The organism is Thioalkalivibrio sp. ALD1 (genome assembly GCF_000381245.1).
Classification (GTDB): Bacteria; Pseudomonadota; Gammaproteobacteria; order Ectothiorhodospirales; family Ectothiorhodospiraceae; genus Thioalkalivibrio.
Genome location: NZ_KB906244.1, coordinates 138492 through 196162, shown reverse-complemented (window position 1 = coordinate 196162; position 57671 = coordinate 138492). Strand labels below are relative to the sequence as shown.

At 64.8% G+C, this 57671-nt stretch carries 55 protein-coding genes (2 of these 55 cut by a window edge); 19 read left to right on the top strand and 36 right to left on the bottom strand.

What is annotated here, in order from left to right; genetic code table 11:
• The 5 genes from F623_RS0109670 to F623_RS0109650 all read left to right on the top strand — a co-directional run.
• A protein-coding gene (locus F623_RS0109670; protein WP_018868457.1) for a cation-transporting P-type ATPase crosses the window boundary here: on the top strand, positions 1–1145 show its 3' portion. The gene continues 1564 nt to the left of window position 1, outside the view; 1145 of the gene's 2709 nt are visible here — the last part of the coding sequence; the start codon falls outside the window, past its left edge; it ends in the stop codon at positions 1143–1145.
• Between the two features lie 250 nt (positions 1146–1395).
• Complete coding sequence (locus F623_RS0109665) at positions 1396–3078, top strand: NADH-quinone oxidoreductase subunit L (RefSeq protein WP_018861841.1); 1683 nt, start codon at positions 1396–1398, stop codon at positions 3076–3078.
• Position 3079: 1 nt separating this feature from the next.
• Entirely contained in the window at positions 3080–3832 is a 753-nt protein-coding gene (locus F623_RS0109660; protein ID WP_018861840.1) for a hypothetical protein, read from the top strand.
• Positions 3829–6963 carry a DUF2309 domain-containing protein gene (locus tag F623_RS0109655; protein ID WP_018868458.1) on the top strand — a complete coding sequence of 1045 codons (3135 nt, stop codon included), beginning with the start codon at positions 3829–3831 and terminating at the stop codon, positions 6961–6963. Before F623_RS0109660 ends, F623_RS0109655 begins: the two co-directional genes overlap by 4 nt.
• Positions 6960–7286 carry a P-II family nitrogen regulator gene (locus F623_RS0109650; RefSeq protein ID WP_018868459.1) on the top strand — a complete coding sequence of 109 codons (327 nt, stop codon included), beginning with the start codon at positions 6960–6962 and terminating at the stop codon, positions 7284–7286. The genes F623_RS0109655 and F623_RS0109650 overlap by 4 nt, the downstream gene beginning before the upstream one ends.
• An 83-nt stretch (positions 7287–7369) precedes the next feature.
• Here F623_RS0109650 and F623_RS0109645 read toward each other — a convergent pair whose 3' ends face one another.
• Positions 7370–7939: a cupin domain-containing protein gene (locus F623_RS0109645; protein WP_018868460.1), complete on the bottom strand. Its 570-nt coding sequence runs from the start codon at positions 7937–7939 to the stop codon at positions 7370–7372.
• Positions 7940–8236: 297 nt separating this feature from the next.
• Here F623_RS0109645 and F623_RS0109640 point away from each other — a divergent pair, with 297 nt between their 5' ends.
• Positions 8237–8947 carry a helix-turn-helix domain-containing protein gene (locus tag F623_RS0109640; RefSeq protein WP_018868461.1) on the top strand — a complete coding sequence of 237 codons (711 nt, stop codon included), beginning with the start codon at positions 8237–8239 and terminating at the stop codon, positions 8945–8947.
• 131 nt (positions 8948–9078) lie between these two features.
• A complete protein-coding gene (ettA, locus tag F623_RS0109635) occupies positions 9079–10746 on the top strand; it encodes an energy-dependent translational throttle protein EttA (RefSeq protein ID WP_018861836.1) in 1668 nt (555 codons plus the stop codon).
• An 81-nt stretch (positions 10747–10827) separates the two neighbouring features.
• On the opposite strand, the gene F623_RS0109630 is transcribed toward ettA, so the two are convergent.
• From F623_RS0109630 to F623_RS0109490, 29 genes are all read right to left on the bottom strand, one after another.
• Positions 10828–11874: an HlyD family secretion protein gene (locus F623_RS0109630; RefSeq protein ID WP_018861835.1), complete on the bottom strand. Its 1047-nt coding sequence runs from the start codon at positions 11872–11874 to the stop codon at positions 10828–10830.
• Complete coding sequence (locus F623_RS0109625; RefSeq protein ID WP_018868462.1) at positions 11858–13933, bottom strand: TolC family protein; 2076 nt, start codon at positions 13931–13933, stop codon at positions 11858–11860. The genes F623_RS0109630 and F623_RS0109625 overlap by 17 nt, the downstream gene beginning before the upstream one ends.
• Positions 13933–15273, bottom strand: coding sequence for a glycosyltransferase (locus F623_RS0109620; RefSeq protein ID WP_018868463.1), 1341 nt, complete (start codon positions 15271–15273; stop codon positions 13933–13935). The genes F623_RS0109625 and F623_RS0109620 overlap by 1 nt, the downstream gene beginning before the upstream one ends.
• Positions 15270–16694: a diguanylate cyclase domain-containing protein gene (locus tag F623_RS12895; RefSeq protein WP_231367699.1), complete on the bottom strand. Its 1425-nt coding sequence runs from the start codon at positions 16692–16694 to the stop codon at positions 15270–15272. The genes F623_RS0109620 and F623_RS12895 overlap by 4 nt, the downstream gene beginning before the upstream one ends.
• A gap of 285 nt (positions 16695–16979) precedes the next feature.
• The gene (locus tag F623_RS0109610; protein WP_018868465.1) at positions 16980–17978 is read right to left on the bottom strand and encodes a phosphotransferase; all 999 of its coding nucleotides are present in this window, start codon (positions 17976–17978) and stop codon (positions 16980–16982) included.
• Positions 17971–18453, bottom strand: a complete 483-nt coding sequence (locus tag F623_RS0109605; protein WP_018868466.1) for a hypothetical protein — start codon at positions 18451–18453, stop codon at positions 17971–17973. The genes F623_RS0109610 and F623_RS0109605 overlap by 8 nt, the downstream gene beginning before the upstream one ends.
• Before the next feature lie 92 nt (positions 18454–18545).
• Complete coding sequence (locus F623_RS13245) at positions 18546–19148, bottom strand: hypothetical protein (RefSeq protein WP_018868467.1); 603 nt, start codon at positions 19146–19148, stop codon at positions 18546–18548.
• A 100-nt stretch (positions 19149–19248) separates the two neighbouring features.
• Entirely contained in the window at positions 19249–19815 is a 567-nt protein-coding gene (locus tag F623_RS0109595) for an SgcJ/EcaC family oxidoreductase (protein ID WP_018861828.1), read from the bottom strand.
• Between the two features lie 238 nt (positions 19816–20053).
• Positions 20054–21031: a LysR family transcriptional regulator gene (locus tag F623_RS0109590; RefSeq protein WP_018138841.1), complete on the bottom strand. Its 978-nt coding sequence runs from the start codon at positions 21029–21031 to the stop codon at positions 20054–20056.
• A 59-nt stretch (positions 21032–21090) separates the two neighbouring features.
• The gene (locus F623_RS0109585) at positions 21091–23412 is read right to left on the bottom strand and encodes a nitric oxide reductase activation protein NorD (RefSeq protein WP_018868468.1); all 2322 of its coding nucleotides are present in this window, start codon (positions 23410–23412) and stop codon (positions 21091–21093) included.
• 22 nt (positions 23413–23434) lie between these two features.
• Positions 23435–24238, bottom strand: a complete 804-nt coding sequence (locus F623_RS0109580) for a CbbQ/NirQ/NorQ/GpvN family protein (protein ID WP_018138843.1) — start codon at positions 24236–24238, stop codon at positions 23435–23437.
• 81 nt (positions 24239–24319) lie between these two features.
• Complete coding sequence (locus F623_RS0109575) at positions 24320–24733, bottom strand: hypothetical protein (RefSeq protein WP_018868469.1); 414 nt, start codon at positions 24731–24733, stop codon at positions 24320–24322.
• Positions 24730–25365 carry a ParA family partition ATPase gene (gene parA / locus F623_RS0109570; RefSeq protein ID WP_018861824.1) on the bottom strand — a complete coding sequence of 212 codons (636 nt, stop codon included), beginning with the start codon at positions 25363–25365 and terminating at the stop codon, positions 24730–24732. Before parA ends, F623_RS0109575 begins: the two co-directional genes overlap by 4 nt.
• A gap of 59 nt (positions 25366–25424) precedes the next feature.
• The gene (locus F623_RS0109565; protein WP_018868470.1) at positions 25425–25706 is read right to left on the bottom strand and encodes a 4a-hydroxytetrahydrobiopterin dehydratase; all 282 of its coding nucleotides are present in this window, start codon (positions 25704–25706) and stop codon (positions 25425–25427) included.
• A 32-nt stretch (positions 25707–25738) separates the two neighbouring features.
• Positions 25739–26164: a bacterioferritin gene (locus F623_RS0109560; RefSeq protein ID WP_018868471.1), complete on the bottom strand. Its 426-nt coding sequence runs from the start codon at positions 26162–26164 to the stop codon at positions 25739–25741.
• 10 nt (positions 26165–26174) lie between these two features.
• Positions 26175–26489, bottom strand: coding sequence for a BMC domain-containing protein (locus tag F623_RS0109555; RefSeq protein WP_012982277.1), 315 nt, complete (start codon positions 26487–26489; stop codon positions 26175–26177).
• Positions 26490–26557: 68 nt separating this feature from the next.
• On the bottom strand, positions 26558–26851 hold the full coding sequence (locus F623_RS0109550; protein ID WP_012982276.1) for a BMC domain-containing protein: 294 nt from the start codon (positions 26849–26851) through the stop codon (positions 26558–26560).
• Between the two features lie 31 nt (positions 26852–26882).
• Positions 26883–27182, bottom strand: coding sequence for a BMC domain-containing protein (locus tag F623_RS0109545; RefSeq protein WP_012982275.1), 300 nt, complete (start codon positions 27180–27182; stop codon positions 26883–26885).
• A 44-nt stretch (positions 27183–27226) separates the two neighbouring features.
• Positions 27227–27559: a carboxysome peptide B gene (locus tag F623_RS0109540; RefSeq protein ID WP_018861820.1), complete on the bottom strand. Its 333-nt coding sequence runs from the start codon at positions 27557–27559 to the stop codon at positions 27227–27229.
• Positions 27560–27563: 4 nt separating this feature from the next.
• Positions 27564–27815 (bottom strand): carboxysome peptide A, encoded by a 252-nt coding sequence (locus F623_RS0109535; protein WP_018861819.1) that lies wholly within the window; start codon positions 27813–27815, stop codon positions 27564–27566.
• 16 nt (positions 27816–27831) lie between these two features.
• Positions 27832–29400 (bottom strand): carboxysome shell carbonic anhydrase, encoded by a 1569-nt coding sequence (locus F623_RS0109530; RefSeq protein ID WP_018868472.1) that lies wholly within the window; start codon positions 29398–29400, stop codon positions 27832–27834.
• 29 nt (positions 29401–29429) lie between these two features.
• Positions 29430–32336 carry a CsoS2 family carboxysome shell protein gene (locus F623_RS0109525; RefSeq protein WP_018868473.1) on the bottom strand — a complete coding sequence of 969 codons (2907 nt, stop codon included), beginning with the start codon at positions 32334–32336 and terminating at the stop codon, positions 29430–29432.
• 165 nt (positions 32337–32501) lie between these two features.
• Entirely contained in the window at positions 32502–32834 is a 333-nt protein-coding gene (locus F623_RS0109520; RefSeq protein WP_018861816.1) for a ribulose bisphosphate carboxylase small subunit, read from the bottom strand.
• Between the two features lie 68 nt (positions 32835–32902).
• On the bottom strand, positions 32903–34324 hold the full coding sequence (locus F623_RS0109515; RefSeq protein ID WP_018861815.1) for a form I ribulose bisphosphate carboxylase large subunit: 1422 nt from the start codon (positions 34322–34324) through the stop codon (positions 32903–32905).
• 278 nt (positions 34325–34602) lie between these two features.
• Positions 34603–37710, bottom strand: a complete 3108-nt coding sequence (locus tag F623_RS0109510; RefSeq protein WP_018861814.1) for an efflux RND transporter permease subunit — start codon at positions 37708–37710, stop codon at positions 34603–34605.
• A 14-nt stretch (positions 37711–37724) separates the two neighbouring features.
• Positions 37725–38837, bottom strand: a complete 1113-nt coding sequence (locus F623_RS0109505; protein ID WP_018868474.1) for an efflux RND transporter periplasmic adaptor subunit — start codon at positions 38835–38837, stop codon at positions 37725–37727.
• The gene (locus F623_RS0109500; protein ID WP_018861812.1) at positions 38834–39568 is read right to left on the bottom strand and encodes a TetR/AcrR family transcriptional regulator; all 735 of its coding nucleotides are present in this window, start codon (positions 39566–39568) and stop codon (positions 38834–38836) included. Before F623_RS0109500 ends, F623_RS0109505 begins: the two co-directional genes overlap by 4 nt.
• 104 nt (positions 39569–39672) lie before the next feature.
• On the bottom strand, positions 39673–40347 hold the full coding sequence (locus F623_RS0109495) for a type 1 glutamine amidotransferase domain-containing protein (RefSeq protein WP_018868475.1): 675 nt from the start codon (positions 40345–40347) through the stop codon (positions 39673–39675).
• Positions 40348–40427: 80 nt separating this feature from the next.
• The gene (locus F623_RS0109490) at positions 40428–41084 is read right to left on the bottom strand and encodes a hypothetical protein (RefSeq protein ID WP_018868476.1); all 657 of its coding nucleotides are present in this window, start codon (positions 41082–41084) and stop codon (positions 40428–40430) included.
• A 361-nt stretch (positions 41085–41445) separates the two neighbouring features.
• Here F623_RS0109490 and F623_RS0109485 point away from each other — a divergent pair, with 361 nt between their 5' ends.
• Positions 41446–41655 (top strand): hypothetical protein, encoded by a 210-nt coding sequence (locus F623_RS0109485; RefSeq protein ID WP_231367700.1) that lies wholly within the window; start codon positions 41446–41448, stop codon positions 41653–41655.
• A gap of 29 nt (positions 41656–41684) precedes the next feature.
• Here F623_RS0109485 and F623_RS0109480 read toward each other — a convergent pair whose 3' ends face one another.
• The gene (locus F623_RS0109480; protein ID WP_018861808.1) at positions 41685–42461 is read right to left on the bottom strand and encodes an HAD family hydrolase; all 777 of its coding nucleotides are present in this window, start codon (positions 42459–42461) and stop codon (positions 41685–41687) included.
• A gap of 139 nt (positions 42462–42600) precedes the next feature.
• Here F623_RS0109480 and dksA point away from each other — a divergent pair, with 139 nt between their 5' ends.
• The 6 genes from dksA (at position 42601) to thpR (ending at position 49085) form a co-directional block, all read left to right on the top strand.
• Positions 42601–43053 carry an RNA polymerase-binding protein DksA gene (dksA, locus tag F623_RS0109475; RefSeq protein WP_018868477.1) on the top strand — a complete coding sequence of 151 codons (453 nt, stop codon included), beginning with the start codon at positions 42601–42603 and terminating at the stop codon, positions 43051–43053.
• A gap of 28 nt (positions 43054–43081) precedes the next feature.
• Positions 43082–44023, top strand: coding sequence for a tRNA glutamyl-Q(34) synthetase GluQRS (gene gluQRS / locus F623_RS0109470; RefSeq protein WP_018868478.1), 942 nt, complete (start codon positions 43082–43084; stop codon positions 44021–44023).
• A 92-nt stretch (positions 44024–44115) separates the two neighbouring features.
• Positions 44116–44289: a hypothetical protein gene (locus F623_RS13510; protein WP_018861805.1), complete on the top strand. Its 174-nt coding sequence runs from the start codon at positions 44116–44118 to the stop codon at positions 44287–44289.
• Positions 44279–47224 (top strand): sensor histidine kinase, encoded by a 2946-nt coding sequence (locus F623_RS0109460; RefSeq protein ID WP_018861804.1) that lies wholly within the window; start codon positions 44279–44281, stop codon positions 47222–47224. Before F623_RS13510 ends, F623_RS0109460 begins: the two co-directional genes overlap by 11 nt.
• Positions 47221–48522, top strand: a complete 1302-nt coding sequence (locus tag F623_RS0109455) for a sigma-54 dependent transcriptional regulator (protein ID WP_018861803.1) — start codon at positions 47221–47223, stop codon at positions 48520–48522. Before F623_RS0109460 ends, F623_RS0109455 begins: the two co-directional genes overlap by 4 nt.
• A gap of 41 nt (positions 48523–48563) precedes the next feature.
• Entirely contained in the window at positions 48564–49085 is a 522-nt protein-coding gene (gene thpR / locus F623_RS0109450) for an RNA 2',3'-cyclic phosphodiesterase (protein ID WP_018861802.1), read from the top strand.
• Here thpR and F623_RS0109445 read toward each other — a convergent pair.
• Positions 49075–49365, bottom strand: coding sequence for a hypothetical protein (locus tag F623_RS0109445; protein ID WP_018861801.1), 291 nt, complete (start codon positions 49363–49365; stop codon positions 49075–49077). The two genes, thpR and F623_RS0109445, sit on opposite strands and share 11 nt — an antisense overlap.
• A gap of 4 nt (positions 49366–49369) precedes the next feature.
• A complete protein-coding gene (locus F623_RS0109440; RefSeq protein ID WP_018861800.1) occupies positions 49370–50317 on the bottom strand; it encodes a sodium-dependent bicarbonate transport family permease in 948 nt (315 codons plus the stop codon).
• A 166-nt stretch (positions 50318–50483) separates the two neighbouring features.
• On the opposite strand from F623_RS0109440, the gene F623_RS0109435 reads away from it, so the two are divergent.
• Both F623_RS0109435 and codB read left to right on the top strand, forming a co-directional pair.
• Positions 50484–51062, top strand: a complete 579-nt coding sequence (locus tag F623_RS0109435) for an NAD(P)H-dependent oxidoreductase (RefSeq protein WP_018861799.1) — start codon at positions 50484–50486, stop codon at positions 51060–51062.
• Between the two features lie 46 nt (positions 51063–51108).
• On the top strand, positions 51109–52371 hold the full coding sequence (codB, locus tag F623_RS0109430; protein WP_018861798.1) for a cytosine permease: 1263 nt from the start codon (positions 51109–51111) through the stop codon (positions 52369–52371).
• A 17-nt stretch (positions 52372–52388) separates the two neighbouring features.
• On the opposite strand, the gene F623_RS13240 is transcribed toward codB, so the two are convergent.
• The gene (locus F623_RS13240) at positions 52389–52706 is read right to left on the bottom strand and encodes a hypothetical protein (protein ID WP_155984200.1); all 318 of its coding nucleotides are present in this window, start codon (positions 52704–52706) and stop codon (positions 52389–52391) included.
• A gap of 223 nt (positions 52707–52929) precedes the next feature.
• Here F623_RS13240 and F623_RS0109425 point away from each other — a divergent pair, with 223 nt between their 5' ends.
• Positions 52930–53310: a DUF2237 family protein gene (locus F623_RS0109425; protein WP_026278704.1), complete on the top strand. Its 381-nt coding sequence runs from the start codon at positions 52930–52932 to the stop codon at positions 53308–53310.
• Between the two features lie 54 nt (positions 53311–53364).
• On the opposite strand, the gene F623_RS0109420 is transcribed toward F623_RS0109425, so the two are convergent.
• Together F623_RS0109420 and recQ are read right to left on the bottom strand one after the other, a co-directional pair.
• Entirely contained in the window at positions 53365–54120 is a 756-nt protein-coding gene (locus F623_RS0109420; protein WP_018861796.1) for a DUF3581 family protein, read from the bottom strand.
• 56 nt (positions 54121–54176) lie between these two features.
• Entirely contained in the window at positions 54177–56057 is a 1881-nt protein-coding gene (gene recQ / locus F623_RS0109415; protein WP_018861795.1) for a DNA helicase RecQ, read from the bottom strand.
• Between the two features lie 187 nt (positions 56058–56244).
• Between recQ and F623_RS0109410 the strand changes: the two genes are divergently transcribed.
• Complete coding sequence (locus F623_RS0109410; RefSeq protein WP_018861794.1) at positions 56245–57243, top strand: diguanylate cyclase; 999 nt, start codon at positions 56245–56247, stop codon at positions 57241–57243.
• Positions 57244–57671, top strand: the start of a protein-coding gene (locus tag F623_RS0109405; protein ID WP_018861793.1) for an ABC transporter ATP-binding protein/permease. The gene runs 1390 nt beyond the window's last position; only the first 428 of its 1818 coding nucleotides appear in the window; its start codon is at positions 57244–57246; its stop codon lies off the right edge, out of view.

The window sequence follows — 57671 nt, the reverse complement described above, 5'->3', positions numbered from 1 at the left end:
TCGCCGACATCGAGAACGGAGGGCTCACCCTGGTCGCTGTCTGCGGGATCATCGACCCGCCGCGCGAAGAGGCGATCGAAGCGGTAGCCCACTGTCAGGGGGCCGGGATCCGCGTGAAGATGATCACCGGCGATCACGGCGTCACCGCACGGGCGATCGCCGACGAACTGGGCATCAGCACCGAAGGCGGTGTGGTGGTCGGCCACGAACTGGACGACACCTCGGACGATGACCTCAAGGCGATGGTCCAGCGGGTCGACGTATTTGCCCGCACCACACCGGAGCACAAGCTACGGCTCGTTCGCGCGATTCAGAGCCACGGCGACGTGGTGGCAATGACCGGTGACGGCGTAAACGACACCCCTGCACTCAAACGCGCCGATGTTGGCGTGGCCATGGGGCTGAAGGGCACCGAGGCCGCACGCGAGGCCTCCGCAATGGTGCTGGCCGACGACAACTTCGTCTCCATCGCCAATGCGGTCGAGGAAGGCCGCACGGTCTATGACAACCTGAAAAAGGCGATCATGTTCCTGCTGCCCAGCAACGGGGGACTGGCCTTTACGATCGTCGCTGCCATTTTGCTGGGTCTGACCCTGCCGCTAACCCCGGTGCAGGTCCTGTGGGTCAACATGGTCAGTGCGGTTACCCTCGGACTGGCGCTGGCCTTCGAACCGACCGAGCCGGGCGTGATGCAACGCCCTCCTCGCCCGCCCAATACGCCTATCTTGTCCGGCTTCCTGCTCTGGCGCGTCAGTTTCGTGTCCACCCTGCTGGTCGCCGGCGCCTTTGGCCACTTTCTGTGGCTGGAGCAGCAGGGGGCCGAACACGAGTTCGCCCGTACGGTGGCCATCAACACCCTGGTCATGGGGCAGCTGTTCTTCATGCTTACCAGCCGCTCTCTTCTGGCGCCCGCTCTCAGCCATGCAAGCCTCGTCGCCAGCCGGCCGGCCCTGATCGCAATCGGGATCCTGATCGTACTCCAGAGCCTCTTTACCTATGCCCCGCCACTGCAACTCCTGTTCGGCACCACCGCCATCGGACCGCAAGAGTGGCTGCGCATCCTCGCGTTCGGCCTGATCCTGTTCACTCTGGTCGAGCTCGAAAAAACGGTGCTGCGACGCCGTGGTTTCAACCCCCACCAGTAGACGGCCGCCGGGCTGGCTCCAGGCCTGATCGCGGTGTCCGGCTTGTTCAGCCACCTGACGGTGCGGATGTTCCGGGGCCGCACACGCGTCATCACTGTCAGGCCGCCCGTGACGAAAGCCCAGACTTTGCAATCCGCCTCCTGTTCTACTTCCGAACCCCGTGGGTTTGAGGGCGGCTTTACCCTATTATCCGGGGAGTAGCAGTAAACGCCCCGACGGTCAGTCAACAGCCCCAAGAGTGGTCAAGACGATGATCGAGACGCAGTGGCTGATCCCTCTCCTCCCCTTTCTCTCGGCGTTACTGGTCCAGTTGTCTGGTGCCCGGCTGGGCAAGCGCGTCGCGCAACTGAGTGTCGGCATCAACCTGGTCGTGGTGCTGGTGGCTGCATTCCAGCTGACCGCCTACATCGTCAACGACACAGGGCCCCAATGGGCGGCCCTCGCCGGCGGTTTGGGCAGCCTGCAGATCGACCCGCTGAGCGCGATCATGGCGCTGGTGGTCGCCGGCATCAGTCTGGTGGTCCACATCTACTCGATCCGCTACATGATCGAGGAGCCGGGCTACGCCCGCTTTTTCATGCTGCTGGACCTGATGACCGGCTCGATCCTGCTGATGGTCATGGCCGGCGATCTGATCACCCTGCTGGTGGCCTGGCACCTGATCGGCGTCTTCCTCTATTTCCTGCTGGCGCACAACACCGAACCCGTCAACGCGCAGCGCTACGCGTTCTGGACGTTCATTACCTATCGCCTGGGTGACCTGCCGCTGGTACTGGCCGCGATGGTGCTCTTCCAGGCCTACGGGGCGCTGGACTTCCCCACCCTGTTCGCCCGCATCGAAGCGACGCCGGATGCCCGTACGTTCCTGGACCTGCCGGTCGCCGGAACCGTGGCCTTCCTGGTGGCGCTGGCGGCGTTTGCCAAATCCGCTCAGTTTCCGTTGCACACCTGGCTGCCCTATTCCATGGAGGGACCGACACCGGTTTCGGCATTGATGCACGCGGGTATCGTCAACGCCGGCGGCATCATCATCAATCGCTTCGCGCCGGTATTCGTCCACAGCAGCGAGGTCCTGCATCTGCTGTTCATCGTGGGCCTGTTCACGGCGGTACTCGGTTCGATGCTGATGCTCGCGCAGAACGACATCAAGAAGTCGCTGGGCTATTCCACCGTGGGCCAGATGGGCTTCATGATCATGGAGACCGGTGCGGGTGCGTTCGCGCTGGCGATCTTCCACCTGATTGCCCACGGCCTGTTCAAGGGAACCCTGTTCCTCGGTGCCGGCAAGGTGATCGGCGCCGCGCGCAAACACGACGGCGTGCCCAACGATCCCCTCTACGACTTTCTGGTCGAACGCAAGTCGGCCCCGGCCCGACTGCCGTGGCTGTTGATCGGGGCTGCGATGCTGATCGTGCCGCTGGTGATCCTGGTGCTGGCACACTACTGGGTAGCCCCGGACTTCTTCCAGAAACAGGGCGCGATCGTGCTCCTGTTCTTTGGCTGGATCACGGGCGTCCAGGTGCTGTTCGCCACGCACCGGCTGGATACCGGCAATCCCTTGCGCATGATGGCCCTGATCGTCTTGTCATTCGCGGTGATCGTGGTCGGCTACAGCTTTGTCGGGCACAGCTTCGAGGGCTTCCTGTATCCGGATGCCGAGTTCCGCGAAGCGCTTTATACCGCGGCAGGCATCGACCAAATCACCTTCGGTGTGCTGATCGCGCTGCTGGCGCTGGTCATGGTGGCCGGGTGGATGGGCGCCTATCTGACCCACGTGCGCCGCCAGCGAGTCGACCGCGAACATGGACGAACCTGGCTGACGCTGTACTCGCTGTTCTCCCGCGAGTTCTACGTCGCCGAGCTCTACACTCGCATGACAGTCTCGCTGCTGGCGCTGTCCCGGCGCCTGAATCTCTGGCTGAGGTGGGGTTGAGATGTCCGCTCTGCTGATCCTCGTCGCGGCATTCTTCCTGCCACTGTTCCCGATGAGCCTGGCGTTCAATGCGCTGGCTGCGCGCATCACCAACACCTACGTGCAGGTGGCGCTTTTCGTGGCCTGGCCGCAGATCGGCGTGGCACTGATCCTGTGGGGTGATATCGCACCATTCGCTGGAGTGCTTGTCGTCTGGGCGACCCTGAGTGCGATCCTGTACGCCTTTCGCCTGTTGACCATCCGCGACGTCGGGCGCTGGGCGGCCTTGCTGGCCAGCTCCACCTGGCCCCTGGTGTGGCTGTTCGCCTTGCAGCTGCCGGCTGAAACGGACGTGATCGGCTTCGCCCTCGCGATGACAGCCGCCCCGTTGCTGATGCTCCTGGTACGCGATGCGCTTGTTCGACGGCTGGAGACCGCCTATACCGGACTGCATGGCGGACTGGCGCGGGATCTCCCCCGCCTGTCGGGCATGATCGTGGTAGCCACGCTCTGCGCAATGGCCCTGCCACTGTTCCCCGGCTTCTTCGCTCTGCTGACGCTGCTGGGTGGTGCCACGCCCGGGGCTGCCCTCGGGGTCCTGCTGACCTGGTTGCTGTGGAGCTGGGCAGGGGCGCGGCTGCTGCAAGGAACAGTGTTCGGGCCGCGCAGTGGCGCCATCGCCGAGGACCTGCCGGCCACATCGGTATGGGCCTTCGCCGGACTGGTGGCATTGCTGGTGGTATCCGGACTGCTGTGGACTGGAGGTGTCCCGTGAAGCTGACCCTCGGACGCAAGCTCAAGATCCGCTCGATGGTGCACATGGCGGCCGAGCCGATTGCCAACTTCTGGCCCATGCGCACCTTCATCCATCACAACCCGCTTCACGGGCTGGAGGACCTGCCGTTCCCGGACGCGATCCGGCGCGGTGAAGAGCTGTTTCACGGGCGGGGATTCCTGCCCCGAGCCGACTACCAGCGATTGTTCCGCGAGGGCCGCGTGGACCGCGACACCCTCGAGGCGCGCGTCGATGCCGCTCTTGAGAGCCACCCGGCCCTTAGGGCGATTGGCGGGCTCGACCTGCTCTGCACGCTGCTGACCGAATGCCATGATCCGGTGATCACGCCGCGCACGCTCGCCGATGCCGACGACGTGGCGGCCGCCCTGAACGGTCGCGAACACACACCCTCTGCGACGGATACCGGGATACTCGCCAAACGGCTGCACGCAGCGTTTCCGGCTATGCGGCCGCTCTACGAGGCGCTCGATTCGCTGTTCGGCACACGTGTCGGGCCCACGCTGGACGAACAACTGATCAGGATCTGCCTGGACTACTTCGACGAAGGTCAGTCGGCATGGCAGATGCCCGGCCGCGAACAAGGCCTGTTCGCCGCGTGGAAGACCGTCGTCCATCACCATCCGCGCCTGTTCCTGCGCGGCCAGCACACTCACAAAATCCTGGCGGAGTGTGACAGTCCCGAGGCGATCATCGCCCATGTCCTGGACGCGATCGGGATCCCCGAAGAGGCCTGGCCCGATCTGATCGTTCACGAACTGACTCGCCTGCACGGCTGGGCCGGCTTCATCCGCTGGCGCTCGACGGCAAGCCACTATCACTGGGCACGCGAACATCCGGCCGACCTGATTGATTTCCTGGCCATCCGCCTGGTGCTCGCGCTGTCGCTGATCCGCGAACATGGCCGTCGGCACAAGTTGCCCGGTGACCGCAAGGCGCTCGAGGCCTTCCTGACCGAGCGGCCCGGCGAGGCCTACCTGCGCCACGAACTGTTCACCGGAGCCGTACTGCCGACTCAGGCCGAGCTTGTCGAAGACGCCATCGCGCGTGGCAGGCCGGCCGAGATCGCCCGGCAGCTGGAGCATTACCTGCCGGCCAAACGCCGCGCGGAAAGCCGCGACCAGGCCCGCGCGCTTCACGCCCTGGCGTCGCTCGCCGGGAATCCCTCGCTGTTTGACGGGCTCGAGCGCGGACAGCTTCACGCCGTGCTGGAACAGCTTGGCGAGTTCGAGCGGCACGAGGGTATGGTCTGGCTGGAGGCCATGGAGGCGACCTACCGCCGCAGCGTTCTGTCCGGCCTGAGACTCGAACCGCCCGCGCCGCGCGAAAAACGCCCGTTCGCGCAGTTGCTGTTCTGCATCGACGTGCGTTCCGAACGTGTCCGGCGTCAACTCGAGACCATCGGCGACTACCAGACCTACGGCATTGCCGGCTTCTTCGGGGTACCGGTGAGCTTCATCGCGCTCGGCAAGGGCAGCGAGGATCACCTCTGCCCGGTCGTGGTCACACCGAAAAACCTCGTGCTGGAGGTGACCACGGGCGCCGAGCAACTGGACCTGGACCTGTACTCCTCGGCGGAATACCTGCTGCACGACCTGAAGCACTCCGTGCTGTCGCCGTATTTCACCGTCGAGGCCATTGGTCTGCTGTTCGGATTCGACATGATTGGCAAGACCGTCGCACCGGCGGCCTACCACCGATGGCGTGACAAGATCGAGTCGGACCAGCCCTCGACTCGTCTGATGGTCGACAAGCTTACCCGTGAACAGGCGGATTCGGTGGTTCGCGCCCAGCAGCGGGTCATCATCGTTCAGGCGATTCACCAGCAGTTCGACATCGAACGCGAAGCGATCACCGACTCCATGATCCGCGAGTTGCGCGAGACGGCAATGGGAAACAGCAGCGGACCGACCGTCTTCGCCCGCGAATTCGGCCTGAGCGAGAGTGCCGAGTGGGATTTCATCAAGACCTTGCGGAGCGACTATCGGATCAACCGTTCCTATGCCCATATGCAGCTCGAGCGACTGGGACGAATCGGCTTTTCCCTCGAAGAGCAGGCCTACTTTGTCGCCCAGGCGCTGCGCTCCATCGGCCTGACCGAACAGTTCTCGCGTTTCATCATCCTCACGGGGCACGGCAGCCAGTCGGACAACAACCCCTACGAATCGGCGCTGGACTGCGGTGCCTGCGGCGGCAGCCACGGTATCGTCAGCGCGCGAGTACTCGCACACATGGGCAACAAGCCCGAGGTTCGCCGGCGACTGCGGATCCAGGGCATCGACATCCCCGATGACGCCTGGTTTCTGCCCGCCATGCACAACACCACATCCGACGAGATCCGGCTGCATGATCTCGACCTGCTGCCGGCCAGCCACCTGGTCTATCTCGAGCGCTTGCGCAACGGCCTGCGCGCCGCCACGCGCCGAACGGCACGCGAGCGGCTGCAGACCCTGGAACCGGATCTCGAGGACGCCCCCGATACCATAACGGCCGCTCGGCGGGCACGACGCAACACGGTCGACTGGGCCCAGGTCCGCCCCGAATGGGGCCTGGCACGCAATGCGGGCTTCATCATCGGCCGGCGACACCTGACCGCGGCGAGCGACCTGCAGGGACGCACGTTCCTGCATTCCTACGACTATCGCGTCGACCCCAAAGGCCGACTCCTGGAAAGCATTCTCACCGGCCCGCTGATCGTCGCCCAGTGGATCAACATGGAGCACTATTTCTCGGCGGTCGACAACGAACGCTACGGTTCAGGCAGCAAGGCCTACCATAACGTCGCCTGTCGCGTCGGGGTGATGACCGGCAACCTCTCGGACCTGCGCACCGGCCTGCCCGCCCAGACCGTACTCTACGACGGGCTGCCCTACCACGACCCGATCCGGCTGCTGGCCCTGATCGAGGCCCCACTCGCGCATGCGCGCCGGGCCATTGAAAACGTGCCCAAGGTCCGGAGCCTGATTGCGAATGGCTGGGTATTGTGCGTCATCCTCGACCCGGAAACCGACCGACTGTACCGATTCGTCGACGGCGACTGGCGCGAGGAACCCCCACTCGACACCACACAAGATGCGATCGATCGACCTGCTCTGGAGGAAAACCGCGCATGAACGACCTGAACCTCAAACCACTGAAGAAGATCGAGATCATTCTCGAAGGCGAACACCAGGCCTTCGCCACCGATCTGCTGGATCGGGCGGGCGTCAAGGGCTACACCATCATTGGCAATCTCTCCGGCAAGGGCAGCCAGGGCTTCCACTCGGGGCACCTGATGTTCAACGAGGACGAGGTCCTGATCATGATCATCGCGGCGATCCCCGAAGAACTGGTCGAGCCGATCCTCGAAGGGTTCACGCCCTTCTTCAACCAGCACAGTGGTGTTGTCTTCATCTCCGACATCCAGGTCAGCCGTCTGGTGAAATTCAAGGGGTGAAACCGAGCGCCGTGCCTTATGCACACGGCTCCACGACCACCACGGCCGCCCCGTCACGGCCGTGGTGGCCGAACATCACCTCCTCAATGCCCCTGGAGCCGGCTTTCATCCGTGCGCTCAATGCCGCACTTCTCGTCCAGTGCGGAGTTGTCGTCCGCGTCGACGGGCATCGTCAGCGGACCTTCTTCCGGGACCCCAAGGAGCGTGGCAATCACCACCGTGGGCTCATCCCGGCTGGGGTTGTAGGCCGTGTGCACACTGTTCCCGGGATCGACCAGGGCCATGCCGGGTTCAAGCTCGCGCCTTACACAGTCCTCCGCGAACATGAATACGAATTCACCTTCCGTGACCATGATGAGTACCGTCCCCGGATGGGTATGCCAGGGAAACACGGCACCCGGCTGGATGGTGAACTCGAATACGCTGACATTCGATGCGTCTTCAATGTCGAAGGTCTTCCTGGGCAAACCGTCGAGCTCCTGCGTGATCTGCATCGAGACTTCTCCGCTAAAGGCGTGACGTTCGGTCAACGGCTTGGCCGTGATCGGAGCGGGGTCCGCGTGTGCCAGTGGCATGGCCAGGAGCACCAGCAGCGTGAACGCCGCGCAGGATATGGCGCCTCTGCTCCTGGCAAGGAATCCGGGATTGTTCATGACATTCTCCTTTGAGTTTGTTTGGGGCGAGCACTCCCCGACAGCAGCATCCTCGGCGCCGTATATCGCGCACACACTCCGTGCGGCTTGATGTGGAAGGGCTCGACTGGCGATCGATTCGCATGTGAGTGTCTTCGTCGGTTCCCCTTGGTTTGGGCTGCGATGGGTTACGGCAAGACAAGGCACGCCGTGAGATCAGCATTGCGAAGGGGAGACCCGCCCCGCTAGTTCAGAAAATGAACCGGAAAACACCCGTTGGCGGAGCCATAATCGGGAAAATGGCTGCGGAGAAGCGCCATGACCGACCGAACGGGATACAGTCAGTTCTGCCCTGTGGCAAAGGCGGCGGAGATCCTGACAACACGCTGGACCCCCCTGATTCTGCGTGAGCTGATCAGCGGGTCCTCGGGTTTCAACGAGATCCATCGCGGCGTGCCGCTGATGTCGCGTGCACTGCTGGCCCGCCGTCTGCGGGACCTGATTGCCAACGGCGTCGTAGTCCGAGAACGTACGGACTATCGTCTGACGGAGGCCGGCGAGGCCCTGGGCCCTGTGATCATCTCGATGGGCCTGTGGGGGCGGCGCTGGGTGGAAAGCGCTGCCGACGGCCCGGACTGGGACGCGGGCGTTCTCATGTGGGACATGCGCCGGCGCATCGATACCGCGGTCCTTCCCCCTGGGCGAACCGTCGTCCAGTTCGACTACAGCGACGCACCGCCCGAACTTCGACGCTGGTGGCTAGTCATCGAAGACGATGATGTCGACCTCTGCCAGTCCGACCCCGGATTCGAGGTCGACCTGTACATCGCCACTACCGTGCGGGTGATGGGCCCGGTATGGATTGGCCAGCAACCCCTCGCGCCTGCCATCGAACGCAGGGATATCCGGTTGCTCGGCCGACTGGAGCTGGAACGCAGCATCGGGCGCTGGATGAAGCTGTCAGTCATTGCCGAACAGGCGGCAAGGTCGCCCCCCACAAAGGCATCCTCTGGCACAGCCACCGGCTGAAACGCCGACCATCGCCCAGGTCGAACGCGGTCCTCATGCGCTTCCCGTCGGCTGGGATGGTAAAGTGCGGGCCCAGCGCGGGTCGTCAGTGGCCTGCCCATCATTCAAACCGCATTGGTCGCAGGAGCATCATGGCGCAGTACATCTTCACGATGAACGGCGTGGGCAAGATCGTCCCGCCGAAGAAGTACATCCTAAAGGACATCAACCTGAACTTCTTCCCGGGCGCCAAGATCGGCGTGCTGGGCTACAACGGTGCGGGGAAATCCACCCTGCTGCGCATCATGGCCGGCGTGGACACCGAGATCGTCGGCGAGGCGCGGCCGCAGCCGGGCATCAATATCGGCTACCTGCCACAGGAGCCCCAGCTCGACGAGAGCAAGGACGTGCGCGGCAATGTCGAGGAGGCCGTGGCCCCGATCAAGGAGGCGCTGGCCGAGCTGGATCAGGTGTATGCCGCCTATGCCGAGGCCGATGCCGACTTCGATGCCCTGGCCGCCAAGCAAGGCGAGCTGGAGGCGAAGATCGAGGCGGCCGATGGGCACAACCTCGAGCGCAAGCTGGAGGTCGCCGCGGACGCCCTGCGCCTGCCGCCGTGGGATGCGGACGTGAAGACCCTGTCCGGGGGTGAACGCCGCCGTGTGGCGCTGTGCCGCCTGTTGCTATCCAGCCCCGACATGCTGATCCTCGACGAGCCGACCAACCACCTGGACGCCGAGTCCGTGGCCTGGCTGGAGCGCTTCCTGCAGGAGTTCCAGGGCACCGTGGTCGCGGTCACCCATGACCGTTACTTCCTCGACAACGTGGCCGGCTGGATCCTCGAGCTGGACCGCGGCCAGGGCATCCCGTTCCAAGGCAACTACTCGCAGTGGCTGGAACAGAAGGAAAAGCGCCTGAAGCAGGAAGAAAAGGCCGAGGCCGCCCGCGTGAAAGCGATGGAATCCGAGCTCGAGTGGGTGCGCTCCAACCCGAAGGGCCGCGGCGCCAAGAGCAAGGCGCGCCTGAAACGCTTCGAGGAAATCGCCTCCAGCGACTACCAGAAGCGCTCCGAAACCAAGGAGATCTACATCCCGCCGGGCCCGCGCCTGGGCGACAAGGTGCTGGAGGTGGAGAACCTGTCCAAGCACTTTGGCGACCGCGTGCTCTACCAGGGCCTGTCGTTCTCCGTGCCGCGCGGTGCACTGATCGGTGTGATCGGCCCGAACGGCGTCGGCAAGACCACCCTGTTCCGCATGATCGCCGGGCAGGACCAACCGGACGACGGCGCGATCGAGCTGGGCGAGACCGTGCAGCTGGCCTACGTGGACCAGAGCCGCGACGCGCTGCAGGACGAGAAGACCGTCTGGGAGGAGATCTCCAACGGACAGGACATCATCCAGGTCGGAAACTTTCAGATGCCCTCACGCGCCTATGTCGGCCGCTTCAACTTCAAGGGCACCGATCAGCAGAAACGCATGAAGGAGCTGTCCGGGGGGGAACGCAACCGCGTGCACCTGGCCAAGCTGCTGCAGAGCGGCGGCAACTTCCTGCTGCTCGACGAACCGACCAACGATCTGGACGTGGAGACCCTGCGCGCGCTGGAAGAGGCCCTGCTGGACTTCCCCGGCTCCGCGATCGTGATCTCGCATGACCGCTGGTTCCTCGACCGCATCGCCACCCACATCCTCGCGTTCGAGGAGGATGGCAACGTGGTGTTCTTCGACGGCAACTACCAGGAATACGAGGAGGACCGCCGCAAGCGCCTGGGCGCCGAGGCCGACCAGCCCCACCGGGTGAAGTACAAGCGCCTCGCCTCCTGATCGGGATCAAGTCGCGGCTCGGGCGCAGGGACTGGCCGGACGACGGCCAGGGAAAGGGAAGCGCTGATTATTCAGCGCTTTCTAGAATTTCACACGCAGCGGCAGGCGGTCCACTCGCCAGATCTCCGGCAAGTCCGTGGCCGGCTCGACGATCACCGGAACCGTGCTGTCGGCGCTGCCGAGACCGGTACGCAAGGCAGCCGGCAATCGGTCGGCAGCCCCGACGGTTGCGGTCACCGTGGCTTTCTGGCGCTCTCCGTCCGGCAGGATCAGCGTGACCTCTCGCCCACGTTCGATCCGGCGCTCCAGGTGGCGGGGCTCGACATAGGCCACTACGCGCAGACGCGTCCCGCTGTAACGCAACAGTGGCGTGCCCATCGCGACGAACTGGCCAGGCTCTGCCAGCAGTTCCGTCACCACCCCGTCCAGATCAGCCTTCTTGACCAGTTGACGACGCTCCTGACGAACCTCCGCCTGATCGCTCAACAAGTCGTCATGACGCAGCTGCAGGCTTTCGGGCCACGATTCCACCGCGTCTCCCCGCGGCACACGTGCAAGATCGCCCTCAAGCTCGGCGATACGTTCCTCGACCCGGGCCCGCTCCGTGCGCACCGGCAACACCTCTCCCCGGTTGGCGGAGCCGCGTTCGAACAACGCCTCCAGGCGCTGCTCCTGCGCGCGAAATTCGCTCAGGCTGTCGCGCAGCAGTTCGATACGGCGTTCGAGGTCCGATTGCTGTTCCTGACCGGTCCGCTCCGCTCGCGTGCGCAGGCGCTCCAGGTCATCCTCGATCTGGCGCTCGCGGCGTTCCAGCTCCGGGCTGTGCTGGCGTACCACTTCATCGCCCTGTGCTATACGGTCCCAGGGCTCCACTTCAATGGACTCGACAAACCCGGGCACCTGCGCCAGGAGCTGATGCTGCGGGTACCAGACCAGCGCCGGCACTTCGGTCGACAGGGCGTCGTCCACGAGCGTGTACAGGAAGTACAGCACAGGACTGGCAACCAACAGCAGGATCAGGTACCAGCGCAAACGGAATGCGACACGGCGAGCCGACCCGTAGCGCACTTTGAGTCCGCTGTCCTGATTCGCCTGCCTGCGGCTGCTGGAATCAAAGCGTATCTTCATCGGCCCACATGTCCTTCAGATCGGAATAGCTCTGGATGGCCACCGGCAGGCGCGGCTCATCGAGGACGTCCATGGCGGCACGAAGGTCCCGGGTCATCGGCTCCCAGCCATGATGGAACCAGCTGTTTCTGGCCGGCAGGGCCGATTCAACACTCTGGGCCAGCGTAATCGTCACTGCGGAGTCCCGATCCAGCACCGGCTCGAGTCGTTGCGTAATACCGTCGATTTGCGTGACGTACGTCATCAACGCCACCTCGTCCACGCCCATTTCCTCGAATTCGCAGACAAGACAGCGATCCGGTTGCCCGAAGTCGCGCGGATGTGCGCTGAGCCCAACGGGCCACGGGGTGATCTCCGCGACCGCCTCCACTGTCTCCAGCCAGTAATCGAGCAGACGTTCTCGACCATAAGCCTCGGTGTCGAGCTGATCGATCTCGATGTCCAGATGCAGGTCGGCAAACCCGATCCGCTCGAGTTTGCGGATGATGTCGAGCAAATCCTGTCGCGTTTTGGGGAAAACCCAGGTCGGTTCACCGAGCAGCAGGCCCACCTCGACATCCCGGTCACGCGCCCGGCCCATCAGGGCCTCGAGGGCATCGGGACGTTCCGCGTAACGCGCAATCTGGTCCGCGTCGAGAGAAAGCCACACATGGTCCACCCCGGCCCGATCCAGTATCGGCCAGAAGTCGGGGTCGCTTCCCTGAATGACCGGCTCGCTGTCCCACAGGTAGATCCGCACGGGCCCCGGCAGCATCGACTCGCGCACCAAACCTTCCTCCAGTACACCCCTTGCGTCCTTCATCCGGCTGACCGGCTGCGGACGATCGCTGGCCAGCCGGTCGCAACCGATCTGGGCGCGCCACACGCCCAGCGCCGCGTCCAGCCAGCCGTGAGCCGCCCGATAAAAGGCCTCACGCGCGGACAGGACCTCGTCCCATGAACCTGCGGTGCCGCTTTGCGCGCGTTCCTGCACGACCTTAAGGGCCTGCGCCGCGTTCTCCATATCGCGCCCGCTCGCGTCGAGGCGCCGCTTGTGGATGCCCAGACGCTCCCGTGCCAGTTCGCGACGCTGGGCAACCGCATCGGTGGCCGCTGCCCGCTCGTAGCGCAGTTGGCTCTGCTCTGCCCGGACCTCCCTTCGAAGGGCATTTTCGCCCCTGAGCGCGCGCAGCGGGACCGCGACGGACCATACGATTTCCAGCCCGCTGCCCAGACGACTGACATCATCCTCGTAGGTCGAGTTGTAGCGCAGCTGCACATCCGATTGCAGGGCATGGAAGCGTGTCAGGGATTCACGCTTCTCCGCCGCCCGCAATTCCTCTTCCAGTGCCAGCACCTCGGGCGCGGCCTCGAAGTCGGGCGCCGGGCAGGAGGCCCTGCTCGGGTCGAACCATGCCGGGGTCGCGTCCAGGCGCACCGTCCGGCCCAGCAGGGCCTCCAGCTCGACACGGGCCTCGCGTTCCTCCATCGCTGCCTCGTCCGCATCAAGGCGCGCACCGTCCAGCATGCGTTTCAAAGCGGCGACTTCGTCCTCGCGCATCAAGCGCTCGTCACGACGTTCACCCAGGGCCCGATCCAGCTCCGGGGCAACCGCCAGCATCGACTGGCTCAGACGCTGTTGCTGTCGCGCATGCCATACCTGTGCATAGGCTTCCGCGATATCGCGACGAAGGGACTGCAGCGCTTCTTCGTAGCGGTACCAGGCGGCACCGGCCTCGCCCTGTGCCTGCCATTGTGCTCGACGCTGCTGTTCGTCCGTTCCCAGAAGAGGACGGCGTACGCCGATCGACCCGCTCCCGCCCCGATAGCGCCGATTGATGCCCTCCACGACGGGTTCACGGTAGGTACCCGCCCCGACGTTCCCGAACAGTTCCCAGCCACCTTCCTGATGCCGGCGCTCACGCAGCGCCTCGGCCCGCTCGAACGCCGCCTGGTCCGCCAGGAGCGAAGGCGCCTGCTCCGCAGCATCCAGCAACTGCGGGAGGCTGTCCGCGGCGGCTGCCACCGGCAGCAGCCCCGCCAGCAACAGGCCCCGAATTGCCGAGCTTCGGATCACCATCAACGCTTGCTCTTCCGCAGCACCCACCACGGGGCCATTGACGATTCCTGGTTCGAGTGGCGCCACCATTCGTTGACGATGGCCACCAGTGACCAGACCCGGACCGCCAGTGCATAGAAGGGAAATACCGGAATCAACCACGCCAGCCGCAGATCCGTGATGCGGCGCTCCGAGATGAACACGAGGGCGGTGATGTACAGCAACGCGGTCAATACGGCGTAAAGGCCCATGATCACAACGAACGCGGCTGCCACTACACTCGGCTCCGCGACCACGACCAGCCATAGCGTATACAGCACGATCAGGATCGGCATCACCATCTGGAACAGCATCCCGAACCATATGCCAATGATCAGATTCCACCAGCCCATCTGGCGGGGCGAGAACGCATGACGATGCTTGCGCACGTACATGTAGAACAAATCACCGTCCCAGCGTAGACGTTGCTTCAGCAACCCCCCAACCGTGCCCGGGACATCGGTGTGCCCGATCGCGCGCGGCTCGAAGGGAATGTAGAACCCCGGGTGACGGCCAAAATACTGCTTCAGGCGCAGTGTCAGGTCGAGGTCTTCGGCCGAGCCCGTGGTCCAGCCCCCGATCTGGCGCACCATCTCGGTGCGAAAAACCCCGAACGCCCCCGAGATATTATTGATACTGCGAAACTCGCCCAGGCCCACCTTTGCCAGGTGAATGGTGATCATGTACTCCAGCGCCTGAAACCGTGTCAGCATGTTTTGCCGCCAGTTGCGCACGCGCAAGGACCCCGCCATCGCGATCACGTTGGGATCGCGAAAGTGCCCAGCCGCCTGCTGGGCCATCGTGTTGTCGAAGGATGTGTCGGCGTCCACCGCCATCACAATCTCTCCACGGGCCAGGTTCAGTCCGGCATTCAGCGACGAGACCCGACCACCCCGTGGCACCTTGGGCACAATGACCAACCGGCGGCTCGCATACTCATCGACATGAGCCTCCATGGCACGCAACGCCTGCAGGGTTTCACGATTCTGGTCGGCCCCGTCCACCACGGCGATGATTTCGATCTGTCCCGGGTAGACCTGCTCCAGCAGCGAGCGAACGGTTCCCTGGACCGAATACCCCTCGGCATAGCAGGTCACGATGCAGGTAATGCGCGGTGTATACGGATACCAGGTCGGCACGGCATAAATCTGGCGCGTGTAATGGCGCAGCACCCCAAGCCAGATCAGCACATTCAGCGGCAGCTCCAGAAACAGCACGAACGGGATGAACATGTAGGCGAGAACCAGCGCGTCCGAATCCGCGAACAGCCCGGTCAATGCGGCAACCACATGGGCCAGGAAATCGAGCACCGCGTCGGTCATTGCGAACGCGACACCAGGCGAGCCATCACGGCTGCCGCGTCTTCGGCTTCGGCCATTCCCATGGAGGACTCGTGGTAAACACTGCCAAGGCGCTTTATGCCCGCCTCGCTCACGATGTCCTCCAGCAACTCCGACAGCCGCCCCGCCAGCACATCCACGCCACTCGCGGTGGTCTGTGGGAGAAACAGCCAGATCCGATCTTCGCCCGTGCGCGTCATCAGGTCCGTGGAACGCACCAGTGCCTTGGTTCGCTCGGCAAATGAATCCACCAGGGCCACGCCACGCCCGTATCCCAGCGCATCAATCACCTTGGGCATTCCGCCCATGTGCAGCAGGATCAGCCCGAACCGTATCTCTCCGTGGCGGCGCCGAAGTTTCAGGGACCAGTCGAGAATGTATTCGAAATGCTCGGGGTTGACGTAGTTGATCTCGTCGAAGGCGCCGTACAGATCCCCCAGTTCTCCGGTACGCGCCAACAACCGACCCGCCTCGGACAAGCGATAGCGGTAAACGCTCAGCGGCTCGAGATCGTCAGGATCGTGTGCCTGACCGCAGCCCAGACATCGCGCCCGGACACGGCCTTCCATGAACATGTGCTGGCAGCTTCCACAAACGTGGTTCTCCAGCGGTCGATCATAGTCCTCGCCAATGTGGCGCAGCACCGCCGTGCAGTTGGGACAGCGCAGCATGCCGCCATCCTGAAACACGCGCTGGGGACCCACATGCCCACAGGAAAAGCAGTGCAGCCCCGGCTCCGTGCGGATATCCAGCGAATCACACTCCGGACACACATCCACAAAGCTCAGGTGCCCCTGTCTGCAGCCCGGGCAAAGACGCACGCGATCCAGCAGTTCCAGCCCTTCCACCAGGCGCCGCTGGCGCAGGCCACGCAGCCAGAATTCCGGGGTGTCTTCTTCGATCAGCGCCTCCAGCAACGGGTAGCGATACAGCTGCTGGGCGCGCCAGTCCCGCACCGGCACGAGATAAAGCCCCGGGTGACTCCACAGGAGCGCCAGCAGTATTTCGTCCTGGCTGCGCGGTGTACGCCCCCCGTTGACCGCCTCGAGCCGGCCCGCGCAGTCGCCAATACGCTCACGGGGATTGTCAACGGAACTGAACGCACCGTCGGACAGCGCCCGCGCTTCCGCATCTGCCTCCCCATGCAGCCAGACAAGGCGCATCCGGGTGTCATCGCGCTGTCGCAGGGTTCGGGTGATCGCTGCAGCGTCGTTCAATGAATCGGCGTCGACTACAAACGCCGTCACCGGACCCCATTCGCCCCGGGAGGCGTCATACTCCTCCAGACCGGGAAACGCCGTAGCTGCCAGATCGACTGCGAGTTGTTCGGCCAACTCTGCCTGCCGAGTGAACACCACCAAGTGTGGAGAAACACTCCCGTGTTGTTCGGACGTATCGGTCATGCGGGCTGCCAAGCTGCCGTGAGTACAAGGTCGAAGGCTCAGCCACTCACCGGAGTCGCCCCCTCCTGGTCGAAGCGCCGTCACGATGGTTTGCGGCCCAGATACGTGACAACGGTCTCATAATGCTCGAAGACGCGCTCGGACGCATGTGCCATCCTGCCAAGTCCCTCCTGCGCCACTCACCCACGCTGCCCGCAACGACCACCCGACTAGCCAGTGGGCGCGCGGCCTGCAAATGGAAACCGCCCACACGTTTCCCGTCTCCGGCCCCGGACGGCAGCCCCATCAGAGCCAATCGAGGACCCTGCGCGTCTGGTGCTCGGCGTAGCCATTGCGTTTCCAGTGGTCCGGACTCCAGCCGGCCAGAAAACGCTGGAAATCCGCCTGGGCCAGCGGAAACAGTTCGCGCCATTCATCCTCCAGTGCGTCCAGTTCCACACCCGCTCCGTGCGTGGTGACAACCTCCGAGCGCAGCGCTGTGAAATACCGTTCCAGCAGGTCCTTCTCGAAGCGCTCCTGATCGGCCTCGCCCAGACAGCTGCCGATGAAATACGCAACGTCCTTCATCCCGCAGCCACCCCCGACATACTGGAAATCCACGGCGGCCACCCGATCGCCACTCTCGCTGAAACAGAAGTTCGCGACCTTGGCATCGCCATGCACCAGCGTCTGAAAGCGCGCCGCATTGAGTCGCTGATCGAGCTTCGGGGCCGCGTCACGCAGTCGGGGATCGGCGATGGCCGCCCACTCGTCCGGGCGCGTCGCGAGGTGCCAGTAGGTACCCGTAGTCCAGAGCCCAGAGGGTCTGGCACCCAGAAAAGTCGCGTGAAAGGCCGCGAGCCATGCAAGGCAGACCCCGGCCTGTTCCAGCGACAGGTGATGGTGGCGAAGCGGAAAACCGGCGGCGTCCAGGTCCTCCAGCACAATCAGGTGGGAATCGCCCAGATCCTGCGTGAGGTGGCATTGCGGCACGCGACAGGCGTCCCTGCAGCGCCTCGCCCAGTCACGGTACCAGTGCATCTCGACCTGATAGGAGTGCCGCTTGCGCTCGTGTCCCCGCGCGCCCGACCACCCTCTCGGGTGGCGGCGATCGTCCGGGAACACGATGTGCTTCGCGATAACGGTGGGGACGGACGCCCCTTCGAGGCTATAGCGGACGATCTCGCCGTAGCCACTCCAGAGGGTCTGGACGTGCTCGATGGGGATCGCTCGGCGCGCGCCCGTGGCCGCGCATACGGCGGTGGCTATCGCCGCCTGCGATTCGTTGCGGCCGGGTTCAGGCACCCGGGTCGTTGCAGGTCGCGGTCAGGCGGCCCTCGACCGGATCTCGCGTCATGCCGGTATCGGAAAAGAGCCCCTCGGCGACCAGCTCCGCGCCGTCGATCCGGATCAGCGGTTCGGAGGGAGCATCGGCGGCGGAGAACCACTGATCCCCGGAACGGCTACGGTTGGCCTCCAGCACCTCGCCTTCCGGGGACATCACGTCCCCGACCTGAACGCTGACCGTATGCATCAACATGTTGCTGACCTCATTGCGCGAGACAAACACGCGTATCGGGCCATCATCGGTCTCGGCATCGCCAACGAGTGTTTGCAGGTCGCCTTCGTCGGCCTCGCCGGAGAAGTCACAGATCTGAACATCCAGGGTGTAGGTTTCGCCGTCCAGTTCCAGTTCGGCGCTGTTGGAGGCCTGCGCGCTGCCGGCGCCGGCCAGCACCACGCCGGCGGCGGCCAGGGCCACGAGTGAGCGCTTGGACATTCCCTTTCTCCCGATGGTGGCGAACGCCCAGTATCGCGGCTCGTCCCACGAGGGACAAACGCTCGTCATTACTGAACGGCGCAAACGGCCCCTCAGTCACCCCCCAGGCTGACGGACAGGAAGACCCCAACCACACCCGGTATATCCCAGCCGGAGGTACGCAAGGGAGGAATGGCGAAGCCCGTGAAGCCGACGCCGCGATAATCCACCGTGAGCGCGGGCATCGCCAGGGGTGTCCACTGGGTCTCACGCGACCATGCATTCACCCGCGCGGTATTGCCTTCGAGATGCACGTCCTCGGCACGCCAGGTCGTCTGTCGGTAATGGGCACCCACGACCCCGTCCAGGCGAACCCGGAGGTCATCTCGCTGATAGGTCCCAACAGTGTAGGTGATACCGGCGACCGGTCCGCGATAGGCAAACGAATCACGCATCATTCCCCCCGCAACGCCCCAGCGCGAATCATTCGGTCGATAAATCGCGATCAGCGCATCGTGGCGCTCGTTCCAGCCGCAACGCCCGGCAGGACAGCCCCCTGTACCGTTCACCCAGCGAGAAGTGCCCACAGGCAGTCCCTGCACGGCCGGTTCCGAGCCCCTCTCGTGCGCGGTCCAGCCACCCAGCAGGAATTGCCACTCCGCCGCCAACGCGGCGCCCGGCATCACGAGAACGGCCGCAACCAAGGCCGCAGCCATAAGCCGCCTTGTCATCGGCAACCGGGGACGCGAATCAGCGTGAAAGCGGCCCTTAGAGCCTGCCGTTGCCCCCCCCTGTGCAGCATCGGGATCTGCCGGCTTACGCGGTGGGCATCATCGAAGAGTGGTGATGCACGATCTTCCACTCCCCATCGCGGTTCTCGTATACAAAGGTATAGCGCGCAGGAACTTCCTGCGTCTCGTTGCCGTCGGTCACGCGGAAGGTATAGGTGCCGGCGTCGGTCAGCTTGTTGCACCCGAGCTTCACATTGCGCGTATTGATGGTGCCGAAGGGCTTCTTCTCGAGGAAATGTTCGAAGTAGTCCTGGATCTCGGCGTGGTTGGTACGCGGGACGTTGGACACGGTCGGAAGCAGCACCGCGTCATCGGCGTAGAGCTCCGTCACGCGACGGGCATCGCCCGTCTGCAGGGCGTCGTTCCAGGCGTCGAACAGTTCCTCGGCCAGACGGCGCGTGGCGGGTGCGCAGACCACACAGCTCTCATTCGGCGGGGTATCGATCGCGGCGGCGAGCATGTCGCTGCCCGTCCCGGTCACCGGGTGATGCTGGTCGCGGTGCGAGGCGCTCAGGCTCAGGCGCGAACGCGGCGCCTCGTCGGCATTGATGAACTGGGTGCCGCTGATACGCGGACGGGTCACGGTGCTCACTGCGTGTTCTCCCACTCGGGCCGCTGACGGCCGGGTAAAGCGTGAATTTTAAAGAAAGCGCTGAATAAAGCCATCCTGGCTTTCTCAGCGCACGCGGCGCTGCAAACGCGGTCTGCAGCTTGCTTCGGAATCAACCGCCTACGGTGGTCGATTCCGGCGGCACATCCCCGTGCCGCAGGGAAACGCCGATCAATCAGCGTTTCCCAAGGGACCCTCCCGGGCCTGTCATGGCCGCCACTCAGCCGGCCTGGGCCTTGAACGCGGCCAGCAGGTCCTCGACCTGCCCGCGCACCCGGGCCTCGTCCTGGATGGCGAAGTCGAGAAAGGTCTGGGCGACAACGGACAGGACCTTCTTCTTCGGGTAGACGATGTGCCACTGGCGATGGATGGGGAAATGTTCCACATCCAGCAGCGCCACCGGGCCTTCGGCCCCTTCGGCGCTCAGGGTGTGCAGCGACAGCACGGCAATCCCCAGGCCACCGATCACTGCCTGCTTGATCGCCTCGTTACTGCCCAGTTCCATGCGCACGGGCGGGCTGATCCCGTGCTCCTGGAACAGCTTGAGCGTCGCCTCGCGGATACCCGAGCCGGGCTCGCGCATCAGGAACGTCTCCTGCTCCAGCTCCTTCAGCGGGATATTGCGCCGGCCGACCAGCGGGTGGTCGCGGCTGGCCATCACCACCAGCGGATTGGGCGCGAACGGGTGCACGGCGACATCGGTCAGCCGCTCGGGGACATGCCCGATGATGTAGAGGTCGTCGTCGTTGTTCGACAGCCGCTCCAGCACCCGGTCAAAGTTGCTGACCTCCAGCGACAGCTCGATATCGGGATACCGCCGGGCGAACTGTCCGAGGATGCTCGGCGCGAAGTACTGCGCCGTGGTAATCACCGCCAGACGCAGACGCCCGCGCTTGAGGCCGTGCATTTCGGCCAGTTTCATCTCGAGATTGGTCAATGCGCCGAGCATCTCGCGGCAGGTGTCGTACAGCAGCAGACCGACCTCGGTCGGGAAGGCCTTGCGCCCCACATATTCAAACAGGGGGAGCCCCAGCGCCGTGGAGAGCTTCTTGATCTGGATCGAGACCGTTGGCTGGGTCAGATGCAGTTCTTCCGCCGCGCGGGTAAAGCTCCCCAAGCGCACGATCGCCTCGAACACCTGCAGCTGACGCAGCGTGGCGTGCCGGATCAGGTGCGCCGGCAGCTCCGACTTGAGCATCACCTGCGGGAGACCGGACTCCTTTGGCGTAGGGGACTGGGACATACGTGAGGTATCGTTTACCGCGTGAGGCCCGCGTACAGCATCGGCAGCTTCTCCGGCAGCCGGTCGATCTGGTCCAGCACCATGAAGTGCTGGGCCCCGAAGATCCGCTCCACGTACTCGTCGGCGTTCGGATCGAGGCTCATGCAGAAGGTATACACCCCCTTGCGCCCAACCTCCTCCACCGCCCGCTTCGCATCCTGGCGCAGATACTGGGGGTCGCGTACATCGGTATCCGCCGGCTCGCCGTCGGTGATGATCAGCAACAGCTTTTTCGCTGTCCCCTGATTGTGCAGTAACTGGCCGGCATGACGGATGGCCGCCCCCATGCGGGTGGAGAGCTGGCCCTGCATCCCGGCGAGGCGGGCCTTCGCGGTATCGTCGAACGGGGCGTCGAAATCCTTGAAGCGGTAGTACTCGACATCGTGGCGCCCGTCGGAGGCGAAGCCATGGATGGCGAACGGGTCGCCAATGCGCGAGATCGCACCGGACAGCAGCGTGGCCGCCTCGCGTGCCAGTTGCACCACGGTCGTCTCGCCGTCGCCGATCGTCTCGTTGGTCGATTCCGACAGATCCAGCAACACCAGCACGGACAGGTCGCGCACATGGCGCAGATTGCGCACATAGATGCGCTCGTCGGGCTGGCGCCGCATGCGGACATCGATCTGTGCCTCGACCAGCGCGTTCACGTCCAGCTCGTCGCCCTCCGGCTGCTTGCGCATGCGCTGCACGCCCTGGGGCTGCATCGCCTCGATCAGGAATTTGAGGCGCGAGACCAGCGGCTTGTGCTTGTCGTAGATGGCCTCGATTTCCTCGATCTCGCCCTTTTTCGGGCGCCGCTCCAGCAGCGTGACCCAGTGCGGCCGTTCCAACTGCATCTGGTAGTCCCACTCGTGATAGTGGAACGGCAGGGAAATCGGCTCCTTGCCCTCCTGCTGGTTGATGCTTTCGTTTTCGCCGTCGCGGAACCACTCGGTCGCCAGCACCAGGATCTGCTGGGCGTCGTCGCCGGCATTCGGCACGTCCAGCGTATTGATCATCTGCATCGGGGTGACGTAGAAACGCTCCTGCCCGGAGCCATGCGCAGCCAGGACCTCCGCCTGTTCCTCCTCGCGGCCGAAGTTCCAGAGATAGCGGTTGTCGTCCCGATAGAGGACATCCGGCGCGACCTTGGCCGGATTCATGTAGCCCTGCTCGGGGAACTCGGGCGCCAGCGCTTCGGCCAGCTCGCGGGCCAACCCTGCGGCCTCGAGATCGTCCAGGCGCTTCGCAAACGCACTCACGGCCTTCTGCACGAACGCATGCGGGTCGTGGTAATCGGGATCGAGCAGGGCACGCGCGGTGCGCGCCAGCAGTGCCTGCGGTGTCTCGCCATCCTCCGCCGTGGCGGTATGCAGTGGCACCCAGATCTGGCGCAGGCCCGGGAAGGCGGCGATGGCCAGGGACTCGACGCGCGCGTCCTCGAACAGTTCGGTCAGGATGCCGACCACGCCCCGCGGGGCTTCCTCCGGCTGCATCTCGCGAGTGTGCACCACATGCGACGCCGCATGCGCGGCCGCCGCGCGATAGAGATCCAGCCCGGTCAGGCCCTCGACATCGTCATAGGCATCCGGGAGGAAGATCGTGAAGCCGTCGATGTAGGGGCGGTACCCCTCACGGGACTCGAAGTCGCCACTGGTCGGGCGCATGAAGAAATCACGTGCCCACAGCGAGCGCAAGTAGAGGTTGATGCGCCGCTGCACGTCCACGAACAGCGTGCCGCGGCGCTCCTTCTGGAACACCGAGCGTGACTCCGGCGACTCCAGGCCGAAGTAGGCAATCTGGGCCTCCAGGTCCGTGCGGTGTGCCTGCGCACCCCACGAGGCCCAACGCCTCAGCCCGCCCAGCGTCAGGTGGGTCAGCAGTTCGTCCAGGTGCTCCAGCATCGGACGCACGCCACGCGGCGCCTGCCCCAGCAGGTTGTCCAGCAGGCGCAGATAACCTTCGAACAGCGAATAGTCCCCCAAGCGCTGGGCCGCAACCGGGCTTGTCTCGATCACCAGGGTGATGACCGCCGCGGAGGTCTTGGAGTACATCTTGATCGCGGAGCTGAGCAGTTCCGCAACCGCATCCTCGCCCAGCTCCTGGGCCAGTGCCGGGGCCTCCTGCACAAAGGCCACGACCATCTCGGAACCGCGCCCCAGGGCCTGGAGACTACGCGCACCTTCAAGGTAGTAGCGCTTGAGCCCGCTGGCGCTGAAGGCGCGGCTGGCCTCCTGCCAGGAACTTTCCAGCACCCCCGCGGCGTGGTTCCCCAGATCGTCAAGGAGGTCCTGGTAGTCCTCCAGATGGATGCTCATGGGTTTGGCGCCCCGAGCTGCGCTAGAAGAACGTGGTGACGGCCGAATCCAGCGCGTCGCGCATGTCCGGATCGTCGGTGATCGGGCGCACCAGGGCCATGCGGCACGCACCCAGCGGCTCCACCCCCTTGGCGATCAGCGAGGCGGCGTAGACCAGCATGCGGGTGGAGATGCCCTCGTCCAGACCATGGCCCTTCAGGTTGCGCGCGCGCTCGGCCACGCTGACCAGTTTGCCGGCCATCTCCTCGTTAATCTTTCCCTCGTGGGCGACGATCTTCGCCTCGGTCTCGTGATCCGGATAGTCGAAATCCAGCGCGCCGAAGCGCTGCTTGGTCGACTGTTTCAAATCCTTCATCAGGCTCTGATAACCCGGGTTGTAGGAAATGACGACCTGGAAGTCCGCGTGCGCCTGGACCATCTCGCCCTTCTTCTCCAGCGGCAGCACACGGCGGTTGTCGGTCAGCGGATGGATCACCACCGTGGTGTCCTGCCGGGCCTCGACGATCTCGTCGAGATAGCAGATCGCACCATGGCGCGCGGCCAGGGTCAGCGGGCCGTCCTGCCAGCGCGTGCCATCGGCATCCAGCAGGTAGCGTCCCACCAGATCGGATGCAGTCATGTCCTCGTTACAGGCGACCGTGATCAGCGGCTTGCCGAGCTTCCAGGCCATGTGCTCGACGAAGCGGGTCTTCCCGCACCCCGTCGGTCCCTTCAGCATCATCGGCATGCGCACCGAGTACGCCGCTTCGTACAGCTCGATCTCGTCCGCGACCGGCTGGTAATACGGCTCTTCCGTGATCAGGTGATCGCGCAGATCGTCTTGCATTGCCCAGACTCCTCAATCAAAAAAGGCCGGGGGCCGGGATCGCTGCTTCCCCGGCCATCCCCGGCCCCGAACCACCCAGCCCTAGTCCGGCCAGATACGATTCGGGTGCAGATTCTTCCACGGCTCGTCGGCCGTTGCCTTGGCCTTGTTCGGATCCAGCTCGGCTGACCGACGTCCCCGGCTGCTCGGAGCAGATCCACCGGATTTGGCTGGGGTCGCCTTGCGCGCGGACTGTGCCGCGGGCTTTCGGGCCGGAGCCTTGCGCTTGGTCGTGGAGGCCTTGCGGGTCGCCGTTTTGCGGCTCGAACGCTTGGGGGCTGCGGCCTTCTTTGTCGCACCCGCCTTGGTGCTCGCCGCCGGACGGCTTTGAGCACTCGCGGGGGTCGTGCTCGTGTCCTTCTTCGGCGCGCTGTCCGCGGCCGCGCTGCTGTCCTTGTTCTGATCTTCTCGGGCGCTGCGCACTCCGGCCGCCAGTTTGTCTTGCAGATTGCTCATTGCGACACCTCCTCGATGATGGCTTCGATCTCCTCGGCCGCCGGTTCACCCGGCTTGCCCAGGTCATACACGGAACAGCCTTCCAGCGCGGAGCGCCGGTAGATGGCCCGCCGCCGCAGCGACTGCTCCAGGGCGGGGATGTCGATCTCCATCAGTGCGTGCTTCATCGCGCGCGAAAGTGCACTGCGGACCTCGAGCTGGTTGACCACGATATAGGGGCGCAGCGAACGGTTTTTCATCTGCGCCTCCTCCAGGCCGCGCCCCATCCGGACGCTGCCCCAAAGGTCGACGGGGGAAGGGAGAACGGGGATCAACACGACATCCGATCCCGCAAGTGCGGCAGTCACCGCGCCACCCTCAAGCGTTGGCGGACAGTCCACCACGATGTGATCATAATCCTTGCGCAATGCCTTGAGTTCGCGTTCCAGCGGGCCCGCCACTGCGAACACGGAGGCTGGAAAGGGCCGCTCGTCGGAGGACATCCGCGCCCACTGACCGGCGGATCCCTGCGGATCCGCATCGACGACCAGGGTCCGGCCGCGGCGCGCCAGACCGGCGGCGAGGTTCATGGAGAGGGTGGTCTTGCCGGTGCCCCCTTTCTGATTGACTACCGCGAATACCCGGGAACCCACGAATTAGCCTCCTGGGGAACCGGGCGGCCCGGTTCCTTGGACTCTGACGTGATGATCGATCAGCCAGTTGTCTCGCTGGCCAGTCGATCCACCGCTTGGGCAAAGCGTTGATCCGCCTCGCCAATCCGGTCGCCGTCGCGCGCATCAATGGTGATGTTCACATACGTCGTACCGAAACTGATATTGGGATGATAGCCATCCTCCTCCGACAACTCGGCCACGCGATCGAGAAACTCCCGCGTGATGCCGTAGCGGTCAAAGGTGAACTGCTTGCTGATGGTCGCCGAGGAACCCTTGCCCGGCTCCCACCCGGCCGGCACCACGAGATCGCTATCCGCCATGTACTACTCCAGAACGTTGGACGGGCGCGTCCTTAACGAACGGCCGCATCCTGTGCGTCGATCTCCCGTACATGCTCAAGCTCATCCTCCAGAATGCTCTCGAACAACTCGGCATCCGCCGCGGCACCCACGCGTCGACAGTACACCGCCGCCTCGTCATACAGGCGAACGGCCTCCATCTCGAGTTCGCGGTTGCGTTCCTGCAACTCCCTCATCGAGCGTCCCAGACGCACGGGCGCCAACTGGCTCCCGTTGGGAGTCACTCCATGGTGAAACATGCGGGTCATGAAACGATCCGCATGGTCCAGTTCCTCCTGGGCGTCCCGACGCAGGCACTCGCTGACATCGCTCATGCCCCACATCGCGGTCAATCGCGCCTGGGCCAGATACTGCTGAACCGCGGACAGCTCATGCGCCACCGCGCGGTTCAGGTACCCCACGATCCGCGGATCCGCCATCGAGGTTGCCTCAGCTGGCCGAGCCGTCGGCGGTCGGGGCCTTCGGCAGGATGCTTTCCACTTCGGAGTGGACGCGGGCAATGATGTGCGCGGCCACCAGACCGTCACCCACACGCTCGCAGGAATCCGCACCGGCACGCACCGCAGCGTTCACGGCACCCGTCTCGCCACGAACCAGAACGGTCACGTAACCACCACCGACGAACTGACGACCGATCAGGCGCACTTCCGAGGCCTTGGTCATCGCATCCGCCGCTTCAATTGCCGGCACCAGACCACGGGTCTCGATCATGCCCAGGGCCACACCAGAAATTTCGCTCGCCATTGCTAACCTCTTCTACAAACGGGCTGCCGGGCCAGTCGGCCGCGGCAGCGTTCATCCGCCGTAAGGACTTACGGCTTTTCCGGCAGGATGTTTTCCACCTCGGAATGCACACGGGCAATGATGTGCGCGGCCACCAGACCGTCACCCACACGCTCGCAGGAATCCGCACCGGCACGCACCGCAGCGTTCACAGCGCCGGTCTCGCCGCGCACCAGAACGGTCACGTAACCGCCACCGACGAACTGACGACCGATCAGGCGCACTTCCGAGGCCTTGGTCATCGCATCGGCGGCTTCAATCGCCGGCACCAGACCACGGGTCTCGATCATGCCGAGGGCCACACCAAAGTTTTCGCTAGCCATTACTCAACTCCTATCAAGCGTTACTGATGAATTACTTTTCAACCTGCTCGGGCAGGATGCTTTCCACTTCGGAATGCACGCGGGCAATGATGTGCGCGGCCACCAGACCGTCACCCACACGCTCGCAGGAATCCGCACCGGCACGCACGGCGGCGTTCACGGCACCCGTCTCGCCACGGACCAGCACGGTCACGTAACCACCACCCACGAACTGACGACCGATCAGACGCACTTCCGAGGCCTTGGTCATCGCATCGGCGGCTTCAATCGCGGGGACCAGACCACGGGTCTCGATCATGCCCAGCGCCACACCAAAACGTTCAGTTGCCATTTCTCTTTCTCCTGGAGTTACAGTTTTTCCAATTAAAATGACGCTCAAGCCGCCTTGCGGGCACTAGCAGAGCGCTGTGCATCGGTCTGGTCTTGTCCAGCCTTGTCCTTCGACCCTTCCGCCTTCTTTCCACCATCGTCCCAGTGATCGATGATGCCGCCGATCGTAAGATCGGTTGTCACCCTGGGGTCATCGAGCGCGTAACGCGCCGCCGATCCGGAGATCGTGAACACCCAGTTGCCCGGGTGTGCTCCCACCGGATCCACGGCCACGCTCAGCGCGCCCTTTTGATCCACCAGCACGCGCAGCGACGTGGTCTTGAGTCCGTCCACGCGACGGGTCACCACCAGTTCGTCCTGCACCTGCATAATTTCCATGGAGCTACTGCTCCTCCCAGTAATCGATGATCCCGACGATCGTCGCGTCACTGGGGTATTCCTTGCTGCCGGCCGCCTCGCGCGCCGCGGACGATCCGACCACGATCACCCAGTCTCCCGGGATGCAGCCGACCGCATCCACCGCGACCGTGCGCGGCCCGCCGGCCTTTTCCTGCACCACCAGCAAGGGACGGTGGCCCAGATCCCGGATCCGGTTGGTCGAAACGAGCGTCTTCTCTACCTTGCAGATTTTCATTCCGTGTCCCGTTAGCTCAACCGGCGAGCGGTTCCAATTGGCTGCCGCTGCGCTTGTCGCGAATCACCATGTGGCACCCGATCAGGCCCTTTTCGGCCAGTTCGCGGTAGCGCGCCATGATCTGGTCGCGAATCCGCCGGCAGCGGGCCTCGACCCGCTCGCGCGACCCCGGCACCTTGCGGTCGTAGCGGTAATGGATCACCACTGGTACCGGCAGGCCCCGCTCGACATTCAACTGCCGAAAAATCTTGTTTACCCCCACATCCATGCCGTGGGCGCCTTCTTCCATCGTCTCCAGATGCGCGAAGTAGGCAAAGTTGCGTACCTGCATCTCCTCGACTTCCTGGCCGACGATGATCACCCGCTCCCGGTGGCCCACATCGGCGTAGTGCCCGTTGTGGTAGCGCGCCACGTAATCGAGCTGTGAGATATTGTTCAGCAGCAGCCGCGAGATCAGCCGAAGCATCCCTTCGTGCGGTGCCCCGTTCCCGTGTCCCCAGCCCTGCTGGTGGATCGCGTCCTGGATCGCCTGATACACGCGCAGCTCCGCGTTATGGGCATCCTGGTCCTGCGTCTCCCGGTACAGCTTCGCGCTGTCCACGAAGCGGTACAGACTCATGCGCGTATCGGCATCCGGAATATGGATCTTCACTGCATCCGTATCCGTATCCACGCCGATCAGCAGCGTGTCGACCGAGGCCCCACAGCAGTAGGTGTTCTCGATCGCCTGGCGAAACGCCCGCAGCTGCCGCAACGCCGCATCCGCCGCATCCCGTTCGCTGTTGCCGTGCGCCGCACACCCCTGGTGATGTGGATCCGCACTGCTGTAGTGATACGCCGCGATCTTCAGGTAGCGACTCGGCACATCCGCCGTGGTCGGCCGTCCTTCGCGAAAGCGCAACAGCTCCCGTTTCGTCCAGTGGCGCACATCTTCCTCGATGTCGAACTGCGCCCCGGCATAACTCTTCACCCGAACGGCCAGATCCGGCAGGCGCAGAATAAAGCGCCGCAGGCTCAACAGCCGCCCATCGGAACAGGGCGAGATGTCCACTTCGTGGAAATCGCAATCGAGGAAATACGCAATCGCGCGCTCCGCCTCGTCCACCAGGTCATCCCGACCCGCCCAGTATTCGTTGACCAGCTGATCGAACAGCTCGAACGTCCCGTGCAGGTACAGTTCACGCGTGTCCAGATCATTGATCCACGCATCCTCAAGGACACGTTCCGGCAAGCGATAGCCAAGGTTGTCCTCGACGATCCGCTGCGCCTTTTCCTCGAAGTCCCGCTCATGCTGCAGCGCATGGACCTCTTTCAGTACCGGCACCAGGTTCGCAAAACGATCACGAAACCCGCTCTCGAACGCATACAGCCGTTCGTTATCCGCCACATCCGCCAGTGGATGCCCGGGCTTGAGCCCGGCCGGCGTTTCCAGTGCCGCTGCGGCCTTCGGCGGCACCGCACTCACCAGAGGCTGCGACGCCACCCCAGTGGACGCCTGTGCTGCCGGCGCGCGGGCGGCACTTCCCCGCGGCGTCGCGTAGCGCGTGCCAAAGGGCGAAGTCTTGCGGCGGCCTCGGCGCACCATCGTGGTCGTATTGCCTCCTTACTCGCCGCTTAGCCGCGGGCACCACCGGACAGGGTCACGAGAGAACCACTGCCACTATTCCCGGATGAGCCCGTAATCTTGCTCATCGGCACTTCCTTTCGCTCAAGCTCACGATTGGCATACGCACTGCGACCTTCACCCCGCGGGTTGCCCTTCTGCGTCGCATTGCGGCGCGTGGCAAACCCTTCGGTGCCGGTGACACTGCTACCACGACCCCAGTCATCGCCCGTAATCGTCACGCCGTTGCTGCTGCCGTTAACGGTCACGCGCTCGGCGCCCACCTTGGCCGCGTCTTCGGCCTGAGCCGGTACCGGCTGGTGACGATCCGGCTGATAACGGAACTCTTCCGTACCGGACACCAGACCCGTCGCCTTGTTGATCGGGCCGGTGATGCCACCGGAGGCGCCGTACGCAGTACCCGTCACACGACGTTCGCGGCGCGCCCAGGCCTCGCGGGCCGGGCTTTGCACACTGAAACCGGCGTGGGGCATGTCGTAGGCCGGCACTTCGGCGACCGGCGCGGCCACAGTCGCCTGACCCTCCGGACGCAGCCGCGGATGCAGGCTGCTCGCGGCCGACGGACAGGTCGCGGCAAACTCATTGGCTCCCACGTACGGCGCGCCCGACACATTCTGGCAAGCGCCGCGTTCGGTACCGGTCACACGCTCGTCGTAGCCAGGCTGGCTGCCCGATACCGGATGCCCGGGCGTCGCGTGGCGTTCGGCCACTCGGGTCTGGGCGCTCTGTGCGTCACGCGGGTCACAGTAGGTTTCGTACTGATCGGCGCCGATGTACGGCGTTCCGGAAATCGGCTTGCACGCCCCGTACTCATCCCCCGTCACCCGTGAAGACCTGCCGACGGACGTACCGGAGACGTTCTGCTGATTCCAGGTGCGGCTCACGGAGACCTTCTCCGCACCCGGCTGCGGACGGCTTCCACAAAAGGCGTCGTAATGCTCGGAGCCGACATACTCGGTACCGGTAATCGGCTTGCAGCCACCGTACTCGTCACCGGTCACGCGCAGCGAGCTATCCACCTGGGTGCCGGACACTTCCCGGCCCCGCAGTGTGTGCATGACGCCCACCTTGGGCACACCACCGGCGGCCGGACGATCACACAGCTCGCCAAAATCTGCCTGGTTGTAGTACGGGGTACCGGTCAGAGGTCGGCAGGAACCCGATTCGTCGCCGGTCACCTTGGGGCTCCGGCCCACGGCCGTACCCGTCACGCTCTGGTCTTCCATGGTGTGCAGCTCCTGCACCTTGGCCGGCGTCGGCTCGGGGCGAGTACCGCACATGCCCTTGAACTGTTCCGTACCGATGTATTCGGTGCCGGTGACCGGCTTGCAGCTGCCGTATTCGTCACCGGTGACTCGCGAGGAGCGCCCGACTTCGGTCCCGGTCAGTTCACGACCGCGAAGCGTATGCATGACGCCGACCTTCATCGGCGCTCCGTTCGACTTTCCCGTGTTGCACGGAACCTCGCTCGCCTGCGTGTTCAGGTACTCGGTGCCCGTGATGTCACGGCAGGAGCCGGATTCGTCACCGGTTACCCGCGGGCTGCGGCCGACGCTAGTGCCGGAGACACCCTCGCCCTGGCGCGTAATCATCACGCTGGTCCGTGGCTTGGTCGCCGGCGCACGGGTCCCGCAGAAGCCCTCGTACTGCTCGCTGCTCAGATACTCCGTTCCGGTGATCGCCTCGCAGGACCCCGACTCGTCGCCAGTTACGCGCGGCGAGCGACCGACTTCCGTCCCACTGACCTCCTGACCGCGGCCTGTGTGAGAGTGCCCCACCTTGGCCGGGTTGGCTCTTGGGCGCACGTTGCAGTAACGCTCGTAGTGTTCCAGACCGAGATACTCGGTTCCGGTGATGTTCGAGCAACTCCCTGCTTCCGCTCCGGTCACGCTCGGGGTCGCCTCGACCTGAGTACCACTGATGTGGCCGCCGGCAAGGGTCGTACCCTCTTCCACCTTGGGCGGGGCTTCGCTGACCTCACCCCGCGGCCGGCCACAAGGACGCCCCGGATCGGACGAACCGCGGCCAATCGTGCACAGTTCTTCGCGGCGCTGGCGGGCCACCTCACGGGTGGACATACCCTTGCGCTTCGCGGCCTTCCAGGCGCCTTCCTGCGGCATGGCGCCACGGCCCTTGGACCCGTTAAAGCGGCGCTTGGTAGCCCGCTTGCCGTTCTGGGCCAGGGCCTCGCGGCGGGCCATGCAGATCGCCCGAACCTCCGAGATCATCGGATGCGGCCCAGCGGCCTCACCGCCGGATTCCACTTTGTCGCACAGCTGGTCGAGGCCACTCTCGACGACAGTGTCCTGCTGACTCGAGGCGGCGGTGTAGCTGTCGTCACGCTCGGACTTCTCGTCCTGGCGGGTCTCCGCAAACGATCCCTGGCCTTTCAGGAGATCCTCGCGGCGGGGTTCCGGCGCCATGGCCTTCTTGCCGTCAGTTGCCAGTGCCTGGCGACGCAGACGACAGATTTCGCGACCGCTCATGTTCGCGCAGTCGATGTCCATGCCCTGGCTCTGCGCCAGTGCGTCGAGCTGGCGTGAACGATCGGCACCGGCACGGGCCAGGCCACCGAGCGCGCGCGCACGGGTGTTGGAACGACCGACGGCCTTCTTGCCCTGGCGCGCCATCTTCTGGCGACGCTCAAGGGCGGCCTGGCGGCCATTGGAGGCCCCGGCATGCGCGCCCGGCTCCGGGCGTCGCTCGCGGGAGCGTTCGTCAGCGACAAACGAAGTCGACGACGAAGATTCGTTGGAGTGCACTTCCGGCTCCCGCGTTTCGGGGGCCGATTCGGAAACGGGCTGGGCCTGGCGCGCCTTCTGCGCGGCCGCGGCGGAACGCGACGTTTCCCTGGTCTGGCCGGGCTTCTTCACGGCAGCCTTGCCATTGTGAGACATGGCCTTGCGCCGTTCCCGGGCGAGTTCGCGACCCGAGAGACCTTCAGACGCGGATGTCGGATTACTCATGGCACTTCCTTACAGTTGGCGGCAGCAACGGTAATAACGCTTGGTGGAATGGCTGGAGCCCGCACAGAGCCCCAGCCCTCCTACCGAACCGGGGTCTTAGCGACCGCGGTCAACCACGAAGGCCATACCCTGGCTCTGGGCGTAGTTGTCGTACGCAATGAAGCGCACCATCATGCCCGGGTTCGCGCGGCGGCACTGTTCGATCTCGGACAGCACCGCTTCCACGGACTGCTCGCCGAAGAAAGGAAGCTTCCACATGTACCAGTAGTGGGACATGGCGTTTTCTTTCTCGCTGTACTCGATCGCCGGGTTCCAGCCCTGGGCAATGCAGTATTCAATCTGCTTGCGGACCTGGTCGGCGTTCATCTCCGGCAAGTAGGAGAAGGTCTCGTACTTCTGCACCGGCTTGAAGTTCTGAATATCGGACATGTCGGTAATCCTATGCTCTGGTTCTCTCTGGGTGCGGGCAGCCCCTCAGACTGCCCGCACTCGGGCGATCACTTATGCTGGGTATCCAGCTTGTCGACGGTGTCGAACTCGAACTTGATCTCTTTCCACGTTTCCATGGCGATCTTCAGTTCGGGGCTGTGCTGCGCCGCCTGAGTCAGGATCTCCTTGCCTTCGCGCTCGATATCCCGACCTTCGTTGCGCGCCTGGACACAGGCCTCCAGCGCGACGCGGTTGGCCGTCGCACCCGGGGCATTGCCCCACGGATGGCCCAGCGTACCGCCGCCGAACTGCAGCACGGAGTCGTCACCGAAGATGGAGACCAGGGCCGGCATGTGCCAGACGTGGATACCACCGGAGGCCACGGCAAACACACCCGGCATGGAACCCCAGTCCTGATCGAAGAAGATGCCGCGCGAGCGGTCTTCCGGCACGAAGGATTCGCGCAGCAGGTCGATCCAGCCCAAGGTCGCCGCACGGTCGCCCTCCAGCTTGCCGACCACGGTGCCGGTGTGCAGGTGGTCACCACCGGACAGACGCAGGATCTTGGCCAGCACACGGAAATGGATACCGTGCTTCGGATGACGGTCGAGCACCGCGTGCATGGCACGGTGGATGTGCAGCAGCATACCGTTGTCACGGCACCAGTTGGCCAGGCCCGTGTTGGCACAGAAGCCACCGGTGATGTAGTCGTGCATGATGATCGGTGCGCCAATCTCCTTGGCGAACTCGGCACGCTTGTACATCTCTTCCGGGGTCGGCGCGGTGACGTTCAGGTAGTGACCCTTGCGCTCGCCGGTTTCGGCTTCGGCCTTCAGGGTCGCTTCCTGCACGAACTCAAAGCGGTCACGCCAGCGCATGAACGGCTGCGAGTTGATGTTCTCGTCATCCTTGGTGAAGTCGAGACCGCCACGCAGGCACTCGTATACGGCACGGCCGTAGTTCTTCGCGGACAGACCCAGCTTCGGCTTGATGGTACAGCCCAGCAGCGGACGACCGTACTTGTTCATGCGGTCACGCTCGACCTGGATACCGGCGGGCGGACCACCGCAGGTCTTCACGTAGGCCATCGGGAAGCGCACGTCTTCCAGACGCAGGGCACGGATGGCCTTGAAGCCGAACACGTTACCGACCAGCGAGGTGAACACGTTCACCACCGAGCCTTCTTCGAACAGGTCGATCGGGTAGGCGATGAACGCGTAGAAGGACTCGTCGTCACCCGGGACGTCCTCGATCATGTACGCCCGACCCTTGTAGTAATCCATGTCGGTCAGGAGGTCGGTCCACACCGTGGTCCAGGTACCGGTCGAGGACTCGGCGGCCACGGCAGCCGCGGCTTCTTCGCGGTCGATGCCCGGCTGCGGGGTAATCTTGAAACATGCCAGCAGATCAGTATCCAGCGGCATGTATTCCGGCATCCAGTAGGTTTCGCGGTAATCCTTGACGCCCGCGGAGTACTTCTTGGCGGCCATGTGGCTTTCTCCTACGCGTTGGTTAATCGTGACGGTCGCCTAGATTAGGAAGGCACACTACTAATAACAAATAAATAATCTAGATACGACCAATAGACGTTCGTTTATAAAAGGGCCGGTCGGCGGGTGTCCGCGGACCGGCGTGGGGGTTCGGCTCGCACGAGCGCTGGCGGGTCAACGGCACGACGCTCGGGATGCGGAGCAGGATTGTAGTCCATGACCGGAGTCAATGCATGCCTTTATTGCAACGCCCCGGATCGAGCGCTCGAAGATCAGGCTCAAACGGAAGCCGCCGGATCCGGGTCCTCGCCGCGCGCCTGGGCGTCGGCGTAGTGATCGCGGGCGACATAAGTGTAGATCGCTGGCACCACGAACAGGGTAAAGAGCGTACCGATGGCCATTCCCGCCGCAATGACCAGACCCATGGCAAAGCGCGACCCGGCGCCCGCGCCAGAGGCGAGCAGCAGCGGCACCATGGCCACAACAGTGGCGGTCGTCGTCATCAGGATCGGGCGCAGACGCAGACTGGCCGCTTCCTCGATCGCGTCCCGGAGCGGTCGGCCCTGTCGCTGCAACTGGTTCGCGAACTCCACGATCAAGATACCGTGCTTGGCGATCAACCCAATCAGCGTCAAGAGTCCCACCTGGGTGTAGATGTTCAACGAGGTCACGCCGAGACTTATGAAGATCAACGCGCCCGCAATCGACATCGGCACCGTGGTCAGAATAATCAAGGGATCACGGAACGACTCGAACTGCGCGGCCAGCACCAGGAAGATCACGACCAGCGCGAAGAAGAACGTAACGACGAGGTCCCCACCCTCGGCCTTCAGCTGGCGCGACTCGCCGGCATAGTCCACGTTCACATCCGGCGGAAGCACCTCGGCCGCGATCTCGTCGATGATGTCCAGCGCCTCGCCCAGCGTAACACCCGGTCGCGGCACTCCCTGCAAGGTCACGGCATTGAGCTGCTGGAAGCGGTTGAGCTGGCGCGGCGTGACCGTTTCCTCCAGCGTCACGATGCTGGACAACGGCACCGGTTCGCCATCCGCAGTGCGTGTATATAACTCTTCCAGTTGTTCCGGGGTCAGGCGGTCGGAACGCTGGACCTGCGGGATTACTCGATAACTGCGGTTTTCCATCGCAAACCGCCCGGCAAAGCCGCCGGACAGGTACGTGGCCAGGTCGGCATTGAGCGTGGCCATGTCGATGCCGAGCTGCGAGGCCCGCTCGCGGTCGATCTTCAGATCCACCCGGGGCTGGTCAAAGTTGAGATCGGTATCCAGGAAGATAAAGCGGCCTGTCGCCATCGCCCGGTCCTTGATCTCCTGGCTAAGCTCGTTCAACTCCTCGAACGAACTGGTCGACCCAAACACAACGCTGATCGGCGCGCCCTGTCCCGGGGTCGGCAGCTGCGGCGGCTGTATGGCGAACACCTCCAGCGCTGGCAGCCCCTCCAGCGCCGGCTGCAGGTCCTCCTCCAGGATCTTCGCGGTTGAACGCTCGCGCTGGTCCCAGGGCGCCATCACAAAACCGCCCAAGGCCTGGTTGGTCGCCCCGGCCATGCCGGGACCACCGCCAAAGCCGTTCACGATAAAGATATTGTCGAGTTCGGGGATGCGGTCGAAGAAGCCGTCGGTAAGCGCCGTGTTGCGCTCCAGATAGTCGATCCCCATGTAGGCGTCGCCCTCCATGATCGAAAAGGCGAAGCCCTGGTCCTCCTGTGGCTCCAGCTCGGTCTGCGAGGTCACGAACAGGAAATAGCACGACACCAGCACGATGGCCCCGAACGCAGCAATGGTGAAGCGGTCGTTCAACGCCCCGTGCAGCCGTCGGCGATAGCGTTCGCGCAGGCTGTCGAAACGCGCGTCCAGCCAGGACTCGATACGCCCGCGCCGTTCCACAGTGCCATCGCGCAGGATCTTCGAGCACATCATCGGCGACAGCGTGATCGCGACAATCCCCGAGATCACGACGGTCGCCGCGAGAGTAAACGCGAACTCGATGAAGAGCGTACCGGTCAGGCCGCCGATGAAGCCAAGCGGCAGGAATACCGCGACCAGCGTGGTCGACATCGCGACGATCGGCCAGGCAAGTTCGCGCGCACCACGGATTGCCGCATCCATGCGCGACATTCCCTCCTCGATGTGCCGCGAGATATTCTCCAGCATGATGATCGCGTCATCGACCACGATGCCGATCGCCAGGACCATGGCCAGCAGCGTCAGCAGGTTCAGCGAGAATCCCATCAGCAGCATCAGCATGAAAGTGCCGATCAGGGACAGAGGTACCGCAACGGCCGGGATCAGCACACTGCGCAACGACCCGAGGAACAGATAGATCACCAACAGCACGATCAGCAGCGCGAGGCCGATCGTTGTCAGTACTTCGTTGATTGCGCTCTCGATGTACTCGGTGGAGTCATAGACGATCTCGCCCTCCAGCCCCGAGGGTAGCCGCGGCTCGATACGTTCCTCGAAGATCTCGCGCACCTCGGCGATCACCTCCAGGGCATTGGCATCCGGCGCCAGCTCGATACCAATAAAAGTCGCCGCCTGACCGTTGAAGCGCACCGAAGTGTCGTAGTTCTCCGAGCCCAGCTCCACCTCGGCGATATCGCCGAGACGCACCAGGTCACCATCCCGTTCGAACAGGATCAGTTCCTCGAAGGCCTCGGGCGTCTGGAGGTCGGTATCCGCGGTCAGATCCAGACTCACCATTGAGCCCTTGGTCTGCCCCACCGCAGAGAGGACGTTATTTCCCTCCAGTGCCGAGCGAACATCGCGCCCGGTCACGCCATAGGCCGCCATGCGATCGGCATCCAGCCAGGCACGCATCGCAAAGCTCTGATCTCCCAGGATCTCAGCACGCTGCACGCCATTGACCGTGGCGAGCTCCGGCTGGACCTCGCGTATCAGGTAGTCCGTGGTCTGATTGTTGGACAGTCGCTCGGAATAGAACGAGAGGTACATGGCCGCGACATCGTCACCCACCGAGAGGTCCACGACCGGGTCCTCAGCTTCGGATGGCAGATCACTGCGAATCTTGTCCACCTGAGCGGAGATCTGTGTCAGGGCCTGGTTCGGGTCGTAATCGAGCTCCAGAAATGCCTGCACGGTACTCACGCCCGCCAGACTGTTCGAGACGATGTAGTCGATGCCCTCCGCCTCGGCGATCTCGCGCTCCATCGGCGTGGTAATGAACCCCTGAATCAGGTCCGCATCCGCGCCGATATAAGCGGTGCTGACCGTGACCACCGCGTTCTGTACTTCGGGGAACTGGCGCACGTTCAGGTCAAACACCGCCCGCACTCCGAACAACAGGATGAACAGGCTGACCACGGTGGCCAGCACAGGCTTCTGGATGAAGATATCGGTGAAGCGCATCGTTTCGGGTCCGCTCAGCGGTTCGCCGGCCGCGGATCGCGTTCGGCGTCAGGCTGAGCATCCTCCGTGACCTTCACGGGGGTATCGTTCTGCAGCTTCAGCAGACCGCTGACCGCGATCTCGTCGCCCTCTTCCAGGCCATCAACCACCCGCACGAGATCACCCCGGCGTTCGCCAATCTCCACCAGGCGCTGCTCCACCCGCTTCTGGCCGTCATCGTCCTCGTAGATCACGAATACCGAATTACCCCAGGGCGCAAAGCGAATGGCCGTCTGCGGAACCACCAGACCCTTCTCCGGCTCGCCTCGCTGCAGGGTCACCCGCGCAAACTGGCCCGGCCGCAGGCGATGATCCTCGTTCGAGATCATCGCCTGCACCCGGAACATCCGCGAGGCCGCACGGACACGCGGTTCGATCGCGGTGATCTGCCCCTCGAAGGTCTCGCCGTAGGCATCCACGGTGATCTCGACATCCTGCCCCAGCTCGACCAGTGCCAGGCGGCGCTCGGGCAGCGTGAAGTTCACATACAGCGGATCCAGAGACTCCAGCACCACGATCGGATCGCCCGGGCCGACAAACTGGCCCTCGTTCACCTGGCGAATGCCCAACTGCCCATCGAAGGGCGCACGCAAACGCTTCTGACGAATGCGCGCCTCCTGTGCCTTCACCGCCGCCTGTGCCTGCTGCGCCTCGGTGGCGCGGCGCTGGAACTCCGAGTCGGAGATGCCATCGCGCTGAATCAGTCCTCGTGCACGCTCCAGTTCGCGCTCCGCCAACTCGGTTTCCGCACGCAGGCTTTCCAGCTCTGCCTCGTCGAGCTCGGTATCGAGCTCGACCAGTGTCTCGCCCGCCTCGGCGAACGCGCCACTGGCAAAGTGAATACGGTCCACAATACCCTGTGCCTCGAAGCTCAGGGTCGCTCCCTGAACCGCCTCGAGATCGCCCACCGCACGTAGCTGGGGGGCCCAGCGATCGGTTTCCACCGTCGCCGCGTTGATGGTCGCGGTCGGCTCCGGCATCTCGTCGAAGAACTCCGCGATCTGCTGATCGACGAAGGCCTTGAAACCAAAAATGCCGCCCAGGACAAGGGCCACGCCCAGCAGCATCAGAAAGAATCGCTTGCTCATGGATTTGCCTCGGGGATGTACTCGCGCAGGACCGCGCGCACCCGCTCCGTCTCGGCGCGCACGACCGAGGGTTCGTCTGGATCGATCCGCGGTTCCCAGCGCCAGCCAGTCAGCAGCGCATGGGTGTGGCGAATCAAGTGTTCATAGGGTCGGTGGATGTCGTAGGCATCCAGCAACCCCTGGGCGTTGGCAAGCGTCTGCATTCCGGTATTCAGCGCCCACGGACCCAGCCCCATCTCTTCCTCGCCCAGTTCCTGTGCCAATGGAAGGTCCTGGTTGGCCCGGGCCTCGGACACAATCGCGGTTACCGCCTCGCTGATTGGCTGGGCCGCCTCCAGCAACTCGTCGCGGCGCACTTCCGACGTGCTCGCCCAGACCACCTCCGTGGTAACGAACTGGGTCAAGCGATAGTAGTCCGGATTCGTCTGTGCGAAATCAATATCCGCGAGCACCATGGCCAGCATTCGTGAACGCGTTCCCAAAGGCAGCCGCGGAATCCGCCGAAAAACCTCGGCACGCTGGCGCGTCGTCCGGGTGGCGACAGCCGCGAGCAGGTCCTCCTTGGAATTGAAATGCTGGTACAGCGTGCCGGTCGCGTACTCGCAGGCCGCGGCCAGACGTGACATCTGCAATGCCAGAAGTCCCTCCGAGCGGATCAGCTCGTGGGCCTTTTCGATAAAAAGTGTCTCGCGTGCTTCACGTTCGCGCTGGCGGCGGTTCTCGGTACCCATCGGCGCACCGTACCGAATCCGCGCCAAGATTTGAACCCCGTTCAAATCCCATGAACAAAAAACCGGGGCGCAATGGCCCCGGTCGCATGCACAAGGCAGAACCGTCAGCTCGATTCGCGAACGAGTCGCACGATCGCGTCGGCCACACTCTTGCTGGATTGCGGGTTCTGCCCGGTGACCAGTTTGCCATCCACCACAACATGGTCGGCCCAGTCTTCGGCGGTCTCGACCTCTCCACCCAGTTCGGCGAGCCGGTCCTGCAGCAGAAACGGCACGGCCTTATCGAGCTGAACGGCTTTCTCCTCGCTGTTGGTGAACGCGGCCACCTTGCGCCCCTTCACCGCCGGGCTGCCATCTTTCAGCATCGCACCGACCAGGCAGGCCGACCCATGGCATACCGCGCCCACGACCTTGTCGTTCTCCAGGAACTCACCCACCAGACGCTGCACATGCGGGTTTTCCGGGAGATCGAACATCGTCCCGTGCCCGCCGGGGAAGAAGATCGCCGCGTACGCATCGTGGTGCATGCCTTCATCGAGATGGATCGTGTCGTCCAGGGCCTCCTGCGCGGCGACGGCCGCCGGGCCGGGATGATTCGACTCCAGGCTCTTGGGATCCAGAGGGACAGGCCCGCCCTTGGGACTGGCCACCTTGATCTCGAAACCGGCCTTGCGGAAGCGGTCATACGGCACCGAGAACTCGTCGAACCACACGCCGGTCGCATGGCCATCGCCGATCTCGCCGTGACTGGTCACCACCATCAATATCGTCTTGCTCATCCCGCGAACTCCTGTCGGATCCATACGGCTCCGTGGACCTGCCCGCTCGGGATCGGGTTCCCCAAACAACCCACCCGACACTACATGCGGCGGAAGAGCTCGACGAGATCGTCGCGCATCGGCAGGCGATCCATCTCCTCGGTTGTGAACTCGGAGCCGTCGAAGGAGACGCGCAGCATCACGGCCTCACCGGCTTCCAAGTCGGGCCTGAGCGCGATCATCGAACGTCCGGTCAGGTACTCCGCCACGGACTCATCCTTCGAGACGGCCGCCTGGACCTGCCGCTGCATCCAGGTGGAGGCATGCAGCATCAAGGTGCCATCCCATTCGGCCTTCGCGAGTTCGCTGAGCAGACCATGAGCCAGGGCGACATTAGTGTCGCGGCTAACGCCTGCGCCGAAGGCCAGATAGGTGACCTCCGCGTCATCAATCGCCGCCACGGCCTCGGCCGCATCCTCTGGGTCTCCCATACCGGCGATCCGAAACTGAGCTCCCGGGTTGGCTACCAACAGCGCTGCCCCGATGCCACCAGTCAGGGCGCTACAGATCGCAGAACGGTTGTTGACGACAGCCAGAGACTCGACTTCCAGCTTGCTAGCGATTGCCTGGCCAATATTGCCGCCGATCATGGTGCGAATATTCTGCTGCTCGCCGAAGGACAGCGAATCGGCGGCAACGGTCATTGGTGCGGCCAGCAACACGGCCGCCAGAGACAGTGCAAGGGTGGGCTTTTTCATAAGTTTACCTCTTGCGGGAATCCGGCAAGTTCCGAGCTTTGGATAATCCCGACCTCGTTACAAGTCAGACTTCCTGCTGCCCGGCGTCTTCCAGACCTCGGATGCTCACGTGAACCGAAAGCTTTGACCGCATCGCACGCGCCTGTGTTCTTGCGTTTTCAATAAATCATTTTCGAACGCTAGGGAGACGCTGATTGTTTGGCGTTTCCGTGGGTAACAGCGAACGTCACCAGAATCGACCACGGCAACTGGTTGAGTCCGAAGCCCGCTTCAAACCCCTTGGTCAGTGCAAAGATATGCATGAAAATGCAGCGACGCGTGCGCTGAAAACGCCAGGATGGTTTTCTTCAGCGCTTCCCTAATGATAGACGCTGTTCGGCGGCTGACGCTCGTCGCGCTGATGCTCCAGGATCGCCCGATCGTGCTGCTCGACGAACCCTTCTCCGACCCTCGACCGATCGCGCTGCGGCACCTGCAGCCCCGGCTGGATCAGCACCGGTATATGCTGGTTACACACCCCCGAAGCACTGCCGGAGCCATGGCCAGCCTGTCGCTGTCGCGGCCCGCCTGATGCGCTTATTGGAAAATGCCCATTCGGGGTCAGCGTGTATCGGCCGCTGTTGCGGCCCACTCGCGGAGCGCCGCCACGTTGACACATGGTCCCGGCAGGTCCGGCCCCTGCAACACCTTGGCTGGACGATCAGGCTCGCCAAATCCATCCAGAACCACCAGCGCCCCGCTGAAATCCTGCTCGCGCGTGTATTCGTTGGTCGTGACCACTACATTCAGACCCGCTCCCCGGGCCGCGCGAACGCCGTTGTCGGAGTCCTCCAGGGCAAGACAGACCTGATGCGGAAGATCCATCGCTTCCAGGGCGTGCCGGAAGATATCGGGAGCCGGTTTTTTCTCCGGGACGACATCACCGGCCGCGATCACCTCGAAGCGCTCCGGCCCTTCGTCGCCCAGATTAGCCTGCAACAGCGCAGTGACATTCGCGGGTGTCGTGGTAGTAGCAATGGCCAAGCGCAGGCCGTCGGCCGCCGCCTCGTCCATCAGGCGTTCGACCCCCGGGCGCAGCGGGATCGCACCGGTCTCCAGCAACGCCACATAGTGGCGGGTCTTGGCCGCATGCAGGTCACGGATGCTCTGGTCGATGCCGGGCTCGTCCAGGATGTCGGGATGATCCTCCGAGAGGTACTGGCGGATGCGTTCCTTGCCACCCGTCACGCGCAGCAACTGCCCGTAGCGCTCGACGCTCCACTCCCAGTCCAGCCCGGCCTCGGCAAACGCCTGGTTGAATGCGACGCGATGCCCGTCGCGCTCGGTATCGGCCAGTGTGCCGTCGACATCGAAGATCAAGGCCTTCAGTTCCTGCATCCGAGTTCCTCTGGGTATGTAGCTGATAAAGGGGGGTTCGCTTCGGGGAGCGCCCAAAAACTCTGGCACGGGACTTGCCCAGCCGAGCTGTCTCTGATACTAAGTGCGCCTTATTTTTCCAGCCGGAGAGAATGCCCGCATGGCTGCCGACAAGAAACAGGATCAACCCTCCACCAAGCACATGGTTGCCGGAGGCATCGCGCCCTACGAGCCGAAGTCCGGCGAAGAGTACATGAATACGGAACAGCTCGATCATTTCCGCAGCCTGCTGCGGGCATGGCGCCAGGAGCTGGCCGAAGAGGTCGACCGTACCGTGGGCCACATGCGCCAGGACGCCGCGAATTTCGCGGACCCGGCCGACCGCGCCACCCAGGAAGAGGAATTCGGCCTGGAGCTTCGTGCCCGCGATCGCGAGCGCAAGCTGTCGAAGAAGATCGACGAGGCGCTGCGCAAGATCGACACCGGGGATTACGGCTACTGCGAAACCTGCGGCGTCGAGATCGGCATCCGCCGACTGGAGGCCCGTCCAACCGCCACGATGTGCATCGACTGCAAGCAGCTGGCGGAGATCAAGGAAAAACAGATGGCGTAATACGCCACTGGCGGCAGGATGCCGTGCCATGACCACCGCCAGCCCGAGTCAAGGCGCCCTTTACGTGGGGCGCTTTGCCCCCACCCCCTCCGGCCCGCTGCATGCCGGTTCCCTGTTCGCCGCCGTCGTCTCGTGGCTGGATGCCCGCAGCCACCATGGCCGTTGGCACCTGCGGATCGACGACATCGACACCCCTCGTGTCCAGATGGGCGCGGAGGCCGCGATCCTTTCGGCACTCGAGGCCTTCGCCCTGGACTGGGACGGCCCGGTCACCCGCCAGGGCAACCGCACCCCGACATACCAGGCCGCGCTCGAGCACCTGCTGGAGCGGGACCTCGCCTTTGGCTGCGCCTGCACCCGGCGCGACCTCGCCCAAAACGGGAAACCGGGCTGGGAAGGCCCGATCTACCCCGGGACCTGTCGCCACGGCCCGCCGGCCGGACACCCGCCGCGAGCGTTCCGCGCCCGCGCCGTGCAGTCACACTGGGATGTGGAAGACCGTTTCCTGGGCCCGGTCGCCTTCGACCTCGAGGCCCTCGGCAGTGACTTCGTCGTCCGCCGCGCGGATGGCCTGTTTGCCTACCAGCTGGCCACCGTCGTGGACGATCTCGAGCTGGGGGTGACCGACGTGGTTCGCGGAGTCGATCTGCTGGGATCCACCCCCCGTCAGATGCAGCTGTATCAATCGTTGGCCACACCCTGGCCCCGCTACGCGCACCACCCCGTGCTGATCGCCGCAGGTGGCCAGAAGCTGTCCAAAACGACGGGCGCCGACGGCCTGCGCGAGGACACCACACGCGCCCAGCTCGCCTCGCTTCTGACCTGGATCGGACTGACACCCAGCGATCACGATCATCCCGACCGTCCCGCTACCCAGCTGGCCGAGGCACTGGACCGTCTGACCGAGCGCCCCCTGGCGACCCGCTTGCCACTAGCCACCGGCGTGCCCGCCCACAATCTCGCGAGGTAGACTGCGGCCATGCTGCGCCTGTCCACCGCCACATTCGCGCCACGGCCTGCGCCCCGTCGCAGGCCGCATTGGCGCAATCCGGGACGCTGACCATGGAGTCTTCACGCGCGATCCTGGTCGCCCTGCTTGGTGCGCTGCTTTTCCTCAGCCCACTGGTGATCTGGGTCGCGCACCTGACGCCGGCCTGGTGGTGGCCGTTCGCGGGCTGGGCGGCTTTCATCCTGCTGGTCGCCGTTGTCTTTGCCGGGGATCGCCGTGACCCTTAGCCTGGGCCTGATCTACGCCGTCGGCGTGGCCTATCTGGCCCTGCTGTTCGGGATCGCCTTCCTGGCCGATCGCGTTCCGCGCGTCGGGCGCATCGCGGCCAATGGCTGGGTGTTCAGCCTGTCGCTGGGTGTCTATGCGACGTCCTGGACCTTCTACGGCAACCTCGGTTTCCTCGCGGACCACGGCTACCTGTACCTGACGATCTACCTGGGCGTGACCCTGGCCTTCGCCGCCACCCCGTGGCTACTGCGCCCGATCCTGCGCCTGACCCGCGAGCAGCAGCTCACCTCACTGGCGGATCTGTTCGCGTTCCGCTACCGCAGCCGCTGGACCGGCCCGATCGTCGCGCTGTTCATGCTGGCCGGGGTGCTTCCGTACATCGCGCTGCAGATCAAGGCGGTCGCCGAATCCGCCGGTGTGCTAACGGCCGAGACGCCGCCGCACCTGCTCGCCCTGACCTTCAGTGCCACCATCGCGTTGTTCGCGATCCTGTTTGGCGCCCGCCATATCGCGCCGCGCGAGAAACACACGGGGCTGGTGCTGGCCATCGCGTTCGAGTCCATCGTGAAGCTGGTGGCGATCCTCGGGATAACCGCAGTCGCGCTGTACGCGGTGTTCGGCGGATTCTCCGGCCTGGACACCTGGCTCACCGAGAATCCGGAGGCCGTGGATGCACTGTATGCGCCGGTGCGCGAGGGCGGCTGGTTCGCGATGATGATCCTGGCGTTTGCCGCCGCCTTCCTGCTGCCGCGTCAGTTCCACATGCTGTTTACCGAGAACATCAACCCGGCGGCGCTCAACCGGGCTGCCTGGGCCTTTCCCGCCTTCCTGCTCCTGCTGAATCTGCCGATGCCGGTGCTCTACTGGGCCGGTGAGTCGGCCGGGCTCGGCATCGACACCAACTACTACGCAATCGGCATCGCCGGCATGCTCGATTCGCCCTCGCTGGCCCTGCTGGTGTTCATTGGCGGACTCTCTGCCGCCAGCGCGATGATGATCGTGACCACGCTGGCCCTGGCCCACATGGGGACCAATTACCTCTCGCCGCTCACTCGCCTGCACGACGAGGACAGCGCCGCCGCCAACCTCTACTCCCGACTCCTTTGGGGACGCCGGCTGTGGATCGTGTTCATCATCGGTCTGGGCTACGCGTTCTACGGCCTGCTGCAGGTGGTCGAGGGCCTGGCCCAGCTGGGCCTGATTTCGTTTGCCGCCGTGGCCCAGCTGCTGCCGGGGCTGATTGGGCTGATGCTGTGGAAGCAGGCCAACCGCGTCGGGTTCCTGCTGGGTCTTTGCGCGGGAATCGCCGGCTGGGCGTTTACGCTGGTGTTGCCGCTGATGGCCGAGGCTGGCATCGTGACTGGCTACCCGGACCCGCAAGCCCTGCTCCAGGCCGAGGCACTGGACCCGTGGAGCTTTGCCCTGATGTGCAGCCTCGGCATCAATGCCGTGCTGTTCGTGCTCGGCTCGCTACTGACACGCCCCAACCGCGAGGAGACCGAGGCCGGACGCGCCTGCTGTCCCAACGAGTCGGCCGGGACCGGCGGTGGGTTGCCGCTGGCGGGCGACGTCGCCGAGATGGAGACCGCACTGGCCGCCACGCTCGGCGCCAGCGCCGCGCGCCACGAGGTACAGCGAGCCCTCGACGACCTCGGTCTGCCACGCCACACCCGTTCGCGCGGCGACCTGCGCTCGCTGCGCGAACGGATCGAACGCAACCTGTCGGGCCTACTGGGCCCGGTGCTCGCGCGCATGATCGTGGACCAGCACCTGCGTCTCGATGCGGCCGGGCGCCACACCCTCAGCGAGAGCCTGCGCCGGGTGGAGGAACAGCTCGAGACCCGGTCCCTGCCCCTGTCGGGCCTGGCAGCCGAACTGGACGCCTTGCGCCGCTTCCACCGCCAGATCCTTCACGAACTCCCGCTCGGCGTTGCAAGCCTCGGCACCACGGGCGAGATCACCGGCTGGAACCAGGCGCTGGCCAGGCTGACCACGATCCCCACGAATCGGGCCGTCGGGTGCAATATCCAGCAACTCGACAGCCCCTGGGCAGGGCTGCTAACGGCCTTTATCGAAAGCCCGGATCGCCAGTGGTACAAGCTCAACGTCGACCTGCCCGAGGGCAACCGGCGGCTGAACCTCCACAAATCCTCGCTCCAGGATGGTCAGGGGCGGCTGGAGGGCCGCATCGTCCTGATCGAGGACATCACCGAGCGCGCCCAGCTGGAATCCGAAATCGCCCACGGTGACCGCCTGGCCTCGATCGGGCGCTTTGCCGCCGGGGTCGCGCACGAGATCGGCAACCCGCTAACGGGCATCGCCTCGCTGGCGCAAAACCTCCCGCTGGAGGAGGACCCGGAAGAGGTCCGGGGCGCCGCCGAGGACATCCTCGCGCAGACACGGCGCATCAATGCGATCGTGCAGTCGCTGGTCACGTTCGCCCATGCCGACGAAGGCCCCTCCGCCGGGCATTTCGAGACCATCGCGCTGGATGCCATCGTCCACGAGGCGATCCGCCTCACCCGCCTGGCCGGGCGCAAGGATCTGCGCTTCGAACTGAGCGGCCTCGAAGCCCTCTATCTGCGCGGCTCGCACGCGACCCTGCTGCAGGTGTTCATCAACCTGCTGACCAACGCCGAACAGGCCTCACCCGAGAATGCGACGGTGTCGATCAGCGCCAGCGCGCGCGGGCGCAATATCCACCTGATCATCGACGACCGTGGGCCGGGGATCGATGAATCCAGCCTGGAGCGGCTGTTCGAGCCGTTCTTTACCACCAAGCCCGCCGGCCACGGCACCGGACTCGGCCTGCCGGTCGCCTACAGCATTGTGCGCGACCACGGTGGTACCCTGATGGCCGCGAACCGTCCGGATGGCGGGGCGCGTTTTATCCTGATCCTGCCGCGACACAAACCCGATGGCGACCACGCATGACGCGCATCCTTCTGGTTGACGACGAAGCCCCGATCCGCCGTGCCGTACGTCGGTTCCTGGAGCACCACGGCTTCCAGGTGCGCCTGGCCGAAGACCTCGCCAGCGCCCGCACCGCCCTGAGCGACGAACTGCCGGACCTGATGCTGGTGGACCTGCGCCTGCCCGACGGCGAGGGCATCGAGCTACTCGCGGAGACCGGTCAAACCCCCACGGTCATCATGACGAGTTACGCCTCGGTCCCGTCCGCGGTCACCGCCATGAAGGAAGGCGCGGCCGACTACATCGCCAAGCCCTTTGACCACGATGCCCTGCTGCTCACTCTGCGCGCGGCGTTGCGCGCCAGCACAACGGCGACCGGTGATCGCGATTCCGTCGACGATGGTCTGGGCCTGGTGGGAGACAGTGCGCCCATACAACTCCTGCGCGACCAGATCCGCCGTGTCGCGACCACTCAGTCCACCGTACTGCTGCGCGGCGAATCGGGCACCGGCAAAGAACTCGCCGCGCGGGCTCTGCATCGGCTCAGCTCGCGCGCGGCCGGGCCGTTCATTGCCGTTAACTGCGCAACCATCCCCGAGGGGCTGGTCGAGGCCGAGTTGTTCGGCCATGCCCAGGGCGCCTATACCGGCGCCGTCAAGGCACGCACCGGCCTGATCCAGGCCGCCCACGGCGGCACGCTGTTCCTGGACGAGATCGGCGAACTGGCCCCGGCGGCGCAGGCACGCCTGCTGCGCGTATTACAGGACGGCGAGATCCGCCCGGTCGGCGCGAACGAAAACCTCAAGGTCGATGTCCGCCTGCTGGCGGCCACGCATCGCGACCTGGAGGCGATGATCGGGGAGCAGGCCTTTCGTGCCGATCTGTACTACCGACTGCGCGTGCTGGAGCTGTTCATCCCGCCGCTGCGCGAGCGCCGCGAGGATATCCCGGCGCTGGCCCGACATTTCCTCGCCGACCTGGCAGGGAATGGCGGACCACCCACCGAACTCACCCCGGCCGCGCAACGAACGCTCGAGTCCCACGACTGGCCGGGCAACGTGCGCGAACTGGCGAATGCCCTGGAACGCGGCTGGGTGCTGAGCCCGGACGGCCGGATCGAGCCGGACCACCTGGGACTGGCCCCGACCACGGCCAATGGCGATGGGCATACAGGGGGGTCGAGCCTCAATGACTACTTCCGACGCTTCGTGCAGCAGAACCAGGCCCAGATGACCGAAACCGAACTCGCCCGCGCCCTGGGCATCAGCCGCAAAACCCTGTGGGAACGCCGCCAGCGCGAGAACCTGCCCCGCCCTTGAGGGGTCTGACCGGGCGGCTGACCGGGTCGAGGAGAGACGCCTTGAACGATGTACGCCGCGTGTTCCTCGCGCTGTGGCCCGACGACACCACGCGCGGGATGCTGGATGAAGAGGCGAAACGCCTGGGCGGCCCGGGCCGGCCCATACCCAGGGCCCATCTGCATTTGACCCTGGCCTTTGCCGGTACCATGCCCGCCACCCAGGCCGACTGCATCGCCCAGGAGATCGGCACGCTGGAACAGGAAGTCTTCCCGCTCACACTGGACCGACTGGGCCATTTCGAGCGGGCGCGCGTCAGCTGGATCGCCCCCTCCAGGGTCCCGGCTGAGCTCGACGCGCTCGCGAACCGGGCACGCGACCTGACCCGGACCTGCGGCGCCACGCCGGAGGATCACCCGTTCCGGCCGCATGTGACCCTGCGCCGCTTCGCGCTCCCGCCCGAATCCAACCAACCGCAGCATCCCATTCAATGGAATGCCGATGAGGTCGTGCTGATCGAGTCCGGACAAGGCGGCTCCCCCGGACCCTACCGGGTGATTGCGCGTACCCGGCTCAGTTCTTGAGTGTCACCGGGGCCGTGAACATCAACAGGCCGTAGTCCGCCTCGTACTGCTCCTTGAACTGTTTGGCGATGCGGTCGCACAGATCCGGGGACCCGACCACCTCCAGCTTGATGTTGCCGCCCTGGCGCCAGTTGCCTCGGCGCTTGCCATGTTTGCCCCAGCCCCGGGTGTCGGACACGGTGTAACCCGCCGCGCCCTGGCGGCGCACCTCCTCGATGAGGATGTCCTCGAGGATGGCCTCGGCGACCACCGTCAACAGCAGCATCTCCTCCGATTGCATTGCCCTAGCCTCCCAGCGAGTAAAGCCACTGGACCATCCAGAAATACAGCGGGACGCCCAGGAAGATATTGAACGGGAAGGTGACCCCCAGCGAGGCACCGATCGACAGCGCGGGGTTGGCCTTGGGTACCGCGATACGCATCGCCGCGGGCGCCGCGATGTAGGACGCACTCGCATACAGGGTGGCCAGCAGCACTGTGCCACCCATGCTCAGGCCGATTCCCCAGCCTAGCAGGATGCCGAGGATCGCCGAGACCACCGGCATCACGACCGCGAATATCACCAGAAAGAGCCCATACTGGCGTACCTCCGCGATCCGGCTGGAGGCGACCAGCCCCATCTCCAGCAGGAACAGGGCCAGCACTCCCTTGAACAAGTCGAAGAACATCGGCTCCAGCGGATCCATCAGTTCGGGGCCGGCCACGAAGCCGATCACCAGCCCGCCCGCGAGCAGGAAGATGCTCTTGCCGAAAAACACCTCGTGCATGGTCTTGCCCCACTGCACCGTTCCCTTCGTGCCCATGCGCGCGAGCAGGATCCCGATCACCAGCGCCGGCATCTCCAGCAGCACCAGGAAGACCACCATGTGGCCCTCGTAGTCGATCCCGCGGGCCGCGAGAAAGGCGACCGCCACCGAGAACGTCACCACACTGACGGAGCCGTAGTGCGCGGCGATGGAGGCCGAATCCGCGCGCGGCATATGCCCCAGCCAGCGCAGCACCGGAAAGGCCAGCAGCGGGATCAGGGAGCCCACTGCCAGCACCGCAAGGCCCGGCAGGATGAGCGGTACGAGTTCGCTCTCCGCCAGCTTCACGCCACCGTGCAGGCCGATCGCCAGCAGCAGATAGATCGACAGCGCCTCGTAGATGGCCATCGGGATCTTGAGGTCCGACTTGGCCAGCCCGGCAATTGCCCCCAGCAGAAAGAACAGAACCACCGGATCAAAAGCCATTTCAACCCATCTCCGTTACACAACCCTGGTACTGGAAACATCGTAGGCAAACGGCATGCAATGTCCACCTGGGTGTGGGTGCCAAGCATCATGGACGGTCGGGCTACCCGGATGATGGGCTACGCTCGGGGGAGCTGTTTGTTTCTGGACAGTCGGAGACTGAGTGATGGCGCGCATCCTGATCCTGCAGGGCCACCCTGACCCGACCGAAGGCCACTTCGACCATGCGCTGGCCGATGCCTACCACGAAGGAGCAGAACACGCAGGGCTTGCGGTGGACCGGTTCCCGATCGCCCAGCGCGACTTCCCACTACTGCGCAGCCAGGCCGAGTTCCTGGACACAACCGTGCCTCCCGCAATCCTCGAAGCTCAGGAACTGATCGAGGTCGCCAGCCACCTGGTGCTGATCTATCCACTGTGGATGGGCGATATGCCGGCACTGGTCAAGGGCTTTCTGGAACAGGTCTTTCGGCCATCCTTCGTGGCCGACGGCGATATGAATCAGTTGCGCCATACACGACTCAAGGGCCGCTCCGTGCGCATCGTCGTCACCATGGGCATGCCGGCGCCGGTCTACCGCTGGTTCTACCGCGCGCATAGCGTGAAAAGCCTGGAGCGCAACGTCTTTCGCTTCTGCGGCTTCGGTCCCGTGCGCCACACTCTGATCGGGCAGTCCGGGGGCAATGCCGCTAGCCGTGAACGCTGGCTGGAAAGAATGCGGGAGTTGGGAGGGCAGGCGAAGTAACGCGACCATCGGTACACTCCCTGGGACTCCCGGCCAACGGACCTGCGTGAACCACAACGACCACCCCCTGAGCGAAGTCCCGGAACACGCCCGCAAGGGCTTCTGGTCCATGACTATCGTCCTGTTCGGCTTCACGTTCTTTACCTCGACCCTCTGGGCCGGGGGCTCCCTGGGCACCGCCTTCACCTTCGGCGAACTGATGCTGGTGATTGCACTGGGCAACCTCCTGCTCGGGGCCTATGCCGCCACCCTCGCCTACATCGGCTGCCGAAGCGGGCTGCACACGGTGCTGATGGGGCGCTTCTGCTTCGGCGAGTGGGGCAGCAAGCTCTCCGACGTGATCCTCGCGTTCACCCAGATCGGCTGGTACGCCTGGGGTACCGCAACGGTTGCGATCATCCTGGTCGAGACCACCGCCCTCCCCGAACCCATAGAGGTCGGGCTGATGGTGCTGTTCGGCTTCGCCTTCTGCATCACCGCGATGATCGGCTACCGCGGCCTCGACTGGCTCTCCCGCGTCGCCGTTCCGGTGATGCTGCTGTTTATCCTGTTCACGCTGTTCATTGGCGTGGGCGAGGTGGGCGGGCCTGGCGGTCTGCTGGGGCAGGATCCGGCCACAGAGATGGGTTTCGGTGCCGCGCTGACCATCGTGATCGGCACCTTTGTCGGCGGCGCGACGCTGGCGACCAACTGGACCCGCTTCGCCCGCACACCCCGCATTGCGGTGATCGCCACCCTGGCGGCCTTCGTTCTGGGGAATGGACTAATGGTACTGACCGGCGCGCTGGGCGCGCTGATCTATCACGAGGCCGACATTGTCCACGTGATGCTGGCGCAGGGGTTCGTGAGCTTCACGCTGCTGATGCTGCTCCTGAATATCTGGAGCACCCAGGACAACACCATCTACAACTTCGGCGTGGCCGGCTGCAATCTGCTGCGCACCCAGCGCCGGCGGCTGGTCACGGTCCTCGGCGCCGCCATCGGCACGGCGCTGGCGGTGGCCGGGATGTATGACTACCTGGTGCCGTTCCTGATCCTGCTGGGGACCTTCATCCCGCCGCTGGGCGGCGTAATCATGGCCGATTACTGGCTACGCCATCGCGGCCAATATCCACAACTGGCCGACATCCGGCTCCCGAGCTTCCACTGGCCGGGACTGCTGGCCTACGCCGTCGGCTCGGCGGCCGCGTACTACTCGCCCGTCGTGCCGCCGCTGATCGGCGTGGTGGCTGCCACTGCGGCCTATGCGCTCCTGATGAACCCGGCCCTGCCCGCCGCGCTGCGCGCGCCGCGGGCAGGAAGCCGATAGCCCGTTCGGAAGACCGATCAGAGATCGGGCGTGGGCGGTGTCGGCGGCTCCGGCAGATCGGACGGATCCGGCAACGGACCATCCCCCGGCTCGGGCGGGCTCGGCGGGCCGGACGTCCGCGGCGGCTCCGGCAGGTCCGGGCTGCTGCCACCGCGCTGCTGCCCCGGAGGCGTCCCGCCATGGCCCGGCGGCGGATTGCCCGCGGCCGGCGTATCGCCACTGGCCCCGGGCGAACCACCCGGCGGTCCACCCGGACCCGGTTGCGCCTGAGCGGTACCCACTGAAAACAACGTACCAAGCGCCACGGCCAGTACCCAGCGTTTCGTCGACATCATGTCACCTACTCCTTGTGTGGGTTCCTGCCCGTGAGTCCAGTTGAAAGACCCGGTTGTTCCGATGCAGCCCGAAAACTGCCAATGCCTTCACAGTGTGCCGCCACTCCACGAGGCCTGGTGGCATGGATCCAGGATGAACTCTCATCACCTGTGCAGGAACCGATCGGTACGCTGGCGAGTTCGTTATCCTGCCAGGGATTTCATTCACCAGGAGATGCTGACGATGCAGCGTTTCGAATCCCGCAATGTCTTTGGTCGCCCGCTGGAACCCTGCGGCACCGATCCCGTCACCGGTTTCTATCGCGATGGTGACTGCGCCACCGGCCACGACGACCAGGGCATTCATACCGTATGTGCCGAACTAACCGAGGAATTTCTGGAGTTCTCGCGCACCAAAGGAAACGACCTCAGCACACCCAACCCGGCGTTCGGATTCCCGGGTCTGAAGGCCGGGGACCGCTGGTGCCTTTGTGCCGGGCGCTGGCTGGAGGCCTACAAGGCCGGCTGTGCGCCGGGGGTGTTCCTGCGTGCGACACACGAAGAGACGCTGGCGATCATCTCGCGCGATATCCTGGCTGAGCACGCACGCGACACCGCCGACTAGTTTTTTCAACAGGCTGCCCTCGGGGCAAGTCCGAAGGATGCGGAGTTTGCGGACCTAGCCGACCACCCGCCGTGCGCGGGCCTCGCCAGTGTAGGCGGCCTTCCAGCTCTCGTAGTCGGCCACCAGCTGTTCGACATCCGCGGCGTCGTACGGGCGCAGGCCGCTCAGCACCAGATGCTTGCTGCCTTCGGCCACGACGGCCTGGTCGATCACCAGCTCGTAGTCGAGGCGGATCTCGCCGCGCTTGCCGTTCACGGTCATCACCGCATCCTTGAGTCGCGGCTCCGGGACGCCGGCCGATGCGGCCAGCGGCTCCGGCAGGCTGAAGCCCATGCGCTCGTACATCACCAGCGGGCGCTTGGGGTTCACCATCACCCCGTGCTCCTCCATCAGCGGCACAAGCACATGCGGGAAATTCTGCCCCGAGAAGCTGACGTAGCTGCGGATCAGCGACTCGATCACATCCGGATCATCGATCACACGCCCGGAGCGCTCGACCTCGATCACGCTCTTGCCGCCGTCCGCCGTAATGGCGAAGGCATCGCCGGGGTTGTCCGGGAAGATCAGCGGCACATGCCCGCCCACCATGCTGGTGAAGCGAAAATGCATGTTCGCGCTCGCGCCGAAGGTATCCAGCACCAGGGCAAACAGCAGATCGCCGGGCACGCAGAAACGCCGGTTGTCGGCGTCATGGATCGGGTTGAAGTCACCCGCCAGCGTCTTGGCGAACTCGCTGCCCTGCTCGGGCGTGACCACCACCTGGCCATCCCGGAGTTCGTAGAAATTTTTCAGAAAAGGGGTGTGGCTCACGCGGTCTCCCCGGCTGTTGTCGTCTTGTTATTGGGCCTGTCCCGGCGTTTGCACCACTATAGCCCGAAATGCCCCTCGATGGCCCGGATGAACGCATCGCCGTAGCGCTCGAGCTTGTGTTGCCCCACCCCGGTAATCCCCGCCATCTCCTCGGGCGTACGCGGCGCGCTGGCCACCATCTCCAGCAGCGTGGCATCGGAGAAGATTACATACGGCGGCACCCCCTGCTCGCGCGCCAGGTCCGTGCGCAGCGCCCGCAGGCGTTCCCACAGACCCCGGTCTTCCGCATCCATCGCGGACACGCTGCGCGCGGTGTCGCGGCGCGCGGGCCGAGCCTGGCGCGCCGGGCGGGCCTGCTCCTCGCGCAGATGGATGGATTCCTCCCCGCGCAGCACGCCCCGGCAGGAGGGATCCAGGCGCAAGCCGCCGTGGCCCTCGTCGTCGAGGCGGAGCAGCCCACGGGCCAGCAACTGGCGGACCACCCCGCGCCACTGCATCTTGTCCAGCTCGGTGCCAATCCCGTAGGTACTCAGTCGGTCGTGCCCGAGCCGCTGCAGGCGCTCGCTCGAAGAACCCCGCAGCACGTCGATCACATGCCCGGCCCCGAAGCGCTCGCCGGTGCGGTAGATACAGGACAGAAGCTTCTGCACCGGCACACTGGCATCCCAGGTCGCGGGCGGATCCGTGCAGTTGTCGCAGGTCCCGCAGGGTTCCGGCATGTGTTCGTCGAAGTACGCCAGCAGGGCCTGACGGCGACAGCTGGTGATCTCGCAGAACCCCAGCATCGCATCCAGTTTCTGCTGCTCGATGCGCTGGCGCTCCGGGCCAGCCTGCGAGCCCTCCAGCATCTGACGCAGGGTCACCACGTCCTGCAGGCCGTAGACCATCCAGGCGTTGGCCGGGAGCCCGTCGCGCCCCGCGCGCCCGGTCTCCTGGTAGTAACCCTCCAGGCTCTTGGGCAGGTTCATGTGCGCGACAAACCGCACGTTGGGCTTGTCGATCCCCATGCCGAACGCGATCGTGGCCACCATGATCACGCCCTCCTCGCGCAGGAAGCGGGTCTGGTTTTCCGTGCGCGTGCGCGCGGAGAGGCCCGCGTGGTAGGGCAGCGCGGGAACCCCCTGCTCCGCCAGCCACTCGGCCAGGGCGTCGACCTTCTTGCGCGACAGGCAATAGACGATGCCCGCCTCGCCCGCATGCTCCTCGCGGATAAAGCGCAGCAGGCGGTCACGCGGGGCACCCCCACGCCCGCCATCGGACTGGGCGACGCGATAGCGGATATTGGGACGGTCGAAGGAGCTGATGAACGCGCGGGCCTGTTCCAGCCGCAGCCGCTCGCGGATCTCCTGGCGGGTCGGCCCGTCGGCCGTGGCGGTCAGCGCCATGCGCGGGACATCCGGGAAGTGCTCGGCCAGCACCGCGAGCTGGCCGTATTCCGGGCGGAAGTCGTGGCCCCACTGGGAAACGCAGTGCGCCTCGTCGATCGCGAACAGGGCCAGCTCGATCCCCTGCAGACGCTCCAGCATGCCCGAAGCAAACAGCCGTTCCGGGGACAGGTACAGGAGATCCAGTTCGCCCGCATGGAGTGCGGCCAGCACACCACGCGCGGTCTCGGCGTCCTGGCCGGAATCCAGGCTGGCCGCGGCCAGCCCGTTCTGGCGCAAGGCCGCCACCTGATCCTGCATCAGCGCAATCAGCGGCGAGATCACCACCGCACAGCCCGGGCGGGCCAGTGCCGGTACCTGGTAGCACAGCGACTTGCCGCCGCCAGTGGGCATCAGCACCACGGCATCGCCACCGGCGATCACATGCTCGATGACCGCCTGTTGCTGGCCACGAAAATCGGAATAGCCAAAGGTCTCGCGCAGGATGTCCAGCGGCGCAATGGCCGGGGCGCTTCCCTGCGCATGCCCGGCAGCGAGACGTGTGGGTTCCAAGAGAAGCTCCAAGGGTTGGCAAACATCGAAGCCTGCCGAATGCCCGGCAAGGCTGCAAGCCTCGAAACAGTCTGCCGCGCCCAGACAGTCCCCGGTATCACGGCTGGTGCCGGTCAGGCCCCACCGTGTACATTGGTTACCACCCCGCCCGACCCGCATCCACCACCAGACGTGATGGCCCGAAAGCATGCCTAATTCGGTTGAAGAGGAAGTCCGCAGCGCGGTCCGCGAGTACCTGGATACCTGGTTGCGGCACCGGGACTTCGATCAGCTGCTCGCACTTCACACCGACACGCTTTGCGGCTTCGGTACCGGCATGGGCGAGGCGGCGTTCTCGCCCGACGAGGCCGCTTCGATTATTCGGCGCGATATCGAGCAGGCGCCGGAGTCCTTCGACTACACGATCGAGCGCGAACACGTGACCTTTCCGCATCCGGAGGTTGCGATCGCGATGATCACCTTCGGCATGCACACCCGGATCCACGGGCAACAGGTCAAACTCAACGAATTAAGGGGCACCCTGGTTTTTCGGCGCACCGACGACGGCTGGCGCCTGGCACACCTGCATGGCTCGTTTCCCGCCACCGTCCACGGGACCGACGAGCCCTACCCGATCAAGGAGCTGGAGGACCGCGCCCAGGTCCTGGATCGCATGGTCAGCGAACGCACGCGGGATCTCGAGGCCGCTCAGGAGCACTTGGAGCGCCTGGCCACCACCGACCCCCTGACGGGGCTGCACAACCGCCTCAAGGGCAACCATGCCCTTGAGGAAGCAATCCTCCAGGCCCGCCGGGAGGCGAGCCCGCTGACCGCGATCCTGATGGATCTGGATCACTTCAAGACGATCAACGACCAGCAGGGGCACGCTCGGGGCGACCATGTCCTGCGCGAGACCGGGCGACTCCTGCGCAGCCGCATCCGCAGCTCCGATACCGCCGCACGCTGGGGTGGCGAGGAGTTCCTGATCCTCTGCCCGAACACCACCGCCGAACAGGCCGCGAATCTCGCCGAGGCCCTGCGCCAGGCAATCGAGGCACATGACTTCGGGACCGACCCACCGCTGACCGCGAGCTTCGGTGTTAGCGGCCACCAGCCGGGGGAGTCGGCCGAGAACCTGATCGCGCGCGCGGACGAGGCGCTGTACGCGGCCAAGCGCGCCAACCGCAACCGCGTCGAAACCGCCTGAATGCGCGGCCACACGACGCATCCAGATGCCCCGCCTCCCGGGGCGGTGAACTGGCGCATCCTCAAGAGCCTGCTCCCCTATCTGGCGGAGTTTCGCGGGCGGCTGATCCTGGCGCTCGTGCTGATGGGCCTGGCCAAACTGGCCACGGTCGCGATCCCGCTGGCGCTTAAATACATCGTCGAGCACTTCGAGGACGCCGGCACCGAGGCGCTGGTCGCCGTACCGGTGGCCCTGGTGATCGGCTACGGTCTGTTGCGCTTTGGCAGCACGCTGTTCGGCGAGCTGCGCGACGCGGTCTTCGTGCGCGTCGCGGAACGCGCGATGCGCCGTGCCTCGCTGCGCGTGTTCCAGCACCTGCACCGACTGGAGCTGGGTTTTCACCTCGCACGCGAGACGGGTGGTCTGGCGCGCGACATCGAGCGCGGCAC

Bases quoted from the DNA above. Each gene is read 5' to 3' on its own strand.
- F623_RS12895 (WP_231367699.1), bottom strand. From the start codon at position 16,694: ATGACCGATACGTCCGAACAACACGGGAGTGTTTCTCCACACTTGGTG.
- F623_RS0109510 (WP_018861814.1), bottom strand. From the start codon at position 37,710: ATGCGCTTCACCGATATCTTCATCCAGAAGCCTGTGCTGGCCACCGTG.
- F623_RS0109665 (WP_018861841.1), top strand. From the start codon at position 1,396: ATGATCGAGACGCAGTGGCTGATCCCTCTCCTCCCCTTTCTCTCGGCG.
- F623_RS0109540 (WP_018861820.1), bottom strand. From the start codon at position 27,559: ATGGAAATTATGCAGGTGCAGGACGAACTGGTGGTGACCCGTCGCGTG.
- F623_RS0109485 (WP_231367700.1), top strand. From the start codon at position 41,446: ATGATAGACGCTGTTCGGCGGCTGACGCTCGTCGCGCTGATGCTCCAG.
- gluQRS (WP_018868478.1), top strand. From the start codon at position 43,082: ATGACCACCGCCAGCCCGAGTCAAGGCGCCCTTTACGTGGGGCGCTTT.
- F623_RS0109650 (WP_018868459.1), top strand. From the start codon at position 6,960: ATGAACGACCTGAACCTCAAACCACTGAAGAAGATCGAGATCATTCTC.
- F623_RS0109625 (WP_018868462.1), bottom strand. From the start codon at position 13,933: ATGGTGATCCGAAGCTCGGCAATTCGGGGCCTGTTGCTGGCGGGGCTG.
- F623_RS13240 (WP_155984200.1), bottom strand. From the start codon at position 52,706: ATGATGTCGACGAAACGCTGGGTACTGGCCGTGGCGCTTGGTACGTTG.
- F623_RS13510 (WP_018861805.1), top strand. From the start codon at position 44,116: ATGGAGTCTTCACGCGCGATCCTGGTCGCCCTGCTTGGTGCGCTGCTT.
- F623_RS0109530 (WP_018868472.1), bottom strand. From the start codon at position 29,400: ATGGTGCGCCGAGGCCGCCGCAAGACTTCGCCCTTTGGCACGCGCTAC.
- F623_RS0109500 (WP_018861812.1), bottom strand. From the start codon at position 39,568: ATGGGTACCGAGAACCGCCGCCAGCGCGAACGTGAAGCACGCGAGACA.
- F623_RS0109535 (WP_018861819.1), bottom strand. From the start codon at position 27,815: ATGAAAATCTGCAAGGTAGAGAAGACGCTCGTTTCGACCAACCGGATC.
- F623_RS0109660 (WP_018861840.1), top strand. From the start codon at position 3,080: ATGTCCGCTCTGCTGATCCTCGTCGCGGCATTCTTCCTGCCACTGTTC.
- F623_RS0109410 (WP_018861794.1), top strand. From the start codon at position 56,245: ATGCCTAATTCGGTTGAAGAGGAAGTCCGCAGCGCGGTCCGCGAGTAC.
- F623_RS0109590 (WP_018138841.1), bottom strand. From the start codon at position 21,031: ATGCTCAAGTCGGAGCTGCCGGCGCACCTGATCCGGCACGCCACGCTG.
- F623_RS0109550 (WP_012982276.1), bottom strand. From the start codon at position 26,851: ATGGCTAGCGAAAACTTTGGTGTGGCCCTCGGCATGATCGAGACCCGT.
- F623_RS0109480 (WP_018861808.1), bottom strand. From the start codon at position 42,461: ATGCAGGAACTGAAGGCCTTGATCTTCGATGTCGACGGCACACTGGCC.
- F623_RS0109575 (WP_018868469.1), bottom strand. From the start codon at position 24,733: ATGAGCAATCTGCAAGACAAACTGGCGGCCGGAGTGCGCAGCGCCCGA.
- F623_RS13245 (WP_018868467.1), bottom strand. From the start codon at position 19,148: ATGGCTGCGGCCTTGGTTGCGGCCGTTCTCGTGATGCCGGGCGCCGCG.
- F623_RS0109525 (WP_018868473.1), bottom strand. From the start codon at position 32,336: ATGTCTCACAATGGCAAGGCTGCCGTGAAGAAGCCCGGCCAGACCAGG.
- F623_RS0109585 (WP_018868468.1), bottom strand. From the start codon at position 23,412: ATGAGCATCCATCTGGAGGACTACCAGGACCTCCTTGACGATCTGGGG.
- F623_RS0109640 (WP_018868461.1), top strand. From the start codon at position 8,237: ATGACCGACCGAACGGGATACAGTCAGTTCTGCCCTGTGGCAAAGGCG.
- F623_RS0109645 (WP_018868460.1), bottom strand. From the start codon at position 7,939: ATGAACAATCCCGGATTCCTTGCCAGGAGCAGAGGCGCCATATCCTGC.
- F623_RS0109515 (WP_018861815.1), bottom strand. From the start codon at position 34,324: ATGGCCGCCAAGAAGTACTCCGCGGGCGTCAAGGATTACCGCGAAACC.
- F623_RS0109620 (WP_018868463.1), bottom strand. From the start codon at position 15,273: ATGACCGACGCGGTGCTCGATTTCCTGGCCCATGTGGTTGCCGCATTG.
- F623_RS0109440 (WP_018861800.1), bottom strand. From the start codon at position 50,317: ATGGCTTTTGATCCGGTGGTTCTGTTCTTTCTGCTGGGGGCAATTGCC.
- ettA (WP_018861836.1), top strand. From the start codon at position 9,079: ATGGCGCAGTACATCTTCACGATGAACGGCGTGGGCAAGATCGTCCCG.
- F623_RS0109455 (WP_018861803.1), top strand. From the start codon at position 47,221: ATGACGCGCATCCTTCTGGTTGACGACGAAGCCCCGATCCGCCGTGCC.
- F623_RS0109545 (WP_012982275.1), bottom strand. From the start codon at position 27,182: ATGGCAACTGAACGTTTTGGTGTGGCGCTGGGCATGATCGAGACCCGT.
- F623_RS0109495 (WP_018868475.1), bottom strand. From the start codon at position 40,347: ATGAGCAAGACGATATTGATGGTGGTGACCAGTCACGGCGAGATCGGC.
- F623_RS0109555 (WP_012982277.1), bottom strand. From the start codon at position 26,489: ATGGCGAGCGAAATTTCTGGTGTGGCCCTGGGCATGATCGAGACCCGT.
- F623_RS0109445 (WP_018861801.1), bottom strand. From the start codon at position 49,365: ATGCAATCGGAGGAGATGCTGCTGTTGACGGTGGTCGCCGAGGCCATC.
- F623_RS0109560 (WP_018868471.1), bottom strand. From the start codon at position 26,164: ATGGCGGATCCGCGGATCGTGGGGTACCTGAACCGCGCGGTGGCGCAT.
- F623_RS0109580 (WP_018138843.1), bottom strand. From the start codon at position 24,238: ATGCAAGACGATCTGCGCGATCACCTGATCACGGAAGAGCCGTATTAC.
- F623_RS0109505 (WP_018868474.1), bottom strand. From the start codon at position 38,837: ATGAGCAAGCGATTCTTTCTGATGCTGCTGGGCGTGGCCCTTGTCCTG.
- dksA (WP_018868477.1), top strand. From the start codon at position 42,601: ATGGCTGCCGACAAGAAACAGGATCAACCCTCCACCAAGCACATGGTT.
- F623_RS0109435 (WP_018861799.1), top strand. From the start codon at position 50,484: ATGGCGCGCATCCTGATCCTGCAGGGCCACCCTGACCCGACCGAAGGC.
- F623_RS0109520 (WP_018861816.1), bottom strand. From the start codon at position 32,834: ATGTCCGATATTCAGAACTTCAAGCCGGTGCAGAAGTACGAGACCTTC.
- F623_RS0109490 (WP_018868476.1), bottom strand. From the start codon at position 41,084: ATGAAAAAGCCCACCCTTGCACTGTCTCTGGCGGCCGTGTTGCTGGCC.
- F623_RS0109425 (WP_026278704.1), top strand. From the start codon at position 52,930: ATGCAGCGTTTCGAATCCCGCAATGTCTTTGGTCGCCCGCTGGAACCC.
- F623_RS0109565 (WP_018868470.1), bottom strand. From the start codon at position 25,706: ATGGCGGATAGCGATCTCGTGGTGCCGGCCGGGTGGGAGCCGGGCAAG.
- F623_RS0109605 (WP_018868466.1), bottom strand. From the start codon at position 18,453: ATGTCCAAGCGCTCACTCGTGGCCCTGGCCGCCGCCGGCGTGGTGCTG.
- F623_RS0109630 (WP_018861835.1), bottom strand. From the start codon at position 11,874: ATGAAGATACGCTTTGATTCCAGCAGCCGCAGGCAGGCGAATCAGGAC.